This is a genomic window from Actinomadura opuntiae (assembly GCF_030283205.1).
Classification (GTDB): Bacteria; Actinomycetota; Actinomycetes; order Streptosporangiales; family Streptosporangiaceae; genus Spirillospora.
In genome coordinates this window covers 343,582-400,668 of sequence record NZ_JASNWF010000004.1, presented here as the reverse complement: position 1 = coordinate 400,668, position 57,087 = coordinate 343,582, and the positions used below count along the sequence as shown (strand labels likewise).

Here is a 57,087-nt window from a genome sequence, read left to right as displayed (position 1 = left end):
CACCTCGGAGGCGTCCGGCACGTCGGCCAGCGAGGCGTAAGCCCGCTCGCCCAGCACGCTGCTCCCGGACGGATGCACCGGGACGATCCGCTTGCCGCGCCGCTGCAGCAGCCGCGCCTGGTTGTAGACCTCGCGGGACGGGTTGTCGCCGAGCCCCACGAACGCCCACGTCCTGGACTCGCTGAGCAGCCGGTCGATCACGTCCGCGTCGGCGTATGAATCACCCATGTCTCGCACAACATCCCCTTGCGGTCGATCGTTCCCGCGCGGTCAGGGGCGGCCGAGGGCCCGGTAGTTCCAGCCCGCGGCGCGCCAGCGCTCGGGGTCGAGGGCGTTGCGGCCGTCCACGATGTTGCGCTCGGCCACGACCTGCGCGACGGCCGTGGGCTCCATGTCGCGGAACTCCTGCCATTCGGTCAGGAGCAGCACCACGTGCGCGTCGCGCACCGCGTCCAACGCGGACCCGCCGAAGTCCAGGGACGGCTGGGCGCGGCGGGCGTTCGGCATCGCGCGCGGGTCGTAGACGGTGACCTTCCCGCCCTGCGCCCGGATGGAAGCCGCCACGTCCAGGGCGGGCGAGTCGCGCACGTCGTCGGAGTTCGGCTTGAACGCCGCGCCGAGCACCCCGACCGTCCGGTCGGCGAACGAGCCGCCGAGCAGCTGCCGGGCGAGGTCCACCATCCGGATGCGGCGCCGGATGTTGATCTCGTCGACCTCGCGCAGGAACGTCAGCGCCTGGTCGGCGCCGAGCTCCCCGGCCCGGGCCATGAACGCGCGGATGTCCTTGGGCAGGCAGCCGCCGCCGAACCCGAGGCCGGGACCGAGGAACCGGCCGCCGATCCGGTCGTCGTACGACAGCGCCTCCGACAGCTTGGTCACGTCCGCGTGGGCCGCCTCGCAGACCTCGGCCATCGCGTTGATGAAGGAGATCTTGGTGGCCAGGAACGCGTTCGCCGACACCTTGACCAGCTCGGCGGTGGCGTAGTCGGCGGTGAGGAACGGCGTGCCGGCGGCGATCATCGTCCGGTAAAGCTCGCGCAGCACCTTCTCGGCGTGTTCGGCGGCGCCCTGCTCGGCGGGCAGGCCCGCGACGATCCGGTCCGGGCGCAGGGTGTCCTCGACGGCGAAGCCCTCGCGCAGGAACTCGGGGTTCCACGCCAGCACGGCGTCGCCGCCCACCGGCGCGGTCCTGGCGACCGTCTCGGCCAGCCGCGCCGCCGTCCCGACCGGGACCGTCGACTTGCCGACGATCAGGCAGGGCCGGTGCAGCAGCGGCGCGAGCGCGCCGATCGCGGCGTCCACGTAGGTCAGGTCGGCGGCGTACTCGCCGGGCTTCTGCGGGGTCCCCACGCACAGGAAGTGGACGTCGCCGAACTCGGCGGCCTCCTCGTAGGACGTGGTGAACCGCAGCCGCCCGCTGTCCAGCCCGCGGCGCAGCACCGGTTCCAGGCCGGGCTCGTAGAAGGGCAGGTCCCCGGCGGCGAGCCGGGCGATCTTCCCCTCGTCGGCGTCCAGGCCGAGCACGTCGAAGCCCAGGTCGGCCATGCAGGCCGCGTGGGTGGCGCCGAGGTAGCCGGTTCCGATGACCGTCAGCCGCTGGGTCAAGGCGGGCTCCTTCCGGTGTCGCTGCCGCCGTCGCGCCCTAGTGAACCTTCCCCGAAGCACGCTCGGGTACCGGCGGCGGCCGAGCGCAGTCTACTGGCCGGTAGCATCTGCGGTATGAGCCATGACTTTCCCGCGTACGCGCCGTCGGAGGAGCACGAGTTGCTGCGGGCGACGGTGCGTGAGTTGGCGGATGCCAAGATCGCGCCGTTCGCGGCGGAGGTGGACGAGGACTCGCGTTTCCCGCAGGAGGCCCTGGACGCGCTGGTGGCCAATGACCTGCATGCGGTGCATGTGCCGGAGTCCTATGGGGGTGCGGGCGCGGACGCGCTGGCGACGGTGATCGTGATCGAGGAGGTCGCGCGGGCGTGCGCGTCCTCGTCGTTGATCCCGGCGGTGAACAAGCTGGGCACGGTCCCGGTGCTGCTGGCGGGCTCGGAGGAGCTGAAGAAGCGGTATCTGGCGCCGGTGGCGCGCGGTGAGGCGATGTTCTCCTACGCCCTGTCGGAGGCCGATGCGGGGTCGGATGCGGCCGGGATGAAGACCCGCGCGGTGCGTGACGGCGAGCACTGGGTGCTCAACGGCGCCAAGATGTGGATCACCAACGCGGGGGTGTCGCAGTACTACACGGTGATGGCGGTCACCGATCCGGCGGCGGGGGCGCGGGGGATCTCGGCGTTCGTGGTGGACAAGGCCGATGCGGGGGTGTCGTTCGGGGCCAAGGAGCGCAAGCTGGGGATCAAGGGGTCGCCGACCCGGCAGGTGATCTTGGAGGATGTGCGGATCCCGGCCGATCGGATGATCGGTGCCGAGGGCACCGGTTTCAAGACCGCGCTGGCCACGCTGGATCACACCCGGATCACCATCGCCGCCCAGGCGCTGGGCATCGCCCAGGGCGCACTGGACTTCGCCCTCGGCTATGTCAAGGAACGCCGGCAGTTCGGTAAGCCGATCGCTGATTTCCAGGGTGTGCAGTTCATGCTGGCCGATATGGCGATGCGGTTGGAGGGCGCCCGGCAGTTGACCTATCACGCGGCGATCAAGTCCGAGCGGGCGATGCACGGCGAGAAGATCGCGGACCTGACGTTCGTGTCCTCCGCTTGCAAGGCGCTGGCTTCGGATGTGGCGATGGACGTCACCACCGACGCGGTGCAGTTGTTGGGCGGGTATGGGTACACGCGGGAGTTCCCGGTGGAGCGGATGATGCGCGACGCCAAGATCACCCAGATCTACGAGGGCACCAACCAGATCCAGCGCATGGTCATCGCCCGCCAACTCCTCAAGTAGGCACCAGACCGCCCCCGCGCCCCCGCGTCCAATACCCGGACCGGGGGCGCGCCCGTTATCCCCGATTCGCGTGGGCGCCCGGGGTCTCCGGCTAGCTTCGCCCGGTGACCTCACCCCTCGAAGTCCAGCAGGCGGAACTCGCCGGCCGGCTCGGCCCTCCCATGATCGGCGCGTTCGTCCTCGGCTCCGTCTACCTGCTGACGGCCCTGCCCCTCGCCTTCGCCGCGGTGGCGCTCGACATCACCGGCGCGCTCGCCCCGGCTCCGTTCGCGGCCGAGGCGGCTCCGGTGTTCCTGCTGGGCGGCCCGGAACTGCTGCCCCGCCTGGTGGCCTGGCAGCGCGGGCAGAAGCCGCTCCGGCTGTGGCTGCGGGACCCGGACCGGCGGCGGGCGCTGCTGCCCGCCGCCGAACTCCTGGCCCTCGCGCAGGCGGTCTCCCACGGCCGCGAGGACGATCCGCGCATCGTGCCGATCGCCGAAGGGCTGCGCGGCCTCGCCGCCGGGGCGTTTGGTGGGTGAGGGGGTCACAGGCGGGCGGGGAGGCCGAAGCGGGTGGTGACGAGGACGGGGTCGTGGAAGGCGGTCACGGCGGCGATGGCGGGGCCGCGCAGGGTGACGACCTGGATGGCGAAGGCCTCGCCGTTCAGGTACATCGCGAAGCCCGGCTGCCCGTTCGCCCGGACCGGGACGAGCCGGATCCGCTCCTTGCGGAGCCTGGCCTCCAGCAGCCGGACGACGCTGTCGCGGCCGGCGAACCACGACGGGTTGGGCGGCATCTGCCAGACCGCGTCCTCGGTCAGCATCCGGGCCAGCGCGGGGATGTCGGCCCGCTCGAAGGCGTCGGCGTACCGGTCGAGCAGGTCGCGGCGCTCCGGCTCGTCCGGCTCGGTGATCTCGTCGATGGCCGGTTCCAGCCGGTCCAGCCGGGCCCGGGCGCGCTGCAGCGTGCTGTGCACCGCGGTCGGGGTGAGGCCGAGCGCGTCGGCGGTCTCCTCCGCCGACCAGGCCAGCACGTCCCGCAGGATGAGCACCGTCCGCTGCTGCGGGGGCAGGTGCTGCAGGGCGGCGATGAGGGCCAGCCGCAGCCCGGCCCGTCCGGCCACGATCGCCGCCGGGTCGGCCTGCTCGTCGGCGATCGGCTCCAGCCAGGGGACCTCCGGTTCGCGCGGGCCCAGCGCGTTCGGGTCGGTGGCCGGGCCGCCGAGCCCGGCCGGCAGCACCCGGCGGTTCCCGTTCCGCAGGGCGTTGAGGCAGGCGTTGGTGGCGATGCGGTAGAGCCAGGTGCGCATCGACGCGCGGCCCTCGAAATCCTGGTACGACCGCCAGGCGCGCAGGTAGGTCTCCTGCACGAGGTCCTCGGCGTCCTGCACCGACCCCAGCATCCGGTAGCAGTGGGTCAGCAGTTCCCGCCGGAACGGCCCGGTCAGTCGGACGAACTCGTCATGCGGCTGCTCGATCACGGTCAACCGATACACCTCCTTGCCTGTACAGACCCGCCGGAGCGCCGGATTCATCGGGTTCCGCCCGGCCGATTTCGCGGGCCCGCGGGTCGGTACAGGTATGAACAGGAAATGGGTTCTCGGCCTTACCTCAGCGGCCTCGGTGATGGTGGCGCTGGACGCCACCGTGGTGACGACGGCGCTGAGCCGGATCCGGTTGGATCTCGGCACCTCTATGGAGCAACTCGAGTGGACGGTGAACGCCTACAGCCTGAGCTTCGCGGTCCTGCTGATGACCGGTGCCATGCTGGGCGACCGGTTCGGGCGGCGGGCGGTCTTCACGGCCGGGCTGGGGCTGTTCACGGCCGCGTCGGTGGCCTGCGCGCTCGCCCCGGACGTCGGTTGGCTGATCGCGGCGCGGGCGGTGCAGGGCGCCGGCGCGGCGCTGGTGATGCCGCTGGCGATGGCGCTGCTCAGCGCCGCCTATCCGCCGCCGGAGCGGCCGAAGGCGCTGGGGCTGTTCGCCGGGCTGACCGGGCTCGCCGTGGTCGGCGGGCCGGTGATCGGCGGCGCCGTCACCCAGGGGCTCGCCTGGGAGTGGATCTTCTGGCTCAACCTGCCGATCGGCCTGGTGGTCATCCCGCTGGTGCTGCGCCGCGTCCCGGAGAGCCGCGGCGGCGGTGAGGGCCTGGACGTCGGCGGGCTGCTGCTGGTGACCGGTGCCGCGCTCGGGCTGGTGTGGGGGCTGATCCGCTCGGACGCGTCCGGATGGGGCAGCGCCGAGGTCACGGGCACGCTGGCCGCGGGCGCGGTCTGCGCGATCGCCTTCGTGGCCTGGCAGCGGGCCGCCAGGCGGCCGATGGTGCCGCTGGAGCTGTTCCGGCTGCGGGGGTTCGCGGCGGGGAACGCCGCCGGGGTGTTCCTGTACGCGTCGCTCTACGGGTCGCTGTTCTTCGCGGCGCAGTACTTCCAGACCGCGCGGGGCGACACGCCGCTGGCCGCGGGCCTGCACCTGCTGGCCTGGACGGCGTCCGTCACGATCGTCGCGCCGGTGGCGGGGCGCCTGGTGAACCGGACCGGGGCCCGGCCGCCGGCCGTGCTCGGACTGGCGCTGCAGGCGGCCGGCATGGGCTGGCTGGCGCTCGCCGCCACGCCGTCGGTGCCGTACTGGCAGCTGATCGCGCCGATGCTCATCGCCGGTGCCGGGGTGAGCATGGCGATGCCCGCCGCGCAGGCCGCCGTGCTGAACGCGGTTGCGCCGCAGCAGATCGGCAAGGCGTCCGGCGTGTTCAACACCGGACGGCAGCTGGGCGGGGTGTTCGGCGTCGCGGTGCTGGCCCTGGCGTTCGGCAAGGCCGGGAGCTACGCGGGTCCGGCGCCCTTCTCCGACGGGTTCGCCGCCGCGATCGGCGTCAGCGCCGCGCTCTCGCTCGCCGGCGCCGCCGCGGCCCTCGCCGTCCCGGGCCGCAAGCCCGCGGCCGCCCCGGCTCCCGCCGAACCGGTGCTCGCACCGAACGCCTGATCGCCCGAAAAGGCGAGGCGGCGGTCGCCGGCGATGGCCGGCGACCGCCGCCGCGGCCGGTCAGGTGTGCGTGATCTTGACGATGACCTTGCCGTCCTTCGTCATGTGCGGGCGGAAGGTGAGGCCGTTGATGGTCGAGGACGAGCTGGACCCGGTCCACGAGGCGTCCATCGAGGTGACCATCTTGCTGTCGTGCCCCTGCGCGGTGAAGATCACCCGCGGGCCCTCGGTGCGGACGTCGATGCCGTCCAGGCCGTACTTGGGGTCGAGCGGGATCGTCTGCCCGTCGGCGACCTCGACCTCGCAGTCGGCGTCGCGGCAGGCCTCGAGGTCCGTGCCGTCCTTCGGGGCGCCCTTCTTGTCCTTGGGCGCCTTGCCGGACGGGCTCGCCGGCGCGGGCGACGCGGCGTCCGGCGACGCGGCGGCCGAACTGCTCGGGGACGGCGCGGGCGCCTCCGCGGCGCTGAGCCGGGCGCGCGTCTGCGCGGCGCAGCCGCTCACCGCGAGCGCGGCGACGGCGGTGGTGGCGATCAGGCCGAGAAACCTTGTCGACATCCTGTGGACTCCTGACGGTGACTTCTCTGTGCATGCCTATCGCTACCCAGAGTAGTCGATCAAGAATCCGGCCGACATGCGGGGGGAGTCCCTGTAGCGCCAGGTCAGGAACCCGGCAGTTCGTCCACGATCATGGTCTGCAGGACGCGGCCGAACTCTCCGTGACCGTCGGAGAGCGTCGCCTCGCACAGCGCGCCGCCCTGCGGGCTGACGCTCACCGACGCGCCCATGCACAGCCACTCGCCGTCCGGGTCGCGGTGCAGCGCGACGGTGAGGTCGGTGTTGACGATCAGCCACTTGGACACGTCGAGCTGGCTGCCGACGCCGGACGCGCTGTCGGCCAGCACCAGCGCCCGCACCAGCGGCGTGTCCGGCTCGCCCGCGACCAGCGGGACGCGCGAGCGCGCCCAGGTCGTCCCCGGGCCCGGCTCGAAGAACGTGCCCTCGACCAGGCGCCACTCCATCGCCGACAGGTAGCCGTGCGTGTGCAGGTCGGTCGGTTCGAACGCCGGGCCCTCGCCGGGGAGCGGCGGCGGGGCGGGCGCGTGGACCATGCCGGGGACCTCGGCCGGCGCCCTGCGGATCCGCCAGGCGGTGGCCCGCACGACCGGCCGCCCCTCGTGGGTCAGCTCGCCCTCGAGCAGCGCGATCCGGCGGCCCGGGCGGACGACCCGCGTGGTGATCTCCAGTTCGGCGACCGGGACGGGGGAGAGGATCTCCAGGGTCACCCGCGCGATCCGGGCGCCCGGCGCCGGGTCGGTGCGCTCGAACGCCCGCCCCATCATGCCGGCGACCGGGCCGGCGTGCTGCTGCGCCGGCGACCACGGGCCCGCGGTCGCGCGGGTGCTCGCGAACCGCTCGCCGCCCGCCCGGCCGGCGCCGAGCGGTTCGTAGAAGGCCTGGGGGAAGTCGCCGTCCACCGCCGTGCTCCTCTCTGCGGAACCTCGTCCTAGAACGGCATTCTAGATCGTCAGCGGCAGAGCTTCTCCGTGGCGGTCCCGGTGTCCAGCGCCGCCTCCGACGTCGGCGACGCGCTCGGCGACGGCGAGGCGACCTTCACCTTCTTCACCCCGTCCCAGTCGGCGCCCACCATCACCTGGATCCGCGACCCCAGCGACGAGACCTCCTTCAGCTTGGCGTTCGGGATCGCCGCCGCCAGGGTCTTCGCCGAGTCCTCACGGCCCGGGCCGTACTGGATCTGCGTCCGCTGCAGCCCGCGCCGCGCCACGCCCGGGGCCACCGTGACGTGGAAACCGTCCTTGGACAGCTGCGCGCCCGCGTGCGTCGCCAGCCCGCGCGTGCCGATCGCGTTCAGGACGCGGACGCTGATGTCCTCCGGCGGCACCGTCGGCCCGTCCGACGGCTTCTTCGTCGGCGACGCGCTCGGCTTCGGCGCCGGCTTCTTCTCGCTCAGCGGCTGGTCGTGCCGGATCCGGCCGAACAGGTCGTTGGCCTCCGCCTGGTCCCACTGGACGGTCGACTGCGGCGACGGCGAGTTCCACAGCAGCGCGTTGTAACCCGGATTCGCCAGCGGGACGTTCGCGAACGTCAGGCTGTCGGTCGACAGGTCCTTCATCTGGTCGGCGAGCTTCGGCAGGCTCTTGGCGAGCTCCGGGTCGACCCGCAGCGACTTCAGCGCCGCGTTCAGGAACTTCGTCGACTTGACCGGGTCGCTCAGCGTCTTCGACGACAGCGCCTGCTTCATCATCGACGCCATGAACCGCTGCTGCCGGTCGATCCGGCCGAGGTCGGTGCCGCCGGTCAGCGTGTAGCGGGCACGCGCGAACCCCAGCGCCTTCAGCCCGTCCACGTGCGAGGTGCCCTTCGGCAGCTTCAGCCCGCTCTTCGGATCGTCGATCGGCTGCTCGGTGCACACGTCCACGCCGCCGAGCGCGTCCACCATGTTGACGAACCCGTAGAAGTTCACCTCGATGTAGTGGTCGATCGACACGCCGGTGGCGCGCTTGATCGTGGCCACCGTGAGGTCGGGGCCGCCGAACTGGTACGCCCAGGTCAGCTTGCCCGGACGGGCCGGGACCTGCTGCCCCTTCGCCCCCTCCGACCCGTTCGACCTGTGCGCCGGGATCGTCACGTACGAGTCGCGCGGCAGGCTCACGATCGACACCCGGTCGTGGTCCCTGGACACGTGCACCAGCTCCATCGTGTCGGAGCGCTCGCCCGGGTCGTGGCCCAGCTTCGCCGCCTTCTGCTGCGCCTTCGTCAGCCCCTCGCGCCGGTCGACCCCCGCGACGAGGATCGTCATCGCGCCCTTCGGGCCGTCCTTGCCCTTGCCGAGCCCGCCGACGTCCACCTTGTCGATCGCGCCCGTCACGTAGTTCTGGAACGCCCACGCCCCGCCCGAGGTCAGCAGCACGAACGCCGACATCGTCCCGGTCAGGGTGAGGAACCGCTTCTGCCGGCGGGCGCTCATCGCCGCGCGCGGGCTGATCCTGCGGCCCGGACGGCGCGGCCCGCGCGGACCGTCCACCCGCACCCGCGGCGCCGGCATCCCGTCGATGGTGACGCCCTCGATGTCGCCGTCGTCGTCGGCGGGACCGTCCGCCGCCCCGCCCGCGGGACGGGGCCGGAAGTAGCGCTCCAGCGGATCGGCGTCGCCGCGACCCGAGTCGTGCCCGTCTGCCATGCCGACGCCCGCCTCCCGAAAAGACACTCGTTCTCGCGTGGGTCCCCACCACTCTAAAGTGGGGAACACCCGTCCGTTCGCTACCTGGACGTCGTGTCCTTGCAGTAACGTGGCGCCGTCTTGACCACACCCCGGCGGCCCGCACGCAAACCTGGGTGGCGTGGGCTGCGTCAGACAAGCAAGCGAGAGAGAGGAAGGGGGGCCTCCCTCCGGCCGCGGCACCCCGTCGCCACGGCCGAGGTGCGCCCGCGAGCCCACATGAATCCATCTCCCCACGCCCAGCACACGACCCGGCGCGGAACGCGGCGGAGCACCGGCGGCGAGCGCACCTGGCCCGCGGTGTCGGTGGTCATGCCGGTCCTCAACGAGCAGCGGCACCTGAGCGACTCCGTCCGGCGGATCATGTCCCAGGACTACCCCGGCGAGATGGAGCTCGTCCTCGCCGTCGGGCCGTCCCGCGACCGCACCGAGGAGATCGCCCGCGGGCTCGCCCGCGAGGACCCGCGCATCGTCGTGGTCGCCAACCCGACCGGGCGCACCCCGCAGGGCCTCAACATCGCGATCAAGGCGTCCCAGTACTCGATCATCGTCCGGGTGGACGGGCACTCGCTGCTGCCGCCCGACTACGTCCGCGCCGCGGTCGAGACGATGGAGGAGACCGGCGCCGACAACGTCGGCGGGATCATGGCCGCCGAGGGCGTCACCCCGTTCGAGAAGGCCGTCGCCCGCGCCATGACGTCCCGGATCGGCGTCGGCAACGCCCGCTTCCACACCGGCGGCGAGGCCGGCGAGGTCGAGACCGTCTACCTCGGCACCTTCCGGCGCAGCGCGCTGGAGCGGGTCGGCGGCTACGACGAGACCTTCACCCGCGCGCAGGACTGGGAGATGAACCACCGCATCCGGCAGACCGGCGGGCGGATCTTCTTCACACCGCGGATGCGCGTGACCTACCGCCCCCGGCCGAACCTGCGGGCCCTCGCCAAGCAGTACTTCCACACCGGGCGCTGGCGCCGCGTCGTCGGCCGCGAGCACCAGGGCACGCTCAACCTGCGCTACCTGGCGCCGCCGATCGCGGTGGTCGCGATGGCGGCCGGCGCGGTCGCCGGGGCGTTCGGGTTCTGGCCCGGCTGGATCCTGCCCGGCGGGTACGCGATCGCGATGATCGGCGGCGCCGCCGTGGAGGGCCGCGGGCTGCCGCCGTCGGCCTGGATCCGGCTCCCGCTGGTCTTCGCGACCATGCACGTGACCTGGGGCGTCGGCTTCCTGACCAGCCCGCCCCGGCTCGGCCAGCCGACCCCCGCCAAACCCGGCGAACCGGTCCTGTAGCGGTCAATTCGGCCGATCTCCTCTGAACCCTCGTGCGTTTCCGCACGTCTCAGGGTTAGGCCCGGCGGGATCACGCCCGCCGGAGGCGAGGAGGTTGCCATGTCCAACGGCGCACGGCACGGCATGGGCGCGGTGGTGGGACTCGTCGCGACCCCCGTGGTCGGATGGTGCCTGCTGTTCGGCACGAACAAGATGCTCCGCGCCACGCGGACCGGGCTCGTCCAGTACCGCAGCTACCACGGCAGCGAGCTGTGGATCGGCGCGCTCGTCCTCCTCGTGGCGGCGGTCGTGATCGGCCTGCTGGTCGGGTCCCGGCTGTCACCGCTCGCGTCCCTCGTCCCCGGCGTCGTCTACGGCGCGCTGGGCGCGCTCTGGATCGCCGATCCCATCTGGGCGACGCAGCACACGTCGAAGAAGCCCCTTCCCGACAACCTCCTCGAGGGCTATCTGCTGTTCGCGCCGATGGGCATGTTCCTCCTGCTCGGTGTCCTGCTCACCGTGGCGTCGGTGCCGCCGTCGCGGTGGCGGGCGCGCACGCCCGGCGCGCCGCGCTACGCCGGGCCGCCGCCCGCGCCCGCGATGCCGATGGGCGCGCCCCAGGCGCCCGCGCAGGACACTCCGTGGGGGAGCCCGCCGCAGTACGGGCAGCAGCCGCAGTACGGGCCGGGCGCCCAGCAGGGCTACGGGCAGGGCGGCTCGCAGCCGGCCCTCCCTTCGGCGCCGCTCCCGAACCGGCCGCGCTCGTCGTCCGCGCCGCCGCCGGCGCGGCCCGCGTCCGGCGCCGTCCCGTTCGACGACGGCCGCGACGACGCCCGTCCGTCAGCGCAGGGCGGCGGCTCCGGCGAGGGCGTCGGCGAGTGGACGCAGATGTACGGCGGCGACGACCTGCGCGGCGACCGCTAGGCCAGGGCCTCGAGGACGCCGGGGACGTCGTTGACGACCATGGCGTCGACGCCGGCGGCCGCGTAGTCGGGGGCGCGGTCGGCGGCCGGGCACCACGCGATCACGTCGAGGCCCGCCTGGTGCGCGACGTCCACGCAGTGGTCCAGCGGGCGCAGCCGGCTGTCGGGGTGCTCGAACCCGCACGAGCCGGTGTGCACGGCGATGGCCTGCAAGTCCAGGCCCGCCGCCGCCGGGACCGCGTGCCACATCGGGAACCGCAGCCAGGTCAGCAGGCCCAGCGGGACGTCCGGCAGCTCGTCGCGCAGGAACACCAGCAGCGCCGGGTCGAACGAGGTGACCAGCAGCCGGCGCCGGCGCGCCTCGCGCTTGAGCACCGGCAGCAGCAGGGCGCCGGTCCGGCGGGACGGGGCGTCCACCGCGTCCTCCAGCACGGTCTTGACGTCGACGTCGACCGCGACGCCCGCGGGCAGCGCGTCGAAGATCTCGGTGAGCAGCGGCAGGCCGCTGGCGTCGGCGGGCATGTCCACGATGTGGTCGCCGCCCTCGACGGTCGGGTCGTGCCGCAGCACGAGGTGGTCGTCGGCGGTGCGGGTCACGTCGATCTCGACCCAGTCCAGGCCGGCGTCGACGGCGGCGAGCAGGGACGGAAGGGAGTTCTCCGCGACCGGCGGCGCCCCGCCGGGCGGCGTGCGCTCGCCCGAGCCGAGACCGCGGTGGCCGATGACTGTGGGGGACTTCTCGAAGATCAAGACGGGTCCTCGGTGGCGAGATGCTCGGCGACGACGGCGTCGAGCGGCTGGGTGACCTTCAGGTTGCGCTCGCTGCCCTCGACCACGCGGATCGGCACGTCGGGCAGGTAGCGGTGGACGATCCCGCAGTCGTCGGTGGCGCGCAGCGCCGGATCGGCGAGCGCCAGCTCGTACGCCTTGCGGATGGTGCCGAGCCGGAACCCCTGCGGGGTCTGGAAGCGGCTCATGGTCTCGCGCGGCGGCATCGACGCGACGACGCCGTCCTCGACCACGACGATCGTGTCGGGCGACGGCACGCCGACCGCGACGGCCTCGTGGCCGTCCAGCGCCGCGAGCACCCGGTCGATGACCGGGGCGTCCACGAACGGGCGGGCGGCGTCGTGGAACAGCACGCGCGCGTCGTCGGGGTGGCCGTCCAGGACGCGCAGCGCGGCGACCGTCGAGGCGGTGCGGGTCGCGCCGCCCTCCACCACGCCCGTCACGCTGCGGAACGGGGCGGCGATCACGCCGGCCTCGCGCAGGTGCCCGGCGGCCATCACCACCAGCACCTCGGCGATGCCGGGATGGGCGTCGAACGCGGCGATCGCGTGCGCCAGCATCGGGCGCCCGCCGACCTCCAGGAGCTGCTTGGGACGCCCCGCGCCCATGCGCTCGCCGACCCCGCCGGCGAGCACCACCGCAACCGTCCGCGCCGCCATCTCTCCCTCTCGCCGATCGGTCCGGCCGTTCCTGCGACAGGCGGTCACCGAATCGCTACGCTGGGCTGTCGTCCGTACGCTTCGATCCCGCCGGAGGCGCCGATGACCGGGGTCCGCCCGCGGCACCGGTCCGCCAGGCACAACGTACCGGAGGCGGCCGACGCCGTGGAGGAGAACCAGGCCACCCCGCCCGAGGGCGCCCCGCAGCGGGCCGCCGACGGCGCCGACGGCGCGGCCGCGCGCGGTGACGGGCTCGTCGCGGCGTACGCGGTCGCCGGGTACGCGCCGGTCCTGGTGCGCTGGGCGGCCTCCCGCGGGCTGTCGCCCGCGACGGTGTCGGCGATCTCGTTCGGTCTCGGCGCGCTCGCGGCCGTGTGGTTCTCCGCCGGCTCCCACGCCGGGATGGTCGCGGGCGCGGGGCTGCTGTACGTCTCGTTCGTCCTCGACTGCGTGGCCGGTACGGCCGGCGCGTCGTGGCCCGCCACCGTCCTCTGCCTGGCCAAGGAGGCCGCGGTCTACGCGGGCCTGGCGGTCGGCGCCGGGGTGCAGGTGCCCGGAGGGCCCGGATTCCAGGGGAACGCGTGGGCGGCGGCGGTGGGCGCGCTGGCGCTGCTGTCGGTCCGGCACGCGATGGACGCGGCGTACACGACGTACACGACGTACACGGCATACACGGCGGACGCGGCGTCCCGGCACGGCCGGCGCCCGCATCCCGGCCACCCGCATCCCGGCCACCCGCATCCCGGCGGCCCGCGCCAGGAGTTCGCGCGCCGCGCGCTGCGGGCGCTCGCGCTCCCGGTCGGCGAGCGGTTCGCGCTGATCGCGGTGACCGCCGGGATCGCGGGCGCGCGGGTCACCTTCGGCGTCCTGCTGCTGTGGGGCTCGGCCGCGGCCGTGTTCGTCCTGGCCGGGCACGTGTGCGAAGCGCTCGCCCGGACGCTGCGCGCACCCGGATCGGAGGCCCCGTGAACGGCCCTGTGAACGGCGCCGTGCCGGCCGCGGTCGGCGACCACCGCGACGACGGCCCGGTGTGCCTGGCGCTGGGCCGGACGGCGCGCGGGCGGCTCCCGCCGCTGCCCGCCGCGATAGCCGCCGCCGGAGTCACCGCGCTGCTGCTCGCGGCCGGTATGCACGGGCCGCCGACTCCCGCGCTGCTCGCCCCGTTCGTGGTGGTCCTGCTGGCCGGTCCGTCCTCCGGGCACCCGCACGCCGGACGCCTGGACTGGCTCGTACCGCCCGTAATCCGCGCGATCGAGTATGGTTACCTCGCCGTACTGGGATTTGCGCAGGGAGTGCCGGCACCGCTCGGCTACGTGCTGACGGCCGTCCTCGCGCTCCACCACTGCGACGCCGCGTACCGCTCCCGCCAGGGAGTCCGGCCGCGGGGGCTCGTCCTCCGCGCCGGCCTCGGCTGGGACGGCCGGATGCTCTGTGTGGCCTTCGCGGGCCTCTGCGGGCTGCTTCCGATCGCGTACGCTGCGCTGGCCGCCTACCTTGGTGTGCTGTTCGGCGGCGAGGGCGTCGCCATGTGGGCGCGGTCCGGTGGCGGCGGCGTGATGGTCGACTGGGAGGAAGAACGAGCATGATCGGCATGGTGCTGGCGGCGGGCGCGGGCCGGAGGCTGCGGCCGTACACCGATACCCTCCCCAAGGCCCTGGTCCCGGTGGACGGCGAGACCACCATCCTGGACATCGCGCTCGGCAACCTCGCCGAGGTCGGGCTGACCGACGTGGTCATCGTCGTCGGCTACTGCGCGGGCGCGGTCGAGGAGCGCAAGGCCGCCCTCGAGGAGAGGTACGGCGTGTCCATCACGCTGGTCCACAACGACAAGGCCGAGGAGTGGAACAACGCCTACTCCATGTGGCTGGCTCGGGAGCACTTCTCCAAGGGCGTCCTCATGGTCAACGGCGACACGGTCCACCCGGTGGGCGTCGAGAAGACGCTACTGGCGAACCGCGGACCGGACATCCTCCTGGCCGTGGACAACGTGAAAACTCTCGCCGAAGAGGAGATGAAGGTCGTCCTCGACGAGAGCGAGCACCTCAAGACGATCACCAAGCTGATGGACCCGTCCACCGCCTACGGCGAGTACATCGGCGCGACCCTCATCGAGCCCGCCGCCGCGGTGCCCCTCGCCGACGCCCTCAAGGCGACCTGGGAGGCCGACCCCGACCAGTACTACGAGGACGGCTACCAGGAGCTGGTGAACCGGGGCGGCCGCATCGCGGTCGCGCCGATCGGCGAGGTCGAGTGGGTGGAAGTGGACAACCACGACGACCTGGAGAAGGCCCGCCGGATCGCCAAGACCTACTGAGGCCGCCGGCGCCACACGCGGGACGACCCGAGCGAGGAGGCCCATGCCCCTGCTGACGCGGATGCTGAACGCGCCGCTCTCCATCGACGTGCGGCGCGGTGCCGTCGCCGCCCTCGGCGAGCTGCTCGCCGACCGGCGGATCGCCACCGAGGGCCGGGTGGCCATCGCCGTCGGCCAAGGCCAGGGCGACCACATCGCCGAGCACGTCCGCCCGTCCCTGTCGGCCTGCGAGGTGTTCCGGGTCGAGGGCGGCACCGTCGACGCGGCCGTCGGGCTCGCCGGGAAGCTGCGCGGCGGGACGTTCGAGGCCGTCGTCGGCATCGGCGGCGGCCGGACGATCGACGCGACCAAGTACGCGGCGACGCTGTCGGGCATCCCGATGGTGTCGGTCGCCACGAACCTGTCCCACGACGGGATCTGCTCCCCGGTCGCGTCCCTGGAGCACGAGAAGGGCAAGGGCTCGTTCGGCGTGGTGATGCCGCTGGCGATGGTCGTCGACCTCGACTACGTGCACGCCGCCCCCGAACGGCTCGTCCGCGCCGGGATCGGCGACGTGGTGAGCAACTTCTCCGCGGTGGACGACTGGCTGCTGGCCGCCGACGAGTGCGGCGAGCGCGTCGACCGGATGGCGCTGACCGTCGCCCGCACCGCCGCCGAGGCGCTGCTGCACCAGCCGGGCTCCATCGAGTCCGACCGGTTCCTCACCGTCCTCGCCGAGGGCCTGGTGCTGTCGGGGATGGCGATGTCGTTCGCCGGTGACTCCCGCCCGGCGAGCGGCGGCGACCACGAGATCCTGCACGCCATCGACCGGCTCTACCCGGGGACCGCCAACCACGGCGAGCTGGCGGGCATCGGCGCGGCGTTCTGCTACCACCTGCGCGCCACCCGGCTCGACGGCGGCGCGGGCGCCGGCGACACGGCCGCGGAGCGGCTCGGGGAGATCCTCACCTGCCTCGGCCGGCACGGGCTGCCGCGCTTCCCGGCCGACGTCGGCCTGACCGAGGACCAGTTCGCGGAGGCCGTGCTGTACGCCCCGCGGACCCGTCCCGGCCGCTATACGATCTTGGAACACCTCGGCCTCGACAAGGGCGAGACGCTCAAGGCGGTGGAAGAGTATGTCCAGGCCCATGGAGGCTGAGCTCCCCGGTCCCTCCCCGGCCGGCCCCGGTGCACCGGACGCGGGCGACCACCGCCCGCCGCGCAAGGCCGCGAAGGTCGCCGACATCCGCCGGTACGGGCAGCCGCCCGGCCTGAAGGACCGGCGCAACGAGGAGCACTGGGCGGGCCGGCTCTACATGCGCGACCTGTCCCCGTACTTCGGGTGGATCGCGCTGCGCCTCGGGTTCAGCCCGAACCAGCTCACCTACCTGATGATGCTGAGCGGCATCGTCGCCGGCGTCGTGGTGTCGCTGCCCGCGTCCGGCACGGGCGCGCTGTGGACGGCCCTCGGCGGCGCGGTCCTCATCCAGGTCTACCTGCTGCTCGACTGCGTGGACGGCGAGGTCGCCCGCTACCTGCGGCAGACCTCCATCACCGGGGTCTTCCTTGACCGCATCGGCCACTACCTGTCGGAGATCTCGCTGCTCATCGGGCTCGGCTTCGCCGCGCAGGGCGGCTGGCGGAACGGCGGCTGGGCCGAGCTCGGCCTCGTCGCCGCGCTCGGCGCCGCGCTGATCAAGGCGGAGACCGACAACGTCGTGGTGGCGCGCGCCAAGTCCGGGCTGCCCGCCGACCCGGTCGGCGGCGACCGGGCGCTGCGGCCGCGGTCCACCGGCATCGCGCTGGCCCGGCAGGCCGCGTCGATGCTGCGCTTCCACCGCATCATCGGCGCCGTCGAGCTGTCGCTGCTGATCCTGGCCGCCGCGCTGATCGACACCCTGGCCGGCGCGGACACCCCCGTCGCGATCCGGGTGCTGACGGTCGCCGTCGCGCTGGTCGCGGCCGTCCAGACCCTGCTGCACCTGGTCAGCATCCTGGCCTCCCGGAGACTGAAGTGAAGCTGAGCGTCGTCGTCCTCACCATGGGCAACCGCCCGGACGAACTGGCCCGCGCCGTCCGCAGCGCGCTGGAGCAGGAGCACGTGGACGTCGAGGTCGTGCTCGTCGGCAACGGCGTCGACCCCGTCGGCGGCCGCGCCGCCGCCGCGCCGTTCGACGACGAGCGCGTCAAGACGATCAGCCTGCCGAGCAACGTCGGCATCCCGGCGGGGCGCAACCGCGGCGTCGAGGCGTCCTGCGGCGACGTGGTGCTGTTCCTCGACGACGACGGCTGGTACCGGTCCCCGCGGCTCGGCGCCTACCTGCGCGACCGGTTCGCCGCCGACCCGGAGCTCGGCGTCGTGTCGTTCCGCGTCCGCGACCCGGAGGGCGGGCGCGGGGAGCGCCGGCACGTCCCGCGGCTGCGCGCCGGCGACCCGGAGCGGTCGTCGGAGGTCACGACGTTCCTGGGCGGCGCCTGCGCGATCCGCCGCGCCGCCTTCGACGCCGGCGGCGGCCTGCCCGAGGACTTCTTCTACGCCCACGAGGAGACCGACCTCGCCTGGCAGATCCTCAACGCGGGCTACCACATGGTGTACGACGCGTCCGCGGTGATGTTCCACCCGGCCGTGCTGCCGACGCGGCACGACATGTTCTACCGGTACAACGCCCGCAACCGCGTCTGGCTGGCCCGCCGCAACCTGCCGTGGCCCCTCGCCTTCACCTACCTCGCGGTGTGGATCGGGATGACGCTGCTGCGCGAGCGCAAGCCGAGCGCGCTCAAGCCGTGGTTCAAGGGCTTCGCGGAGGGCTGGCGCAAGCCCGCCGGCCCGCGCCGCCCCATCTCCTACCGCACCGCCTGGCGGATGACGCGGACGGGCCGCCCCCCGATCATCTGAGCGCCGACAGGATCAGGTGGGTCAGCTCCCTGGTGATGTCGTCCAGCGGGATGCTCTGGTCGCGGGCGGACCAGTGGTGGACGAGGTTGTTGACGGCGCCGATGATCGCGATGACGGTGAGGCGGTAGTCGCGGTCGGCGGCCTCGCCGCGCGCGACGGCCTCGCGGGTCATCGCGAGCATCGCGTCCTCCCAGTCGGCGCGCCACTGCAGCCGGTGCCGTTCGAGGTCGGCGCTGACGCCGATGACCTCGACGAACGCGATGCGGGCCCAGCGCGGGTCGCTGGCGGTCACGTCGACGAACGCGCGCACCGCGCGCTCGACGCGGACGGGCAGGGGCTGCGCGGCGGCCTCGGCGTAGGCGGCGTCGAGGGCCTCGCGGGCGCGCCGGTTGATGCCGCGGTGCAGCGCCGTGAGCAGTTCCTCGCGTCCGGAGAACTCCTCGTAGAAGTTGCGGGTGGACACGCTGGCGGTGGCGCAGAGCCGTTCGATGGAGGTCGCCGCGTAGCCGCGGGTCCCGAACAGTTCGAGGCCGGCGGCGAGCAGCCGCTCCCTGCGGTCGGCGCGGCGCTCCTCGGCGGAGCGGCCGCCGTAACTGCGTCGGGGGGCGGGGTTCCGGCCGCTCATCGATCTCCGTTCTGGCGGTGTCGGAAGGAGGCGACGCCAGCCTAACCGGGGGCGCGGCGCGGCGCCTCCCGCTCGTCCGCAGGCGGCGGCGCGCAGCGCCTCACCGGCGCCCGCGGTGACGCGCCGCGCCCGGAGCGCGCGACGCGACTCGGCCCGGGTCAGCCGGGCAGGAGGGTGCCCTTCCACTCGGGGTCGGAGGTCAGCACGACCAGGTGCTGGGTGGCCCGGGACACGGCGACGTACAGGACGCGGAGGCCGTTGGGGGACTGGGCCGCGACCGTCTCCGGGGCCGCGATGACGGCGGCGTCGAACTCCAGGCCCTTGGCCTCCAGGACGTCGAGGACCTGGACGCGGTCGGGGAGGCCGGCGGCGATGCGGTCGCGGGCGGCGGCGTTCCACTGCGCGGACGCGATCTCGTGCGGCAGGGGGATCGTGCCCTCGTCGCGGCTCTCGGCCGGATGGAACGGGACGATGACGCCGATCGTGCCCTCGACCTGGGTGAGGAGGTCCTCGGCGGCGTCGCGGGCGGCGGACGCGAGATCGGCCTCGGGCAGCACGCGGACGATGGGGTCGATGCCCGACGAGCGGACGGCGCGCGCCGGGCGGGCCTCGGGCAGCGCGCGGGCCAGCACCCGCGCGGACACGGCGGCGATCTCGGTGGAGTTGCGGTAGTTCGTCGTCAGCTCGTACTCGTACCGGGTGCGGCGCGGCGCGGGCTTGCGGCGGCGGCCCCGGGAGGACGGGTGCTCCCCGCCGAGCGCGGCGTCCATCGCGCGGCGGGCGGCGGCGAGGTCCTCCCAGGCGCTCTGCGCCGGGTCCTCCACGACGGTCCAGCTGGCCTGGCGGCCGCGGCGGCCGAGCATCCGCCACTGCATCGGGGACAGGTCCTGCGCCTCGTCCACGACGATGTGCGCGTACTCGGGTCGCTCCTCGGCCACGCCGTCGTCGACGCGGCGGGACCGCTCGAGCCGCTCCATGGACGTGGTCAGCTCCTGCATCTCCGGCTCCCAGCCGTCGTCCGCGACCTCCTCGCCGGTGAGGATGTTGACGCCGTCGACCACGAACGGGTCGTCGTCGGGGCGGACGCGGCGGCGCGACGACGGGCGGGGCGGGGAGCCGAGGAGCGCGTCGATCTCGTCCAGCAGCGCGATGTCCTGGTAGCTGAGCGGCGCGTCGCCGGCCCACGAGGACGCGAGCCGGGCGATGTCGTCGCGGTGCAGGTCGCGGCCCGCGGCGCGGCGCAGCCGGGCCGGGTCGCCCAGCGAGCGCAGCACGTCGAGGGGGCGGCGGATCGGCCAGAACGCCATGAGGAAGTCGGAGAACGCGCGCTGCTCGCGGACCCGCGCGTCGAACTGCTCGCGCGGCGTCCCGTTGCCGGCCGGGCGGCCGGGCTCGTCGTCGATCGAGCCGAGGCCGTCGGCGGCGAGGATCGCGTTCCACAGCCCGGCCTCGGCGCCCTCGGCCTCCCGCGCCGCCTCCGGACCGCCGACGTCGTTGAACCGCGCCCACAGGGCGTCCAGGAGCATCTCGGCGACCTGGCGGCGGGCCGCGTTCACGTTGCCGCGGCTGCGCCGGTGCACGTCGGCGCGGATCCGGTCGAGGCCGGCCCGGTCGAGCGACACCACGACGCCCTTGAACACCACGCGCAGCTCGTCGGGCGCGTCGGGCGCGTGGTCGGCGACGGCGCGGCGCAGCACGGGCGCCATGGTCTCCGAGCCCTTGAGCGCGGCGAGCGCCGGCGTGTCGTGGACGGTCGCGGTCACGCCGTCGACCAGGTCGCCGAGGGAGCGCAGCGTCGCCGAGCCCTCGCCGAGGGACGGCAGCACCCGCTCGATGTAGGCGGTGAACCGCCGGTTCGGGCCGATCACCAGCACGCCCCGGGAGCCGAACCGGCGCCGGTGCCGGAACAGCAGGTAGGCGACGCGGTGCAGCGCGACGGCGGTCTTGCCGGTGCCGGGGGCGCCGCGGACCAGGACGGTCCCGTCGGCGGGCGCGCGGATCACCTCGTCCTGCTCGCGCTGGATCGTCGCGACGATGTCGCGCATCGCGCCCTCGCGGGTGCGGGCGAGCGAGGCCAGGAACGCGCCGTCGCCGACGATCGTCATCCCGCTGGCGGCGTCCGGGTCGAGCAGGTCGTCCTCGAGGTCGACGACGGTGTGCCCGCGCGAGTGCAGGACGCGGCGGCGGACGACGCCGCGCGGGTCCTCGGGGGTGGCGCGGTAGAAGTCCTCGGCGGCGGGGGCGCGCCAGTCGATCACCAGGGAGTCGTGCTCGCTGGTGCGCACGCCGATCCGGCCGATGTAGCGGACCTCGCCGGCCGGGCGCTCGCCGGGGGCGAGGTCGAGCCGGCCGAACACCAGCCCGTCGTCGGCGACGTCGAGCGCCCGGGCGCGCAGCGCCGCCTGGTGGACCATCGCGTCCCGGTCCACCAGGGAGCCCTTCGTGCCGGCGAGCGACTGCCGGTAGCCCTCGCGGATCATCGCCTGGGCGTCCGCGCGCATCTCCTCCAGCCGCGCGTAGGCGACGTCGACGTACCGCTGCTCGGCGGCGATCTCACGGTCCTTGACCGTGCCGCCGGGTCCGGTCGGCCGCCCGGTGACCTGGGACGACATGCAGGCTGCTCCTCGCGGTCCGCTCGCCGGGGACGGCCCCCGGCGCCCTAACGGGCGAAAGAGACAAGCCTATGCTCTCCCTCCGACGTTCAGCGCGGCGCGGCGGCCCGGGCGAGGGCGCGGCGCAGCGGTCCCGGCCGCCTGCCGGGCGCGACGCGGACCTGGCCGGAGCGGGCCAGGGAGCGGTCGATCTCGTCCAGGACGAGCCGCGCGGGGACGCCCGCGGACGGGCTCGCGCAGCGGAACGCGACGCCGCGCCCGCGCTGCTCGTCCGCGAGGGCCTCGACGTAGGCGCAGGCCGCCGCGGCGGTGGCGGACGAGGCCGGCGACGAGGCGGGTGGGGCGATGACGATCACCTCGCCGGCGCCGCGCTCCAGCATCCCGGGCAGCACCGCCCGGACGATGTCGACCGTGCCGAGGAACCCGTTCCGTACCGCTGCGTCGGCGGGCGTGTCGGGCGCGCCGGGGGCGGAGGCGACGACGAGCCGGTGCACGGCGCCCGTCATGGCCAGGATGTCGGCGACGTCCTTGGGGTCGGTGATGTCGCACGTCCGGACGTGGGTGTTGGGGGAGCGGAAGGCGGTGGCGGCGAGCCCCTCCTCGTCGCGGTCCACGGCGACGACGTCCCATGCCGCCGCGGCGAGCCGCCGCGCCGCGAGCGCCCCGATGCCGCGCGCCGCGCCGGTGACCAGTGCCGTCCGCCTCACGCGAACACCTCCTCGGCCGGGTCGAAGGTCATCGACAGGTGCCCGACCGTGGTGCTGCTCAGCGCGCGCGCCCGGTCCAGGCCCAGGCTCCGCAGCTCCTCGGCCACCGGATGGTCGCCCAGGATCACCTTGGCGCCGCCCGGACGCATCCGCACGTCGGACGGCGTGAGCGTCCACGGCGTCCGGCGGGTGACGCCGTCCAGGCACGAGTACGCGTCCACCTTGGGCGCTCCGGCGCCGCCCGGCATCGGCGCGCCCGGGCTGACGGCCATCTCGATCGCGGTGCGGCCGCCGAACCGGACCGCGCAGCGCTTCACCCGCCCGGCGAGGTCCATCGGCATGTCGGCGAGCTCCTTGGGGAAGCCCCAGATGCTCCGCCCGCACTCCAGGGTGAACTCCTGGTTGACGGGCAGCCAGTGGATGAAGGCCCCCACGTCCCGCAGTCCGCGCAGCCGGCCGAGCGCGCCGGAAGGGGCCGGCGTCCCGGGCGGGCGCACGAGGAAGGCGACGGCGAACTCGTGGTACGGCCCGAGGTCCCCGTCGGCGTACCGGACGAACGCCAGCGAGCAGATCGCCTTGCCCGGCAGCGGCTCGGCGATCTCGAGCCCGGTGTAGGCGATGACGGCCTGCGCCGCGGCGGCCGGGACGGCGAACATGGCCGAGGCGACGGCGGCGTCCCGGATCCGCACCGGAAGCGCGACCTGGTGCCCCTGGATCGGGTGGACTTGCGCGGCAGTTGTCACATCGATAAGTAGAACAGGTTCTCGTTTTGCTGCCAAGGCTCGTCCCGGCACCGATCGGTCACACCGCCGCGCCGCCGCCTCGGCCGCGTTCGAGGGCCGCCTTGATCCGGCCGAGCGTGGCGCGCATCCCCTCCCGGTTGACCCCCGCCCGCCCGCCGGCCGGGACACCGGTGAACACCTTCCCGAGCAGCGAGACGAGCCCGGCGCCGCGGGTGTCGCGCCGCAGGTCCTCCCAGTACTCGGTGAGCCGCGTCCGCGTCTCGCCCGCGCCGCCGACGTCCTCGATCCGGTAGCCCCACAGCGCCACCGGGATGCCGAAGCTGGACACCCGGAACGCGAACGCCTCCCCGGGCACCGCGACCGTCACCCGGCAGTTGGTGAACCACACCCGCCAGCCGAGCCGGTTGAACCCGACGAACCTCGTCCCCGGCCTGATCGCGCGTCCCCGGACCCACGCCGCGAAGACCTCCGGGCTCCACTCGCCCATCCGCCGCGGGTCGGCGACGGCGGCGTACACCGCGCGCGTCCCGGCCTCGATCGCGACGCTCTCCTCCACCACCCATTCGCGTTCCATGGGCCGATCATGCCACCCGATGACCGCCCGGTCATCATGCGGGCTAGCGCAGGTGCGAGAACGCCTCGCGCCACTGCGCGTACCAGGCCGCGAACCAGGGGTGCGGGTCGGCCAGCGGGACGATGTAGGTGACCGTCTCGGCGTAGTAGCGGCGCTGGAAGTCCGGCGGCATCCGGTCGAGCCGCTGCACGTTGCTGACCCGGTCGGCGAGCTTCACCAGGACCGCCTCCGGCGGGGCGTCGCGCAGGCGGCGCAGGTACGCCGACTTCGCGGCCCGCTTGGCCTGCCGCCCGCCGCCGGCCGCGGGCGGCTTGGTGACCCAGTCGACCAGCTCGGTCACCTCGGGCCCGAACGCGGCCTCCACGTCGGCGAGCGTGACCGGCGTGTCCTCGACGACGTCGGTGCAGGAGCACGGCCGACAGCACCGCCGGGTCGGTCACCCCGGCGCCGCGCACCAGGACCTCGAGAGCCTCCAGCAGGTGCTCGACGTACGGGGCGCCGGTCGGCCGCCGCTGGTCGTCGTGCCACCACTCGGCCGCGTCCGCCGCCCTCTCCAACACGTCGAGATCGACGCGATCGCCAACACCGGACGCCTCCAGATCCGCGCGGGCCGCACCCCAGTTCTCCCAACGACCGAAGACCTCCACCGATCCCTCCGCTCCCATCCGGCCAGGCCATGTCGCGCGGGCGGGCGGGACACGGCAAGGTGGAGGTTCACACTATGCGGCAGCCAGGACAGCAGGGAGGCGGCGCGGGGGTGGGCGGGACCCGGCAGCGGCGCGACGGCCGGCCGGGGACGGGGCCGGCGGGCGGCGTCCGCGTGGCGCTCGGCCTCGTCGCGGGCGCCCTCGCCATCGCGCTGTGCGCGGTCCTCGTCGAACGGTTCGTGCTGCACGCCGAGTGGTGGCAGGTGCGGCACACCGTCACCGCCGAGCCGGTCGCGCCGCAGAGCGACGTCGGGCCGCCGCCCGGCCCCCTCGGGGTGAGCTGGGAGGAGACCACGCGGATCCACCGGGGGTCGTCCGCCGGGTACGACGGCGTGGCCTACGACGTGGCGCGCGGGCAGCTCGTGACGGCGTCCGGCGGCGGCCTGGTGGTGCGGGACGCGCGCAACGGCGCCGAGCGGTGGAGCTACCGGCGCACCGGCTGGACGCTGCTCGGCTGGACGTCCACCCGGTCCCGGCTGGTGGCCTACTTCGAGCGGGACGGCCGGCGCGGCGACCGGCTGCTCGTCGGGTTCGACGAGCTGTCGGGCGCGCAGCTGTGGCGGCGGGACGGCGAGCGTCCGGCGGCCGTGTCGCGCGCGACGCTGCGCTGGCCCGCCGGGGCCGGCGTGGCGCTGGCCACCGACGACGGCCGCCGCACCCTGTACGGGGTGTCCGCGCTGACCGGGAAGCGGCTGTGGCGGACGCCGCTGCCGAAGGGGTGCCGGCTGTACGAGGGCGCGGCGCAGCCGTCGGACGCCCTCGACGCGGCGGGCGTCCGGGACGCCGGCGCGCGGGGCACCGGTGCCTTGGCGGCGCTGGCCGCGGGCTGCCGCAAGCAGGGCGGACGGCTGCTGGCCGTCGACCCGGGGACCGGGCGGGTCCGGTGGAGCCGGAACCTGGCGGTGGGGGAGTCGCTCGCGGTGCGGGTGCTGGACGGGGTGGTCCTCGCCGCCGACGCGTCGGCGCTGCGCGCGTTCACCCTGGAAGGCGGCCGGATCGCCGGCTGGGACGGCGACGGGGTGTGCGGCGACCGGATGTGCCCCGCGGTCCTCGCGGGCGGGCGGCTGCTGGTCGTCCGCCACCGCGACGGGAAGGGCCCGGGCACCGACCGGATGGAGGCGGTGGACGTCCGGTCCGGCCGGGTGGCGTGGTCGCGGGACGTCCCCGGATACGTGGCGCTGGCGCAGGCGGGCGGCGAGGTCTACGCGCTGCGTCCGCGCCTGTCGGAGCAGCTGCTCCCGGCGGGCGTCGACATCGTGGATCCCGGGAGCGGCGGGACGACCACGGCTCCGGCGCCGTTCGCGATGGACCCCGACCTGCCGGGCGCGCATCCGTGGCTGGCGGCGGCGGGCGGGCTGCTGTACGCGGCGGTCGCGGAGGCGGCGCCGCGTCCGGCGGGCGCGGCCCGGCTGGTCGCGCTGCGCGGCGGCCCGCTGGGGACGGGCCCCGCCGAGCTGGGCGGCGTGCCGGTGGACGACTGGCCGGACGCGTGCACGCTGCTCAAGAAACCCGACCTGGCCGCCGTGCACGCCGGCGGCCGCGGCACCGGTGCCGCCCGGACGAGCGTGGGGCCGGTGGCGCTGCCGCGTCCGGTGTCCTGCACGTACGAGACGAAATGGGATGAACCCGAGGACGGGGAGACGCCCGGCGATCGGAAGCCGTCGCCGGGACCGTCCACCAAGGCCGGTGCCGCGGGCAAGAGGGCCGAGAACGAACCGCGCGCGGGCGGAAGCCCGCCCTCTCCGGACACCGGACGGAGCGCCGGGCCGGACGACGCCGTCCCCGGCTCCTCCGTCCGCGGGCTGACCGTGAGCGTCCGCTGGGTCGGGGAGACGGCCGGCGCCGCGGCGGCGATGCTCGACGCCCTGCAGGCGATCCAGCTGCAGGCGCGGGAGCGGCCCGACATCCACGCCGACCAGGCGTACGAGCTGGGCCCGACCGCCGGGATGATCGCGCTGCGGGTCGACCGCGTCGTGCTGGTCGTGGACGTGGACCGCCCGCCCGGCGCCGCGGCCCGCCTCGCCCGCGCCGTCGCCGACCGCCTCCGCGCCTGACCGCGCCTGACCGCGCCTGACCGCGGCGGCCCGTCAGTAGTTGCAGTCGGGCACGACCCCGGGGAGCGGCTCGGCCAGGTGGACGGGCTCGGGGACGATCGCGGGGCTGCGGCCCGCCCAGGTCTCCAGCTGCGCGACGAAGCGCTCGGCGTGCACGGGCCAGTGGAAGCGGGCCCGGGCGGCCTCGTAGCCGCGCTTGCCCATGCCGGTGCGCAGTTCCGCGTCGTCGCGCAGCCGGCGGACGGCGTCGGCGGCGGCCGCCGGGTCGCCGAACGGGACGACCAGCCCGCACCCGGCCGGCTCGACGATGTCCACCGCGGGCGGGTTCGGCGTGGTGATCACCGGGACGCCGCGGGCCATGTACTCCACGACCTTGGTGGGCATCGAGTGCCGGTAGTTGGGCTCGTCGTGCAGCAGCGCGAGCCCGGCCATCGCGCCCTCGGCGATCCGCAGCGCCCGGTCGTTCGGGACGAACCCGTACCAGCGCAGGATCCCGGTGCGCTGGGCGTCGCGCAGCGCGGGCCGCACGTCGGGGTCGGCGCCGCCGATCAGCTCGACGGTGACGCCCTCGGGGGCCAGCATCCGGGCCATCTCGATCATGTCCAGGGCGCCGCGCGCCGCCGACAGGTTGCCGACGTAGACGGCGCGGCGATCGTCCGGCGGCCCGGGCGGCAGGTCGGAGACGTAGGTGGTGTTGGGCACGACCGGGTGGTCGCCGCGGAACCGGGCCCGGTAGCCCTCCTCGGCGAGCAGCAGCTTCAGCCGCCGCTCGCCGCGCCGCTCCAGCCCCCGCACGGCCGGCCGCAGCACGGGCCGGACCGGGCCGGGCACCCAGCCCTTGGCGGTGAGCGCGGCGGCGGTGTCCTCGTGGACGTCCCACACCACGGTCCGGCCGAGCGCCTCCCGGGGCAGCGAGACGACCAGTTCGGGGTCGTGCAGAAGGATCACGTCGGCGTAGCCGGCGTGCTCGGCGAGCGCCCGGCGGGCGGCGCGCAGCGCCCGCAGGCGGCGCCGCCCGGTGGCGCGCGGCACGTCCACCGGGCTGATCTCGCGCCACGGGGTCGCGTTGCAGGCCCGGAACGGCGCGATGTAGGTGACCTCGTGGCCGGCGTCGAGCAGCGCGCGTATCTGCCGGTGCAGAATGCGCGCATCCTCCGGATGGTGCACCACTGTGCAAACGCAGATCCGCATTCCACTCACTCCGCAATGTGCCGGTGAACTCGACTGCTCTCCGAGTCTCGGTCGCCCATGGAAATCTCCTGTGAATTCCCCTTGTCCGTACTGTGGACGGTGCCGGGCGACTCCTCCCGCTAGAGCAGTTCGACGGTCTCGAGCTGGACGTCCCGGGTCCGGCCGCGCGTGTCGAACAGCAGCGGGGCGTGCCGGGTGAGGACCTCGGCGTCGTAGGCGGCGTGGTCGGCCAGCACGATGGCCAGGTCGGCGGCGCGCAGCGCGGCGGGCAGGTCGTCGCCGGCGGACGGCACCTCGGCGCCGTCGACCCGCCAGTCCGCCACGAACGGGTCGTGGAAGGAAAGGTCGGCGCCGAGCCGGGCCAGCCGCCGCGCGACCGGCCGGGCCGGCGATTCGCGCTGGTCGGCGATGTCGGCCTTGTAGGTGACGCCGAGCAGCAGGACTCTGGCGCCCTTGAGCGCGCGGCCCTCCCGGTTGAGCAGCTGCTGGGCGCGCTCGGCCACGTACCGGGGCATCCGGTCGTTGATCTCCTGCGCCAGCTCCACGAACCGGAACGGGTAGCCCAGCGAGCGGACCTTGTACGACAGGTAGTTCGGGTCGATCGGGATGCAGTGCCCGCCGACGCCGGGGCCGGGGCGGAACGCCTGGAACCCGAACGGCTTGGTGGCGGCGCAGTCGATCGCGTCCCACAGGTCGATGCCGAGCTCGTTGCAGAACACGGCCATCTCGTTGACCAGCGCGATGTTGACGTGCCGGTAGGTGTTCTCGAGCAGCTTGGCCATCTCGGCCTCGCGGGTGCCCTTGGCCTCCACGACCCGCTCCACGAACTTGCCGTAGAAGGCCGAGGCGGCGGACGCGCAGGCCGGCGTCAGCCCGCCGACGATCTTCGGGGTGTTGCGCACCCCGTAGACGGGGTTGCCCGGGTCGATCCGCTCCGGCGAGAACGCCAGGTGGAACTCCTGCCCGGCGACCAGCCCGGACTCCTCCAGGATCGGCCGGACGACCTCCTCGGTGGTGCCCGGGTAGGTGGTCGACTCCAGCACGACCAGCGCGCCGGGCTCCAGGCGCCGCGCGACCGTCCCGGCGGCCCCGCGGACCGCGGTGAGGTCGGGGCCGCCGTCCTGCGACAGCGGCGTGGGGACGCAGATGACGACGGTGCGGGCGCCGTCCAGCACGTCCTCGTCCAGGCTGGGCGTGAACCCGGCCGCGAGCATCTCCTCGACCTCGGCGGGCGAGACGTCGTCGATGTGCGACAGCCCGGCCTTGAGCCCGGCGACGACGCGCGCGTCGCGGTCGAGTCCGCCGACGCGCAGTCCGGCCCGGCAGGCCTCCCGCACCAGCGGAAGCCCCACGTAGCCGAGTCCGATGACCACCAGATCCATGCCCGGCTCCCTTCGCAGTGGAGCGCGCGGTCGGCGCGCTTGTCGTAATCGCGGTGTCGCGGGCCTCAGCGGAGGCCGTAGGCGGCCCGGTATCCCTTCGCGACGGCCCGCCAGGTGCGTTCCGCCCGAACCCATTCCCGGGCTCGCTGTCCTGTTTTTTGCCTGCTTTCGGGACTGTAAGCCAGGTCTTCCAGACAATTCGCCCAAGCTTCCGCGTTTTCCGGAAGTGTTAACGCGCCGGTCACACCGGGTTCCACGATTTCGCGAAGAGCCCTGACATCACTGGCTATAACGGGGATTCCCCCGGCCATCGCCTCCAGCGGCTTGAGGGGCGTCACCAATTGGCACACCCGGTCCGCCCGGCGCGGGACCGCGAACACATCGAGGAGCGCGTGGTAGCGGCGAACGGAACCCATCGGCACCCGCCCGGTGAACACGGCGTGAACGCCGTGCCCGGCGGCGCGCCGCTCCAGGGCGCCGCGCTCGGGGCCGTCGCCGACCAGCAGCAGCGTGACGGGCGCGCCCCGGTCGCGCAGCAGCGCCGCCGCGTCGATCAGCGTGTCGATGCCCTCGTAGCCGTAGAACGACGAGGTCAGGCCGACGACGGTCGCGTCCGCCGCGATCCCGAGCTCGGCGCGCAGGCCCGAGGCGTCCGGCAGCGGCTCGAGGAACGCCTCGTCCACGCCGTTCGGCACGATGAAGATCTTCTCCTCGGGGACGCCGCGCGCGGCGATCTCCGCGCGCATCGCCTCGCCGAGCGTGACGACCGCGTCGGCCTCGGCCATCCGGCGGGTCTCCAGCTCCCGGGTCAGCCGGTAGAACTCGTCGGACTCGCTGTGCGCGGGGTCGCGCGACAGCCAGGAGTCCTCCAGGAAGCCGCGCACCTCGTACACGACGGGCAGCCCGTGCCGGCGGCCCAGCTCCAGCGCGACCGCCGCGTTCAGGTGGTTGCTGACCGCGTGCAGGACGTCCGGACGCAGCTCCCCGACCAGCCGCCCGGCGAGGTCGGCGCCCCGCTCCACGCCCCGGACCGGCCCGGCGGGCGGCAGCCACGGCAGCAGCCGGTGGTAGGGCACCCCATCGACGTCCACGCGGGCCCGCGCGTCGCCGATGCCCTGGCTGAGCGGGTAGCCGAGCCGCGTCGCGACGTGGGTGTCGAAGCCCATCTCGCGCTGCGCGAGCGCGATCCGATGCGTCCGGACGGTGTAGCCCGCGTTGGTGCGGGGCAGCGCGTTCGTCACGAACTGCAGGACGGTCGTCCCCGAACCGCTCCGGTCGACCGGGCGGGCCGGTCGGGACGGCGGGGTGTGCGCCAGCAGCGCGCGCAGCTCCGCGCTCTCCCGCCGGACGCCGCGCGGCCGCGGGACCGCGAGCCGGGACCGCGCCAGCCGGCGCCCGCCGAGCGGGCCGGGCAGGCCCCGCGCCAGCAGCCGCACCGCCAGCCGGGGTGCCCGGCCGGGATCGTCGCGCACCTGCCGCCAGGTGAGTCCTACCAGGTAAACGGGCCTTTTCAGGGCATAGATCCGCACGCCGAGCGAGCGTAGGCAAGCCGGATGAACAGAAAGGAAATTCTGGTGTCACCCATAGTGCACGTCCTCGGGGCGCGGCCGAACTTCGTCAAGGCGGCCCCGGTGATCGGCGCCCTGCGCGCCGCCGGAGCCGAGCAGGCGGTGATCCACACCGGGCAGCACTACGACGCCCGGATGTCGGAGATCTTCTTTGACGAGCTCGGACTGCCCGAGCCGGACGTGAACCTCGGCGTCGGCTCCGGCGGGCACGCCGAGCAGACCGCCGCCCTCATGGTCGGCCTTGAACGGGAGTTCACGAGCCGTTCACCGGTGCTCGTCATCGTGTACGGCGACGTGAACTCGACGATCGCCGCCGCGCTGGTCGCGGCCAAGCTGCACATCCCGGTCGCCCATGTGGAGGCCGGGCTGCGCTCCTTCGACATGACCATGCCGGAGGAGGTGAACCGGCGCCTCACCGACCAGCTCTCCGACATCTGCCTGGTGACGAGCCCGGAGGGGATCGGGCACCTGGCGAACGAGGGGGTCGCGGTGGAGCGGGCGCACCTGGTCGGCAACCCGATGATCGACACGCTGCTGGCCAACCTCGACTCCTTCGACACCGGGCGGGTCCGCGAGGCGCACGGGCTGCCGGACCGCTACGTCCTGGCGACCATGCACCGGCCCGCCAACGTCGACGCGCCGGAGACGGCCGCCGCGCTCGTCCGGCACCTGCACGGCGTCGCCGACCTGGCCGACCTGGTCATCCCGGTGCACCCGCGCGGCCGCGCGAACCTGCTGGCCGCCGGGCTCGACGACCACGACCGCGTCCACGTGCTGGAGCCGCTCGGGTACATCGACTTCATCGCGGCCGTGCGCGGCGCGGCGGCGGTCGTCACCGACTCCGGCGGCCTCCAGGAGGAGACGACGATCCTCGGGGTGCCGTGCCTGACCGTCCGGCCGAACACCGAACGGCCCATCACCATCACCCACGGGACGAACCGGCTGGTCACCTTCGAGGAGCTGGTGCCGGGCGTCCGCAAGGTCCTGGAGTCCGGCGCGCAGGCGGGGGAGCGCAGGCCGCCGCTGTGGGACGGGCACGCCGGCCCCCGCATCGCGGAAGTGGTCATGGCGTTCCTCGGCGGGAACGGAGCCCTCGGATGAGCGGGGCCGAAGGCGCGAAGGCGAACCGGCAGGCGGCCCGGCTGCGGGCCGCGCTGCGCGAGCGCGAGTCGCGCGTCCAGGAGCTGGAGCGGCGGCTGGAGTCGCTGGAGACCTCGATGGCCCTGCAGTTCGGCCGGATCGTCGCCGGCGCCGCCCGCAACCCGCGGCGGCGCGGCGTCCGGCTGCCGAAGGAGCTGTACCGGCTCTGGCGCAAGCGCAACGCGCCGGAGCAGGGCCCCTCGTCGTCCGGCGGCGAGCGCATCCTGCTCGACCGCATCGACCGGCCCGAGGACCGGCTGCTCGCCGCCGGGCCCTGCGACCGGATCGTCATCGCCGGGATCTTCGCCCCCGCGACGGCGGAGGCGCTGCGCGAGCACGCCAAGGTGATCCCGCTCTACCCGCACGACGCGACGGTCGTCCTGGACACCGCCGACGTCGACCTGGTCGTGGTGGACGCGGCGGCCGGCGAGCCCGGCGGGCCGTGGGCCTACCTCGGCGTCCCCGGCATGTACGACCGGGACCGCGCGCTGAACGACGTCCGCCAGATCGCGGCGGGCCGCTCGCTCCCGCTCGTCCTGTGGGGCGAGGCGCCGCCCGCGACGCTCGCGCTCCTGGACTGGGACGCCACCGTGACCACGCCAAGCCGGCTCGCCGAGATGGTGGAACCGGTTCGTTGAAAGGAACTCCTGTGCGACCACATGCCCTCGTCTACGGCGACGTCGACCTGAACCTGATCGACGGCTCGGCGATCTGGGCCCAGGGCATGGTCCAGGCGCTGGCCCGCGCCGGCTGCGCGGTGACCCTGGTGCTCAAGGCCCCGGTCCGGACGGGCCGGCTGGTCGACCCGCTGCGCGCCCTGCCCGGCGTCACCGTCCGCAGCCCGCACGCCGAGGGCCTGGTCGAGGGCGAGGCGGGCATGCCCGCCAAGCAGGCCGCCGCGATCCTCGCCCGCATCGACGAGCAGGAATCGTTCGACCTCGCCGTCGTCCGGGGCCGCCGCCTCGCGGGCAAGCTGTCGCACGGCCCGCTCGCCGGACGCCTGTGGACGTACCTCACCGACGTCCCGCAGTCCGCCGCCGAGTTCGCCGGCTCCGCCAAGGGCGAGCTGCGCCGCATCGCCGACGCGTCCCGCGTGCTGCTCTGCCAGACCGAGGAGCTGCGCGGCTTCCTGGAGAGCGCCGTGCCCGCCACGGCCGGCAAGAGCGTGCTGTTCCCGCCCGTCGTCGTGCTGCCGGACGGTCTGGAGCCGCGCCCCGAGGGCGCCCCGGACGGCCGCGCGCTCAGGCTCGTCTACACCGGCAAGTTCGCGCCGCGCTGGAACACCTACGAGATGACCTCGCTGCCGCGCCTGCTGGCGATGCGCGGCGTGGACGCCGAGCTGCACATGGTCGGCGACAAGATCCACGACGATCCGGACGACCCCGGGTTCGCGACCCGGATGCGCACCGCCCTGGAGTCCGGGCAGGGCGTCGTCTGGCACGGCGGGCACCCGCGCGGGGAGGCGATGCGGCTGACGGCGGCGTCCGACGTCGGGCTGTCGTGGCGGCACCCGGAGATGGACGCGAGCCTGGAGCTGTCCACCAAGGTGCTGGAGTGCGGGACGCTCGGCGTCCCCGTCGTGCTGAACCGCACGCCGATGCACGAGCGGCTGTTCGGCGTCGACTACCCGCTGTTCTCCGCCACCGAGGACGACGTCCTCGACGCGCTGACGATCATCGGCAAGAACCCCGAGGTGTACACGCTGGCCGCCGAGCGCTGCCGGGCGGCCGCCGCCGGGTTCACCCTCGACGCCGCCGCCGAGCGGCTGCGCGACTGCCTGGGGCAGACGTTCCCCGAGCCGTCCGCCGCCGTCCTCGCCGCCGCGGCCGAGCACGCGCGCACGTCCGCCGCGCCGGCCGCCCCCGCGCCGCAGGCCGGCCCCTCCGGGGAGCGGCGGCTGCGCGTCGGCGTCGCCGGCCACGACCTGAAGTTCTTCAGCCGCCTGCTCGACTACCTGCGGTCAAGGCCCGACATGGAGGTCCGCGTCGACCCGTGGGCGGCGCTGCGCGTCCACGACGAGGAGCGCAGCCAGGAGCTCGCCGACTGGGCCGACGTGATCATCTGCGAGTGGTGCGGGCCGAACGCGATCTGGTTCGCCCAGCGCAAGCGGCCGGGCCAGCGGCTGGTCGTCCGGCTGCACCGCTTCGAGCTGTACGCGCGCTGGCCCCGCCACCTCGACATCGACGCCGTCGACCAGGTCATCTGCGTCAGCCCGCACTACGCCCGGCTGACCCACGAGATCCTCGGCTGGCCGATGTCGAAGATCACCACGGTGCCGAACTGGGTGGACGACCGCCAGCTCGACCGGCCGAAGCTCGCCGGCGCCGAGCACCACCTCGGCATGATCGGCATCGCGCCGTCCCGCAAGCGCCTCGACCTGGCCCTGGACGCGCTGGAGGAGCTGCGCCGCGACGACCCGCGCTTCACCCTCTTCGTCAAGTCCAAGCTCCCGTGGGAGTACTGGTGGATCTGGCAGAAGGACGAGGAGCGCGCCTACTTCGAGAAGGTGTTCCGCCGCATCCGCCGCTCCCCGCTGCTGTCGGGCGGCGTGGTGTTCGACTCCTACGGCCGCGACGTCGCGTCCTGGCTGCGCCGGATCGGGTTCGTGCTGTCCACCAGCGACGACGAGAGCTTCCACCTCGCGCCCGCGGAGGGCATGGCGTCCGGCGCCGTCCCGGCGCTGCTCGGCTGGCCCGGCGCCGACACGATCTACGACGACCGCTGGATCCACGCCGGTCCGTCCGAGCTGGCCGCCTCGGTCTCCGGTACGGTCGCCCTGGACCGCTGGGAGGCCGACCGGCTGCTGGCCCGCGACCAGGTCCGCGCCGCCTACGGCCTCGACGAGGTCTGCCGCCAATGGACCGACCTCCTCGCCACGACCCCGTGACGGCGGAGTCCCCGGGGAGGCGTGCTCCCCGGGGACTCCGTGCGGCGGCGGACGGGCTCAGCCCGAGCTGCCGACCGCGGCGGCTCCGGTGTGCCGCTCCAGCTCCTCGGCGGGGAGCTGGGCGCGGTAGCCGTCGATCTTGGCGTTCAGCTTGGCGAGGCTGCGGCTGTAGTCGCGGCTGGACAGCCAGAACTTGTAGATGATGAACAGCTCGAAGGCCAGCATGCCGGCGGCGCTGACGCACACCACCGGGATGATCGCGCCCGGCACGATCGCGGCGATCACCGGGGCGACGATGAACACGCCCATCTGGAACTCGATGCCGCTGATCAGGTGCGGGCGGATCCGGCCGCGCAGCAGCACGTTGCGGATCCGGATGTACCAGGGGAACCGCTTGTAGAAGCCGGACTGGAGGGCGGCGTTGGCGTGGTCGTCGTCGCCGACGACGCGCTCCTCGTCCGCCTCGGGGTCGGCGCCGAGCGCGCCCTCCGCCGAGCGCAGGTCCGCGCCGACGTCGCGCGCGTCGGGCATGGTGCCGTCGGCGCGGAGCACCGCCTCCTCCAGCGTCTCGGCCTCCTGGCGCGTCTGGATCAGCGTGCTGCGCATCTGCTGGCGCACCTTGTAGATCTCCAGGGCGTCCATGTAGCGGAGCATGTCGAGGAAGACGACGCCGAGGGCCGTCCACACGTAGGCGACGTTCCCGGTCGCCGCGTACTGCCCGGCCATCAGCGCGACGGCGCAGGCCAGCACCCGGACGCGGTCGAAGATGTAGTCCAGCCACGCGCCGAACACCGAGCCAGTGCCCTTGAGCCGCGCGATCTTGCCGTCCATGCAGTCGAGCGTGAACGACAGGTGGTACAGCACCGCGCCGGCCAGCAGCCACGGCCAGGACGCCGCCGCGAAGCAGGCGCCGGCGCCGAGCCCGAGGATCAGCGCGCCCACCGTGAGCTGGTTGGGCGTGATCCGGGTCCGGTTCGCGGTGACCTTCACCAGCCGGGCGGCGAGCGGGTCGACCAGCAGGACCGTCCACCACGCGTCACGCGCCTTGTACGTCCGTTGCCGAACGTCGTCGAGCGTGAAGTTCGCCATGGAGGGTTTCCTTTCGTCCCGGGACCGCTCGATGGTATCGGCTGTCCGGATGCGGTCTCGGGCATTGTCGCCGAGTCGTGACTCGGTTAAAGGGGCATGCGGGGCCTTCGGGGAGCGTGCGGTGTTCGTCCCGATCGTTTTGGTGAGGGGAGCTGGGTAGGCTTTGGCAGTGCGCGTCAGACCTACGGCAGTTCTCGCCCAATTGCCCTTCGCCTGCGTGCTGGCGGCGGCCGCCTGGATCCGGGTCGTCGCGGTCCGCGGGTACCCGGCGCCGCACTGGACCGGCGACTCGCCCAGCTACCTCGAGGCCGCCCTCCATCTCAGGCCCGGCGAGACGCGCCCGAGCGGTTACCCGATCCTGCTGTGGCTGCTGAAGCCGTTCCACAGCTTCACCGTGATGGTGTCGGTGCAGCACGCCATCGGCGTGCTCGGCGGCGTGCTGGTGTACCTGCTGGTCTGGCGGGCCGCGCGGGCGGCGTGGCCGGTCGGCCCCGACGGCGACGCGGGACGGTGGGCGTGGCGCGACTTCGCGCCCGGTCTGCTGGCGGCGCCGCTGACGCTGCCGGTGCTGCTGGACGACTACCAGATCGCCCTCGAGCACATGCTCATGTCGGACTCGCTGTTCACCTTCCTGATGCTGGCGGCGGTGACGGCGGCGCTGTGGCGGCGCCGGACGACGTGGTGGCTCGGCGCGCTGGCCGGCATGTTCGCCGCGTTCGCGGCGGTGACCCGGTCGGCGGGGCTGCCGCTGGTCGCGGTGATCCTGGTCGGCATGCTGCTGCGCCGCGCGGGCTGGCGCCCCCTGGTCGCGGTGGTGATCGCGTTCGTGCTGCCGCTCGGCGGCTACATGTACTGGTTCAAGCAGACCTACGGCCAGTTCACGGTGAGCAAGGCGAGCTCGATCTGGCTGTACGGCCGGACGGCCGCGTTCGCCGACTGCAACAAGATCAAGCCGAGCCCCGAGCTGCGGATCATGTGCCCGCAGCCGAGCAACCCGGACATCGCCCCGGCGTTCGCCGTGCTGTGGACCGACGACTCCCCGTTCCACCGGATCCCCGGATGGATCACCGGGGAGGAGGCGAACCGCCTGTCGAGCGAGTTCACCAAGCAGGCGATCGAGAAACAGCCGGGCGACTACGCGCGCGTGGTCGTCCGCGACACCTGGCGGTCCTTCGACTGGCACCGCGAGCCGTACCCGACCCCGTGGACGTGGCTGGAGTACGTGTTCCCCGAGGGCGAGTCGTGGGACGACGAACAGGCGCTGGTGGCGGTGAAGTACGACCCGTCCGGCGGCGAGACGAAGGTCGTCCAGCCGTGGGCCGGACGGATGCAGTCGTACCAGCGGCACATGGCCATGCCGGGCACGTTCCTCGGGATCATCCTGCTCGGCGGGCTCGTGGGCGCCCTGCCGCACCTCGGGCGGGGCGGCATCCGGCGGCGGCTGCTCGGGCCCGTCCGGCACTGGGGGACCGGCGCGCTGATGCCGTGGGGGACGAGCCTCGCACTGCTGGTGATCCCGGCGGCGACCGCCGACTTCGACTACCGCTACGTGCTGCCCGCCGTGCCGTTCGCCTGCGTGGCGCTCGGCCTCGCCCTGATCCCGGCGCCGCGCCGCGTCCGCGACGACCCCGCGGACGCGGACGGGCCCGAGGAGGACGACGACGAGCCCGTGGCCGAGGAGCGGCTCAGCGCCTAGCGCGGACGGCCCGTCCGGCGGCGGGGGCGGGCGCGCAGCTCGTCCAGCAGCCGCTCCCAGCGCGCGGCGACGGCCGCGATGGAGAACCGCTCCGCCGAGGCGACGGCGTTGGCCGCCATCGTGCGGCGGAGCTCCTCGTCGTCGATCAGCCGGATCAGCGCCTCGGCAAGCGCCGCGGAGTCCTCGGCGGGGACGAGCAGCCCGTCGCGGCCGTCGGTGACGATCTCGCGCGGCCCGCACGGGCAGTCGAAGCCGGCGACCGGCAGCCCGCACGCGAACCCCTCGATGATCGTCATGCCGAACGACTCGGCGCGCGAGGACATCGCGAGCACGGACGCCTTGGCGAACTCGCCCTCCATGTCGCCGGTCGGGCCCATCATCAGGACGTTGTTGTAGAGGCCCAGCCGGGTCGCCTTGCGGCGCAGCTCATCGCGCCGGGGCCCGTCCCCGTAGATCCGCAGGCTCCACTCCGGGTGCTTCTCCACGACCTTCGCGAACGCGTCGATCAGCAGGTCGTAGCCCTTGATCCACACGATCCGGCCGGCCGCGACGACGACCTTGTTCTCCTGCCGGGACCGCGGATGCATCCGCCGGGGCAGGCCGTTCGGGATGGTGCGCACGGGGCACGACCCGTCCGGCAGCATCGCCTCGTAGGCCGCGCGGTCGGTGTCGGTGAGGCAGGTGAGCGCGTTCAGCCGCGGGTACCACCGTTCGATCTCCGCGCGGATCCCCGGCTCGTTCATGCCGAGTTGCAGGTGCTCCTGCCCGACGACCACGACCCGCCGGGGCGCCAGCCGCGCCGCCGCCAGGTTCAGCCCGGCGCGGGTCGTCACCAGCGCGTCCGTGCGGAGGCGGCGCAGGTAGCGGGTGAGCCGGTCGTCGGTCCAGGCGCTGTACTTGTTGAAGCTGCGCTCCTCCGGATGGATCATGGCGGACGGCTCCGCCATCAGCCCCTCGGCGCGCTCGGCGTCCTGCCGGGGCGTCTCGGCGCCCGGCCGCAGGTCGACCAGGGAGCTCAGCCGGACCCGGTCCGACAGCGGCAGGACCGGCCGGTCCCGGTCCCGCAGCACGCTGACGATCTCGACGTCGTGCCGGCGGGACAGCTCGTCGGCCAGCGTGAAGGTGCAGCGGACGGTGCCGTCGATGGAGAAGGCCTCCAGCAGGAGGAACGTGATCTTCACGTGCCGTCGTCCCCGAGCAGGCGGCACGAGACCGCCAGCTGGTCGCGCTCGGTGTAGTACGGCCGCACGGCCATCTCCCGGCCCTCCGGCGCGGCGACCTGCCGGGGGAAGGAGAGCTTGCCGCGCTTGCCGGGCGCGTCGTCCAGCCAGGTGCCGAGGCGGGCGTGGACGTCGCCGACGTCGAGCCAGAGGTCCCACAGCGCGGGCTCGGCCGCGGCGAACGCCTCGACGTCCAGCCGGCCGTGGAACCGGGTGCCGTCGAGCCGGGCCTCCCCGGTCATCGCGGTCTCGGCCTGCCGCGCCGCCGCGACCAGCCGGGCGCTCTCCTCGGGCCGCGGGCCCGTGTAGGCGAGCCGCCCCACGATCTCGATCTCGCCGTCGTGCGGGTGCACCGCCGCGACCTCGGCGTGCGGGGCGACGTCGCGGACGCGGACCCGGACGTGCCCGCCGCGGGTCCGCGCCACGCGCACGGCCCGGTCGCGGGGCGCGTCGGCGTAGGCGAGCAGCTCGTCCAGCGAGAAGCCGGGGTCGTCGGTCAGCAGCGGGACGCCCGTGCCGGCCGCCTCGATCACCGGCTCCCAGGTGCCGGGCGCCAGGCCGCCGACGTCGGCGGCCGCCGAGCACCGGTCGCCGGCGAGCGGCACCGGGCGCGTCTCACCGGACGCCCGGTGCCGCAGGACCACCCGCCGCCCGCCGGGCAGCGGGACGGGCCATCGGATGCGCAGGCGGTCGTCGGAGCCCACGCGGCAATGGTTCGCCACCGCGTTCAATGTCCGCAAACCTTCCCCGATGTCTGCAGTGCCAGGCGGGTAGCCTATCAACGCACCGGTGCCGGGCGGTCACGGATGGCGACAACCGTTGCTTTTTCCGGATCAGCCGTCCAGCCGGAACACCCGGTCCACGGTGCGCGCGGCGGCGCGCCCGTCGTCCAGCGGGCAGAACCGGTCCACGAACACCTTGTACAGGTCCTGGTGGCCCGCCGTGGCGGCGTCGACGTCGCGGATCGCCTCGATCAGCTCGTCGGAGGTCTCCAGCAGCGGCCCCGGCGCCTCCGCCTCGAAGTCGAAGTAGAAGCCGCGCAGCCGGTCCCGGTAGTCGGCGAGGTCGTAGGTGAAGAACAGCATCGGCCGGCCGGTGTTGGCGTAGTCGAACATCACCGACGAGTAGTCGCTGATCATCATGTCGGAGATCAGGTACAGCTCGGTGATGTCGGGGTAGAGCGACACGTCCCGGACGAAACCGTGCTCGTCCTCGGCGACGCCGTCCACCACGTTGGAGTGCAGTCGCACCAGCAGGACGTGGTCGTCGCCCAGCGCGGCCCGCGCGCGGTCGAGGTCGAGGCGCATGTCGTGCTTGTAGCGGCCCCGGCTGTAGTACTGGTCGTCCCGCCACGTCGGCGCGTACAGCACGACCCGCTTGCCCTCGGGGATGCCGAGCCGCGACCGGACCGACTTGGCCACGGCGTCCGCGTCGGGGCTGTGCAGCAGGTCGTTGCGCGGGTACCCGACCTCCAGCATCTCGCCCTTGAACGCGAACGCGCGGCGGAAGATCTCGGTGCTGAACGGGTTCGGCGACAGCAGGTGGCTCCACTCGGGGACGGCGGGGCCCTCCGGCTTCTTCTCCTTGCTCTGCAGGGCCGACTTCATCCCCGGCGCGTACGCGAAGTGGACCTCCTTCACGTCCCGGCCGATCTTCTTCAGCGGTGTGCCGTGCCAGGTCTGCAGGACGATCTGGTCGGGATGCCGCTGGAACCAGTCGCCGAGCCGGTGGTTGGTGACGATGTAGCGCGACGTCGTCACCGCCTCCTGCCACTCCTTGCCGTTCAGCCGGACGCCCTTCAGCGTGTCCGGCAGCTCGACCTGCGCGTCGTTGACGACCCACAGCTGCTCCAGGTCCGCGCCGCGGCGCAGCAGCTCCTCGTGGATCGCCTTCGGGCTGTCGGAGTACTGCCGGCCGTTGAAGCAGGAGAACAGCACGGCGTCGCGGAGCCCGTCGCGGGCGACGCGCCGGCGCGCCTCCTCCCGGTACTTCGCGCCCGCGCTCTTCTCCTCGCTGGACACGTCCCCGGTGACGGCGACGACGAGCCGGCCGTCCTTGGTCTCCAGGTCGTAGCCGCGCCGCGCCACCTCCAGCGGCCCGGGCAGGCCGCGCTGCGCCGCCTCCGTCAGCCGGACGGTCAGCGCCCGCTCGCCGGGCGGCCGGAACAGCACGTCCCAGCGGCCGGGCCGCAGCGGCAGGACGCCCGCGACGCCCGGCACGGCCGCCACCGGCACCTCCGCCCGCAGCGTGCCCGAGCCGTCGGGGACGAGGTCGAACGCGTGCTCCTTGCGGCGACCCCGGCTGCGCACCACGATCTGCCCGGCGGAGTGCGCCGGATGGGTCGCCGCCAGCGACAGGGTCCCGTCCGGGCGCCACACGCAGTCGCTCACCGACAGCCGCGTCGTCGCCCGCCGCACCCGCACGTACCCGCCGGGGCCGTGGCCCGCGCTCATCTCCAGCGCGCCGGAGGTGCGCCGCGCCTCCTCCACGCCCTCGGCGAGGACGAGCGGCCGGCCGTCCGCCGACAGCGTCCAGTCGCGGGTGTCGTCGATCGAGTCGGGCTCGATGTCGACGTCCAGCGCGGCCGGGTCGACGCGCGCCGTCCAGCCGCCGGACCGTGGGGTCACCGGCACCGGCACGCGCGCGTCGCCGAGCGTCAGCACCAGCTCGGCGGGCGGCCCGCCGGCCGACTCGACCTCGATGAGCAGCGCGGAGTCGTCCCAGTGCAGCCGTGTCGCCCGGTCCCGGACGCGCTCCACCTGCACGACCAGGTTCCCGTCCACGACCTTCGGGACGACGCGCACGTCGTCGGCCACGTACCGGTAGGGCGGGTGCGCGCCCGTCCCCGAGCCGCCGCCGCGCACCGGGCCCTGCCGGAACACGCCCGCGTTCAGCACCGAGGCGTGCACCTCCCAGGTGCCCTCGGTCCACGCGCCGTGCTCCTTCAGCTTCCCGGCGTCCAGCGAGAACTCGAAGCCGGTCCAGCCGCCGGACGACTTGCCGGGCTTGGGCGTCTGCCGCGCCTTCATGAAGATCCTGCGGCGGCCGTTGCGCAGCGTCACCGCCTTGATCGACGTCCAGCGGCGGCGGGAGCTGACGGAGTTGATGTAGGCCTCGCCGGTGACGACCAGCCGGTCGCCCTCCCAGCGCACCGCGTGCACCCGGCCCCGCATCCTGACCTCGTCGCGCGCCCGGTACACGTCGCGGGGGACGTCGAGCTTGGCGTCCTTCCAGTACGGGTAGACGACGTAGCGGCGCAGCGGGTCACGGACGATCGACGGCGAGGACTTCCCGCGCTCGTACCGGACGACCTTCACCAGCTCCATCGTGTGGCCCTGCGAGGCGAGGTGCCACTTCAGCCGGGTCAGCGCCCGCGCCTCGGCGAACACCTTCGGCGACACGCCCTTGGCGTACGCCGCCGCCTGCGCGACGACCTGCTCGCGCTCCTCGCCGGACAGGTCCGGCAGGACGTCCAGGAACATCTTCAGCTCGGTCGTCACGAGGGCGAGTTGGAGCCGGCGCAGCGCCTTGACGTCGCCGCGCTCGGCGACCCAGGCCGTGGCGAGGTTCGCCGCGCCGAAGCCGTCGGCGATCTCCTGCGGCTCGGTGGTCGGCTCGTGGAGCTGCCCGCCGCGGCGGTGCAGCACGATGTCCGGCACCACGTCGACGGCCTTCGCCAGGTGCAGCGCCCGCACCATGACCGGCAGGTCGTCGTAGCGGCCGAGGTCGGGGAACTCCAGCTCGGCGGCGTCCCAGAACGAGCGGCGCAGCAGCGTCCCGGTGATCCGGCGGCGGTTCAGCAGGTCGGGGCTGCGATCCAGGTCGGTGGCCTGCGCCGGGGCCGGCGCGGTGGTGCTCGCCTTCCACTGCGAGACCTGGCCGGTCCAGCGGCGGACCGCGTCGGGGCCGGTCGCCAGCTCCGACCCGGACGCCTCCAGCGCGGTCAGCAGCGCGGCGATCGCGCCGGAGGGCACCGGGTCGCCGCCGTCGGCGAACAGCAGGAACTCCCCGCCGCTCGCGGCGACCCCGAGGTTGCGGGCCGCGCCCCGGCTCGGCGCGCCGTCCCGGACGATCCGGAACCGGCCGTCGGGCAGCGCCGCCCGCGCGGCGGTGCCGGTGCCGTCGTCCACGACCAGGACCTCGATGTCGCGGAACGTCTGGGCCGCGAGCGAGTCCAGGGCGTCGCCGAGGTCCTCCCCCGCGCCGTGCGAGAGCACGATGACACTGATCCTGGGGGCGGTCATGCCCACTCCTTAGCACTGGCGAGCCGGAGACGGCGGTCCGGTCGCGGACGGTCAGAGGACGGTGGCCGGCGGGCCGGTGGCCGCCGCTACGCCGGGCCGGACGGCGCGGAGGAGCCGCCGGACGCGGCGCTCGGCGCGGAGATCGCGGGCGGGACCGGCGGGAGCCGCTCGCCGAGGAACACCCGGCGCACCGCCCGCTCGGAGGCGTTCCCGTCGTCCCACGGGCAGAACCGCGCCCGGAAGGCCTCCAGGTTCTTCGCCGCCGCGTCGCCCCACGCGGCCCGCGACGCGAACGCGTCGACGAGCTCGGCCTCGGCGTAGGCGACGACGCCCGGCGGGAACTCGGTGAGGTCGAAGTTCACGCCCCGGGTGAGCTTGTAGGTCTCCCAGTCGTTGGCGTAGACCACGATCGGCCTGCCGAGGTTGGCGTAGTCGAACATGACCGACGAGTAGTCGGTGAGCAGCGCGTCCGAGGCGATCATCAGATCCTCGACGGACGGGTACTTGGAGACGTCGATGACCCGGCCCTCGGGCCAGCCCAGGTCCGCCGCCATGTTCTTGACCTTGTAGTAGTAGTGCGCGCGCAGCAGCAGCACGTGGTCGTCGCCGAGCTGCTCCATCACCCGGCCGATGTCGAACATCGGGGTGTAGCGGCGCTGGTAGTCGCGGTGCGTCGGCGCGTACAGGATCGCCGTCTTGCCCTCGGGGATCCCCAGCTCGTCGCGCAGCCGCGCCTGCTCCTGCGGCGTCGCGCGCACCAGCCGGTCGTTGCGCGGGTACCCGATCTCCAGCAGCTCGTACTTGCACGGGAAGCCCCGCTCCCACGCCTCGCTCATCAGCGGGTTGGCGGAGACGAGGAAGTCCCAGCGGTCCGACCGCTCGATCAGCGCCTTGAAGTCCATGTCGCCGGCGCCGACCGGGTACTCCATCTGGTCGAGGCCCATCTTCTTCAGCGGCGTGCCGTGCTGGGTCTCCAGATGCACCTGCCCCGGCCTCTTGACGAGGTTGTCGGGGAAGTTGACGTTGTTGACGAAGTACTTCGCGGCGGCGATCGTCCGGTAGTACTCCGCCGAGCCGGCCACCACGTACTCCACGCCGTCGGGCATGGTCTTGCGCGCACCCGGCTTGACGATCCACACGCAGCGGATGTGCGGCGCCAGCTCCCGGACCTTCTCGTAGATCGCGGCCGGGTTGCAGGAGTACCCGCGGTACCAGTAGGCGGCGAAGACGGCGAGGTCCTCCTCGATGGGCAGGTGCCGCCGCATCGCGTAGTACCGCTCCTTGGCGAGCTCCTTGGAGCGGACGACGCCGCGCTTCTGCAGCTTGCGGACCTTGCGGCCGCCCTTCTTCGCCTTCGCGGCGAGCTTGGGGGAGTTGAGCCGCTCCCAGGCCCGGAAGTCGCCCCGCTCGATCGCCCGGTGCTTGTCGGCCAGCCCCGGCTCGTCGTCCGGCGGGACGTGCCCCGGCGGCTTGTAGCGGTTGTAGGTCTTGGTCATCTCGGCGAAGAACCGCGGCTTCTCCGAGGGGTACACGCGGTCGGCGCGCTCGAGGATGACCAGCAGGTGCCAGATCGTCCGGTTGAACATCAGCGGACGGAACCGGTCCATCTGCGGGCCGAGGTGGTCCATGAACGCGAAGATGCGGTCGTACTGGTCGAAGGCGTCGAAGTGCTTGTCGCTGGCGGTCTTGGTGATCGCGCCGCTGCGGCGCTGCCGGTAGATGTAGCAGACCCGGTCGAGGAAGCTGACCCGCTCGGCCGCCATCAGCACCGGGTAGGTGATGCTGACGTCCTCGTAGTAGCCGCTGTTGAAGCGCAGCCCGTGCTCGATCATGAACTCGCGGCGGATCGCCCGGTTCCAGATCGAGGTGAACATCTCCAGCAGGCTCGGCCGGTCGGCGAGGGTGAACACCTCCGGCGCGGGCGGCTCGCGGAACAGGTGGTTGATGATGCTCCGCTTGACCCGCCCGTTCCAGTACGACCGGGCGTAGTCGAACATCAGCACGTCGGGGCGCGTCTCGCCCAGCCGGTCGCAGATCGCCTTGACGGCGCCCTCGGTGGCGTAGTCGTCGCTGTCGAAGAACCACACGTAGTCGCCGGTCGCCATGTCCAGCCCGACGTTGCGGGCCTCGCCGAGCCCGACGTTCTCGGTGAGGTGGCGCACCTTCATCCGCGAGTCGCGCTCGGCGTACTCGTCCAGGATCTCCCCGCAGGCGTCCGGCGAGGCGTCGTCGATCGCGATGATCTCGAGGTTCGGCACGTCCGGAACCAGCAGCGAATCAAGGCACTGCCGCAGGTACCCCTGCACTTTGTGCACGGGCACGATGATGCTCAGGGAGATGTCGTATTCACTGCTCACGCGAACGCCAATCAACTACTCGATGAATCTGGATCATACCCGCATCCGGCAGGTAAATCTTATGTCCTGCCATGAGAGGGCTTGAGTAGCCATCGGCCCCTGGGCTCGACCGCCCAATGGGTGAGCCGCCGCACCGGGTCGGTGCCGAGCAGGACGCCGAGCGCGAGGGCTCCCAGGGTCGCGGCCACCGCGCCGGCAGGGGTGTCGAAGAAGTGCGCGTCGAAGACGCCGCCGTAGTCCAGCGTCTTCACGACGAGGCCGTGCAGCAGGTAGACGTACATCGTCCGCGTCCCGAGCGCGGTGTACCAGGCCCGTCCGCGCGGGACGGCCGCGAGGAACGCGGTGCCCAGCGCGACGGCCAGCGCCATCGCCAGCAGCCGGTACGCCATGCCCTCGATCGCGGAGAAGTGCATGTGCTCGTAGCCGCGGTTCCACAGCAGGACCCCGTGCGCGATCCGCGGCACCACGGTCCCGCGCTCCCAGACGTAGGCGACCGGCAGCGCGGCGAGCAGCACGGCGATCCCGGCCCAGCGCGTCCAGCCGCGGTTGCGCGGGGCCAGCGCGAGCTCGGGCCGGATGGTCAGGCCGAGGACGAAGAACGGCAGCAGCCCGGCCGCCCGGCACAGCGTCGCGTCGGTGCTGAAGCTCCAGCTGCCGGCGACCAGCGACAGGGCCACCGACACCGCGACGGGGTGCCGCAGGTGCGCCCACAGCGGGGCGCTCAGCCGCCACAGCACCAGCGCGACGAGGAACCACATCAGGAACTGCGGACGGAAAAGCTCGTGCAGCCGGAATTCATTTCCCCGGATGAAGACCAGCTGCAATCGGTAAAGCACGACGAAGATCACGTACGGAACGACCAAGGTGGGGAAAACAACCCGGAATTTGTCGGTCGAGCGCATGAATCCGCGGGCGAAGTAACCGGAGACGAACACGAACACCGGCATGTGGAAGCCGTACACCACGGTGTAGGCCGCGTCGACCGCGTGGCTGTCCTTGCGCAGGACCTCCCAGACGTGCCCGAGCACGACCAGCAGGATGAGGAAGAACTTGACGTTGTCGAAGTAGGCGTCGCGGCGCCGGGGCGCGTCCGGCCGGGTGTCCGCCGGACCGGCCGCGGGCGGGCTCTGCCCGTGCGGGCCCGGCGCGCCCGGGACCTGCCCCGGGACTTGCCCCGGGTACTGCGCGGTCTGCGGGGCCTGCGCGGTCGCCGGACCCGGCGCGGGGGGCGCGCCGGGCGGCCGCACGTCGGCCGGGCGCCGGGCGGGGTCCGAGGGGCGCGGTTGGGGGAGGGTTTCCGTCATGTCTCCGAAGGATCCATTTAGTACGCGACAACCGTTCACATGGAGGCAGGCCGACTCTAGTGTGCGATCGGCGGCCCTGGGGCCGGATGTGGGATTGTTCCGGTTCGGTGCGGCCGGCCGTCGCGCGGCCGCCCGCCGGGTGCCCGCCCGCCGCCCGGCTAGCCGCGGCTCGGCCGGCGCAGCGGGGTGAACACCCAGGTCATCTTGGGCTCCAGCGCCCAGCTCATGGCCCTGCGGACCGGAGTCGAGCACAGGAACGTCCCGACGACGACCGCGCCGCTGAGCACCGCGACGACGCCGCCGGGCGTGTGCATCCAGTCCGCCCCCCACCAGCCGGTGAAGTTCAGCAGCCGGGTGACGAAGCCGTGCAGCAGGTAGCAGTAGAGCGTGGTCGCGCCGAGCGCGGTGAACCAGTGCTTCCCGCGCGGGACCAGCGCCAGGAACGCGGCGACCAGCACGGTGGCGCACCCGAACATCGCCAGCCGCATGAGCGTGCCCTCGAAGTCGCCGACGCCGAGCTTGAAGTGCGGGTCCTTCCAGAAGATCCAGCGCACCGACATGTGCTTCATCACCACGTACGAGCACGCCAGCCCGACCGCCAGCACCGCCGCGCCGATGGGCCGCGCGATCGGCCGCTTCAGCAGTTCGAAGTGCTCCGGCCTCAGTTTCAGGCCGAGGACGTAGAACGGCAGCAGCCCGAAGACCCGGTGGATGTCGAACGTGGTGCCGAGGTCGCTCATGTAGGCCAGCAGCGCGAACCCGAGCGCCACGGCCAGCGGCCAGCGGATCTGCTGCCACACCGGCGTGGACAGCCGCCACAGGAACAGGGCGCACAGGAACCACGTCAGGTAGTACGGGCTGAGCAGGCTGATCTCCAGGTCGTGCCGGCCGACCAGCCAGTCGTAGACCGAGTACGCGACCTCGAACACCACGTACGGCACGCCGACGTTGGTGATGAGCTTGCGCGCCTTGCCGGGGGAGAACGTCCAGTTCCGCGAGAAGTAGCCGGTGATCACGATGAACAGCGGCATGTGGAACATGTAGATGAAGATGTACAGGCCCTTGGCCATCGGGACGTTCTGCAGGTTGGCGATCGAGTGCCCCGACACCACCAGCAGGATCGCGAAGTACTTCGCGTTGTCGAAGAACGGGTCGCGCTCCCCGCGCGGCTTCGGCGGCGAGGCGAGCCTCGGCCCGGCCGCCGGGCGCCCGCCGTCCGGTGCCGCCGCGCCCGGGGCCGTGGCGACCGGCGCCGCCGCCGGGTCGGGGCGGGGGTCCGGGACGGCCGGTGTGTGCTGGTCCGCCGCGACCGGGCGGCCGGCCGCGGCCGGCGGGCTGGGCTGGGGTCCCGTCTCGGCGCCCGGGGGCCTGGTGCTGTACGTCATGGCCTGCCGGTTCAAGCCCCCTTGCAGATGTCGTCGTTGGCGCGGATCTCGCCCTGCTGCTTGGGGATGCCCCCCTTGGCGCTCTTCAGGGCCGTCCAGTTCGAGCCGACGACCAGGTCGACCACGCCGGGCGTGCCGCCGCTGGTGCGGGCCGCAGCGGCCGGCTTGCTCGGGATCAGCGCGGTCAGCGTCTGCGCCTGCTGGTCGGCTCCGGAACCGTACAGCACCTTGGTGGCGCTCGTCCGGGAGGCGTTGCCGCCGACCGTCACCTGGAAGCCCTGGGCCTCCAGGTCGGAGGCGACCCGGCTCGCCTGGCCGGCGATGCCGCTGCCGTTGTAGACGCGCACCCGCACCTGCTCGGGCTGGATCTTGGGCGCGGCCGTCTTGGACTCGGTCGGCACGGTCTTGTCGTTGCGGACCGCGGAGAAGAACGGCTGCGCGGCGGAGGTGAGCACGACCCGGTTGGGGTCGGCCGGGTCGGGGCCGGACGGCGCGGTGACGAAGCGCAGCTTGCCCGAGGTCATGCCCTGCATGCCCTGGGCGATCTTCAGCATGACCTGCGGGGTCAGCTCCTTGTCGGTGGTGAGCGACTTGGTCGCCGCGTTCATCAGCGGGATCAGCTTGGTCGGGTTGCTCAGCACGCCCTTGCTCATCGCCTTGTCGGCGAGCGCACCCATGAACTTCTGCTGCCGCTTGATGCGGTCGAGGTCGGAGCCGTCGCCGAGGCCGTGCCGGACGCGCACGTAGGCGAGGGCCGTGTCGCCCTTGATGACGTGCTTGCCCCGCGTCAGGCGCAGCTTGGACTTGGGGTCGTTCACGTCCTTCGGCAGGCACACCGGGACGCCGCCGACCGCGTTGGTGATGGCCTTGAAGCCGGTGAAGTCGACCTGCATGAAGTGGTCGATGCGGATGTTGGAGACGCCCTCGATCGTCTTGATCACGCAGGCGGCGCCGCCGGTGGTGAACGAGGAGTTGATCTGCGCGCGCGGCTGGTCGGGCGAGGTGCCGCCGGCGTGGGTCTTGCACGGCGGGATGTGCACCATCAGGTCGCGCGGGAAGCTGATGCCCATCGCCTGGCTGCCGCCGGGCGACAGGTGCAGCAGGATCATGGTGTCCGAGCGCGGCGGCTCGTTCTTCAGCGAGCGGCCGTAGCTGGCGTTGGCGCCCGCGCGGGTGTCGGAGCCCAGCAGCAGGATGTTCATCGCGCTGTTCAGCTTCTTCGGCCGGTTCGGGCCGAGCTGGGCGTTGACGTCCTCGTGGTTGATGTTGCCCATCGCCTTGCGGTACACGCCGTAGGCGGTGAGCGATCCGGCCACCAGGACGGCCGACATCCCGATGCTCACCCAGCCGAGGATGCGCCAGCCGCGTCGACGCGACGCCGGCTGCGGATCGGCGTCGTCGACGTACTCCATGTACATCGGGTTGCTGTTCATCGGCTCCGTGGTCCGGGGGCGCGGCCCGCTCTCGGGGGGTCGGTCGGCTTGTCCTGTCGTGCGGGGACTGTCTGCTCTGCTGGAACTGTCCTGTAGTGCTGTGACGGCGCTGGCGGCGGCTCGGTTGACAAAGCGCGGGCAAACAGAGCGTAGGTCAGGCGAGCCGGCGCACGGACCCGGATGCGTCACTCCATCCGGGCAGCCCGGCCACCGCCGTCACATGCTCCAGGGCCACACGCCGATCTAGGGCGGCTTTGTCAAAGTTTCGTTGGATTATGACGGAAGCCCCTGAGGCTAGTGGTGCGACCAGGCCGGCCAGAAGCCCGTCCAGTGTGGCGAAGGACATGTCAACCAGGACGCGCGACGACGCGTCCAGCTCCCATTTCTCGGCCGCCGCGGCGCCCGCCGCGACCAGCTCCGCACCCGTCAATGTGGTCTTTGTCACATCGATCGCGGGCAGCGTCGGGGTCACGTCCGGGGTCGCGGCGAACCGGTCGCCATAGGAGCGCACCTCCGCCGCGTAGTCGGTGACGCCCGGCGGGCAGTCGGCCAGCGGGCCGCCGAGCGGATGCAGCGACAGGCCGACGACCTCCTCCGCGTCCGCGTTCACTCCGGGATCCGCGAGCACCACCTCGAGCACCTCCTCGGCCGCCGCCAGGATGTACGGCCCGGACGCCCCGTCCGGTTCGGACGGGACCGCGCCGCTCTCCAGGACCGCCGCCGGGTCGACCGGCACCGCCGCAAGGCCCGCCGACCAGCACGCCATCAGCCACACCGCGGTCTGCCAGTGCGGCGGCAGGACGAGCACGACACGCCCGCCCGGCTCGGCCGCCAGCCCGTCCACCAGGAAGTTCGCCGTCTTGGCCACCCAGTTGTCGAACGTGCGCGCCGACAGCTCGACGCGCTCGCCCTTCTCATCGTCGTAGTAGGTGACGAGCGGGCGGGACGGATCGGCGGCCAGCCGCCGCCGCAGCAGCTCGGCGGGTCCGGACGCGGCGGGTTCGCTGTCGCTCATGGGGCGAGCGTAGAGCCCCGTGACCGGCCCGGACTCGCCGACCGGCCGTTCCCGCTACGCTCCGCACCGATGAATGACCACGGATCGGACGAGCGCGGGGCGGGTGCATGAACGCGGGTCGGCTGCTCGCCCGGACGACCGTGGCGCCGGCGCTGCTGGTCGCGGCGTGGCTCGTGGTGGCGATGCCGCTGCTGATGGGCGGGGCGTTCCGGCCGGGGCCGGCGGTCCTGCTGTGGGTGCCGGTGGCCGCGGCGGCGCTGTGGCTCGGCCTGCGCCGCAGTCCCCGCGACGTCGATGAGGAGGCCGCCGGCGGGCCGCTCGGCCCCGTCCCGTGGTGGTCGGCGGGCGGCGTGATCGCGGTCGCCGTCGTTTTCGGGGTGTTCGAGGCGCTGATGTGCTCCGAGCAGGTCATCGTGCGCCGCGACCCCGCATCGTACTTCCAGTTCGCGACCTGGCTGAAGGACCACGGGTCGCTGCCGATCCCGCAGCTGCGCCAGGCGTTCGGCGGCGGCGACCCGGCGCTGAAGTTCGACAGCCCGGCCTTCTACCAGGACGGCGGCGCGATCGTCCCGCAGTTCATGGCGGGCCTGCCGCTGATCCTCGCGCTCGGCGGCTGGGTGGGCGGCGCGCACGGGATGCTGCTGATGGCGCCGCTGCTCGGCGCCTGCTGCGTGCTGGCGTTCGGCGGCCTCACCGCCCGGCTGGCCGGGCCCCGCTGGGCGCCCGCCGGGGCGCTGCTGCTCGCGCTCACCCTGCCGATGCTGTGGGTGTCGCGGTCCACCTTCAGCGAGCCGCCCGCGCTGATCCTGCTGCTCGGCGGGCTGTCGCTGCTGCACGACGCCCGGACGGAGCGCCCCCGCGCGGCCGCGGCGAAGGCGTTCCTCGGCGGCCTCGCGCTCGGGCTGATCGTGCTCGTCCGGATCGACGGGATCCGCGACATCCTGCCGGTCGTGGTGTACGCCGGGCTGCTGGTCGCCCGGCGGCGCCGCAGCGGCTACGCGCTCGCGGCCGGCCTCGCGCTCGGCGCGGCGGCCGGGCTCGTCGAGGGCTACCTGAAGTCCCGCCCGTACCTGGACTACCTGCACGCCTCGCTCAACCCGCTGCTGGTCATCTCAGCCGCGATCGTCGTGGCCACGGCACTGCTGGTGGTCGTGCTGCGCTGGGACGCGACGGGCCGCCGGCTGCGCGCGGCCGGGGCGGCGATCGGGCGCGGCCGGCTGCCCGGCGCCGCCGCGATCGCCACCGCGCTGCTGATGGTGGGCTTCGCCGTCCGGCCGCTGGTGCAGACGGTCCGGCGCGTCCCGACCAACACCGACGACCGGCTGAACGCGCAGTTCATCGAGGCCGTCCAGAAGATCAACGAGATGCCGCTGGACGGCACCCGGCAGTACTCGGAACTGTCGCTGTACTGGGTCGTCTGGTACATCGGCATCCCCGCGCTGCTGCTCGCCACGTTCGGGGCGGCGCTGCTGGTGCGGCGGCTGCTGCGCCGCCAGTCCCCGGAATGGCTGCTGCCGTACGCGGTCGTCGTGTGGACGACCGTCCAGGTGCTGGTCAGGCCGGGCATCACCCCCGACCATCCGTGGGCGTCCCGGCGGCTGATCGGCCTGGTCATTCCGGGGCTGCTGCTGTTCACGGTGTTCGCGGCGGCATGGACCACCAAGCGGCTGCGGCGGATCGGGTACTCGCGGAAGGTGGTGCAGGCCACGGCCGTGGTCGGCATCGCCCTGACGTTGGTGCCGATCGTCATCACGTCCGCCGGCTACATGGTGAACAGGACCGACCAGAAGGAGGTCGGCGCCGTCGAGGCGATGTGCGACCGGATCGGTCCGGGCCGCTCCGTCGTGGTGATCGAGGCCGGCACCGCCGACCGCTTCCTCCAGGTCCTGCGCGGGATGTGCGGGCTTCCCGCCGCGCGCACCATCTCGTTCGCGACGGCCGCCGACGTCCGCCGGATCGCCGGGAAGATCGAGGGGGCGGGCCGGCGTCCGGTGGTCATGGGGTCGAAGCCCGAGCAGGTGGCGTCGTACGGGCGGCCCCGGCAGATCATGCGGCTGCGCACCCGCCAGGACGGCCGCACCCTCGACCACCCGCCCGGCGGGTCGTGGGGACTGGCCATCGACGTGTGGATCGCCGAGCCGCAGGCGCCCTGACGCGGGCGTGTCGGGTGCGTGTCGGGCGCGCGTCCGGCGGCCGTCCGGACGGTGTCCGCGCGCCGTGTCGGCCGGTGAGTCGGCCGGTGAGTCGGCCTGGGCGCGCCGTTGCGAGTATTCTCGCGGTGCGTGAGTACCCAGCCCGCAGAGCCCGCGCAGCGGCCCGCGCCCGCAGGCGCCGAGCCGAGCGACCCCGTGAGCGACGCCGCCCCCGTGCACGTGACCATCGTCCTCCCCTGCTACAACGAGCAGGACCACGTGATCGACGAGGTCGAGCGGATCACGAAGGCGATGGACAACAGCGGCAAGAGCTACGAGCTGCTGGCCGTCGACGACTGCTCCACCGACGCCACCCTCGCCCGGTTGGAGGAGGCCGCCCCCCGCTTCCCGCACATGCGGGTGATCGCGTTCCAGCACAACAGCGGCTCGGGGACGGTCCGGCGCATCGGCTCCCAGCAGGCCCGCGGCGAGATCGTGGTGTGGACCGACGCCGACATGTCCTACCCGAACGAGCGGATCCCCGACCTCGTCGACATCCTGGACAGCGACCCGTCCGTCGACCAGGTCGTCGGCGCCCGCACCAGCGAGGAGGGCACGCACAAGCTGCTGCGGGTGCCCGCCAAGTGGTTCATCCGCAAGGTCGCCGAGCGGCTCACCAACTCCAAGATCCCCGACCTGAACTCCGGGCTGCGCGCGTTCCGCCGCGAGGTGTCGCTGCCCTACCTGCGGCTGCTGCCGCCCGGGTTCTCCTGCGTGACCACGATCACGATCGCGTTCCTGTCGAACCAGCACCCGGTGCACTACCTGCCGATCGACTACGCCAAGCGGGCCGGCAAGTCGAAGTTCCACTTCACCAAGGACGCCTACCGCTACATCCTCCAGGTGCTGCGGATGGTGATGTACTTCAACCCGCTCAAGGTGCTGATGCCGCTCGCGCTGTGGCTGATCGGGATCGGGCTGCTCAAGGGCGTGTTCGACATGGTGGTGCACATCGGCTACTTCGCCAACAACACCATCATGATCTTCGTGACGGGGCTGATCATCGCCTCGCTCGCGCTGCTGGCCGACCTGATCGTGCGATCGCGCGGCGACGTCTGATGCGGACGGTCTAGTGCGCATCGCGATCGTCGGCCCCGCCTTCCCCTACAAGGGGGGCGGCGCCCACCACACCACCGAGCTCGCGCGCCGGCTCGCCGCCGCAGGGCACGACGTCGCCATCGAGTCGTGGCGCGCGCAGTACCCCGGCTTCCTGTACCCGGGTCAGCAGAAGATCTCCGAGCCGGAGGGCGAGCCGTTCCCCGGCACCCGGCACCGCCTCGACTGGCGCCGCCCGGACGGCTGGTTGCGCACCGGCCGCGCCCTGCGCGACCGCGACCTGGTCGTCCTCGCGGTGCTGAGCCCGGTGCAGGTGCCGTCCTACCTGGGCATACTCGCCGGTCTTCGAGGTCGAGCGCCCGTCGTGGCGCTCTGCCACAACGTTCTGCCGCACGAACGCAAGCCGTACGACGAGCCGCTGATGAGGCGGCTGCTGCGCAAGGCCGACGGCGTCCTCGTCCACTCGGAGGCGCAGGCGGAACTGGCGCGCGGGCTGACCTCGCGTCCGGTCCGGGTCGCGGAGATGCCCGCGCACCTGCCCGCGTCGGGCGGCGCGCCCGCCGACGACGGCAAGGTGCGGCGGCGGCTGCTGTTCTGGGGGATCGTCCGCCCGTACAAGGGCCTGGACGTCCTGCTCCGCGCGCTCGCGCAGGGCCCGGACGACGTCTCGCTGACGGTCGCGGGCGAGTTCTGGGGCGGCCTGGACGAGACCCGCGAGCTGATCCGCTCGCTCGACCTGGCGTCCCGGGTGGACCTGCGCCCCGGCTACGTGCCCGCCGCGGACGTCCCCGGCCTGTTCGCCTCCGCCGACGCGCTCGTCCTGCCGTACCGGACGGCCACCGCGTCGCAGAACGTGTGGATGGCCTACGAGCACGGCCTCCCGGTGATCGCCACGGACGTCGGCGCGTTCGCCGAGCAGGTCCGCGACGGGGTCGACGGGCTGGTCTGCCGCCCCGGCGACGTGCCGGGCCTGGCGGAGGCCATCACCCGGTTCTACGCGCCGGGGGAGCCGGAGCGGCTGCGCTCCGGCGTCCGCCCGGTCGACCACGGCCCGGTCTGGGCCGCCTACCTGGAGGCGCTCACCGCGCTCACAGGTGCGGCTCGATGACCTTCAGCAGGGCCCGCTTCGGCTTGGCGCCGGTGATCTGCTCGACGACCTCGCCGCCCTTGAGCAGCAGCAGCGTCGGCAGGCCCAGCACTCCATACTTCTGCGGGGTCTGCGGATTGGCGTCGTAGTCCATCTTCGCGATCTTGATCCGGCCGTCCTGCTCGGCCGCGATCTGGTCCAGGACCGGGGCGATCATGCGGCAGGGGCCGCACCAGTCGGCCCAGAAGTCGACGAGCACGGGAACGTCGCTGTCCAGGACTTCCTCGGCGAACGTGGCGTCGGTCACGCTGATGGGGGCCGTCACGGTCACTCCTTCGTAGGCTGCGTACCCCTGACAAGCGCGGGGCGCCCGCCTTCATTCCCGCCGCCGTCCCCGGCGCCGCCGGACGGCGGGCCGGGGCGGCCGGCGCCGCGGCCGAGGAGCATCCCGGCGCCCGCGTTGACCAGGTCGGCGATCGTCAGCAGCACGCGGGACGCGATCGCGACCACGACGGGCGCGCCCGCCGGCAGCACCGGCGTCAGCACCACGGTCAGCGCGGCCTCCCGCGCGCCGATCCCGCCCGGCGCGATGAAGACCAGGAACCCGGCGACGAACGCCAGCGCGTAGGCGCCGGTCGCCAGGAACGGCAGCCCGGGGCCGTCACCGCCGACGGCCATGCACAGCAGCCAGGTGTGGACGCCGAACAGCGCCCAGCCGAGCACCGTCCAGCCGACCGCCCGCAGCGTCACGCCGAGGCTGACCGGGTGCTCCAGCGGGGGCCGCCGGACGAGCCGCAGCAGCATCCCCAGCGCCCACGTCACGATCCTCGGGTGCAGCGCCGCGATCATGAAGGGGGCGAGCAGGAACAGCCACCAGTACTCCCGGCGCGCCGCCGCCGAGGTCAGCGGCAGCGTCACCGCCGCGACGGCGAGGCCGCAGGCGGTGGAGGTCGCCACGGCCAGCAGCGTGGAGCCGAAGCTGCGCTCGGCGGGCACCTTGTGCTCGCGCGTCATCTCGATCTGGGTGACCAGCGCCCACACCTTGCCCGGCACGTACTTGCCGAGTTGGGAGACCGCGGAGATCCGGTAGGCGACGCGCAGCGGCAGCGGCGAGCCCAGGCCGGCGAGGAACGTCCGCCACCCCAGCGTCCAGGAGAACAGCCCGGCCAGGCCCACCAGCAGCGCCCCGGCGAGCGTGGGCCAGGACATCTCCTGGAACGCCCGCGTCGTCGCGTCCCACTGGGAGGCCACGCTGTAGCCGCAGAACCCGAGCGCGAGCAGGATCAGCAGCACGCGCAGGGCCCGCATGGCGACGACCTTCGTATTCACGCGCCCAGCGTAGGCGAACCGGGATCACGGCGCGTGCCGCCGCTTCGGCCGCGCCGCCGCCCGCCGCGCCCTACAGTTGGGGACGATGAAACTCTCCGATGTGGTCGCCTTCATGGGGCACCAGGTGCACGTGTGCCGGTACCGCGAGGCGGGGACGCTGCTGTCGTGGATGGGACGGGACCTGAGCGGCAAGCGGGTCCTCGACGTCGCCGGCGGCGACGGCTACTGGGCGGGACGGGCCCGCAGGCGCGGCGCCGACGCGGTCTCGATCGACCTCGCCCGCAAGAAGATGGTGTACGGCCGGACGCTCGCCGACGCGCCCGCGCTGATCGAGTGCGACGCGCTGCGGCTGCCGTTCGGCGACGCCACGTTCGACGCGGTCCTGTCGGTCTGCGCGATCGAGCACTTCGACGACGGCGGCAGGTCCCTGGACGAGATGGCGCGGGTGCTCAAGCCGGGCGGTGAGGTCTTCATGTCCGCCGACGTGCTCAGCCGGGCCGACGCGTGGCCGAAGCTGCGGGACGCGCACAAGGCCAGGTACCACGTCCAGCACACCTACACCCACGAGAGCCTGCGCAAGCTGATGGACGAGCGGGGCCTCGACCTGGTGCGGCACTCCTACCAGTTCAGGACGGCCGCGACCGAGCGGCTCTACCTGTCGCTGTCGACCTACGGCGGCCGGGTCGGCTTCAATGCGGCGGCGCCGCTGACGCCGCTGGTCGCGCTCGCCGACCGGGGCGCGCCGAACCGGCAGGGCAGCATCGTCCTGATTCACGCGCGCAAAAGATAGGCGTGTGGGTAGGGGGCCACAAGGACTTGCGGAAGCGACCGGCGCGGAGGGCCCACGGCCGGCCGGTCGCGGGCGTAGGCTCGGACGGTAAAGAGTGATCTACGCCACTACGGCTTCAGCGCCGGAATGGGGGAGTGGACCGTGGCGCCTCGGATACTGCTCGACGCCACCGCGGTGCCCGCCGACAGGGGCGGGCTCGGGCGGTACGTGGACGGCCTGCTGTCGGCCCTGCACGCGCTCGGCGCCGACCTCGCGGTCGTCTGCCAGCGCTCGGACGAGAAGCGGTACGGGCAGCTCGCGCCGGGCGCCCGGATCGTCGCGGGACCGCCGGCGCTGGCGCACCGCGCGACCCGGCTGGCGTGGGAGCAGTCCGGCCTGCCGCACGTCGCCGACGGCGTCGCCGCCGACGTGATCCATCTGCCGACGTACACGATGCCGGTCAGCGCGGTCCGGCCGACCGTGGTGACCATCCACGACGTGACGCTGTTCGCGGAGCCGGAGCTGCACGACCCCGTCCGCACCACCTACGTCAAGTCGGCGACCCGCACCGCGGCGCGCCGCGCGACCCGGCTGATCGTCCCGTCGCGGGCGACGCGCGACGAGCTGGTCCGGGTGCTGGGCGCCGACCCCGAGCACATCGACGTGGCCTACCACGGCGTCGACCACGCGGTGTTCCACCGCCCGTCGGAGGCGGAGGTCAAGCAGGTCTCCGACCGGCTCGGCCTGCACGGCCGTCCCTACGTCGCCTATCTGGGCGGGCTGGAGCCGCGCAAGAACGTCCCGAACC

Annotated in this window: 49 protein-coding genes (2 of these 49 cut by a window edge); 21 read left to right on the top strand and 28 right to left on the bottom strand. The window is 73.4% G+C overall.

The window, feature by feature from the left end:
* Both QP089_RS10650 and QP089_RS10645 read right to left on the bottom strand, forming a co-directional pair.
* A protein-coding gene (locus QP089_RS10650; protein ID WP_285911331.1) for a CoA-binding protein crosses the window boundary here: on the bottom strand, window positions 1-228 show its 5' portion. The gene continues 192 nt to the left of window position 1, outside the view; only the first 228 of its 420 coding nucleotides appear in the window; its start codon is at window positions 226-228; its stop codon lies beyond the left edge, outside the window.
* Between the two features lie 42 nt (window positions 229-270).
* Complete coding sequence (locus QP089_RS10645; RefSeq protein WP_285911330.1) at window positions 271-1,605, bottom strand: UDP-glucose dehydrogenase family protein; 1,335 nt, start codon at window positions 1,603-1,605, stop codon at window positions 271-273.
* Window positions 1,606-1,719: 114 nt separating this feature from the next.
* Here QP089_RS10645 and QP089_RS10640 point away from each other — a divergent pair, with 114 nt between their 5' ends.
* Window positions 1,720-2,889, top strand: a complete 1,170-nt coding sequence (locus tag QP089_RS10640; RefSeq protein WP_285911466.1) for an acyl-CoA dehydrogenase family protein — start codon at window positions 1,720-1,722, stop codon at window positions 2,887-2,889.
* Between the two features lie 104 nt (window positions 2,890-2,993).
* The gene (locus tag QP089_RS10635; RefSeq protein WP_285911329.1) at window positions 2,994-3,407 is read left to right on the top strand and encodes a hypothetical protein; all 414 of its coding nucleotides are present in this window, start codon (window positions 2,994-2,996) and stop codon (window positions 3,405-3,407) included.
* A 5-nt stretch (window positions 3,408-3,412) separates the two neighbouring features.
* Here the strand turns inward: QP089_RS10635 and QP089_RS10630 are convergent, their stop codons facing one another.
* The gene (locus QP089_RS10630; protein WP_285911465.1) at window positions 3,413-4,348 is read right to left on the bottom strand and encodes a sigma-70 family RNA polymerase sigma factor; all 936 of its coding nucleotides are present in this window, start codon (window positions 4,346-4,348) and stop codon (window positions 3,413-3,415) included.
* Between the two features lie 100 nt (window positions 4,349-4,448).
* On the opposite strand from QP089_RS10630, the gene QP089_RS10625 reads away from it, so the two are divergent.
* Window positions 4,449-5,849: a DHA2 family efflux MFS transporter permease subunit gene (locus QP089_RS10625; RefSeq protein ID WP_285911328.1), complete on the top strand. Its 1,401-nt coding sequence runs from the start codon at window positions 4,449-4,451 to the stop codon at window positions 5,847-5,849.
* Window positions 5,850-5,909: 60 nt separating this feature from the next.
* On the opposite strand, the gene QP089_RS10620 is transcribed toward QP089_RS10625, so the two are convergent.
* The 3 genes from QP089_RS10620 to QP089_RS10610 form a co-directional block, all read right to left on the bottom strand.
* On the bottom strand, window positions 5,910-6,404 hold the full coding sequence (locus QP089_RS10620; RefSeq protein WP_285911327.1) for a hypothetical protein: 495 nt from the start codon (window positions 6,402-6,404) through the stop codon (window positions 5,910-5,912).
* A 104-nt stretch (window positions 6,405-6,508) separates the two neighbouring features.
* Window positions 6,509-7,324, bottom strand: coding sequence for a thioesterase family protein (locus QP089_RS10615; protein WP_285911326.1), 816 nt, complete (start codon window positions 7,322-7,324; stop codon window positions 6,509-6,511).
* Window positions 7,325-7,374: 50 nt separating this feature from the next.
* Window positions 7,375-9,048, bottom strand: coding sequence for an LCP family protein (locus QP089_RS10610; RefSeq protein WP_285911325.1), 1,674 nt, complete (start codon window positions 9,046-9,048; stop codon window positions 7,375-7,377).
* A 258-nt stretch (window positions 9,049-9,306) separates the two neighbouring features.
* Here QP089_RS10610 and QP089_RS10605 point away from each other — a divergent pair, with 258 nt between their 5' ends.
* On the top strand, window positions 9,307-10,374 hold the full coding sequence (locus tag QP089_RS10605) for a glycosyltransferase family 2 protein (RefSeq protein ID WP_285911324.1): 1,068 nt from the start codon (window positions 9,307-9,309) through the stop codon (window positions 10,372-10,374).
* A 99-nt stretch (window positions 10,375-10,473) separates the two neighbouring features.
* Complete coding sequence (locus QP089_RS10600; protein WP_285911323.1) at window positions 10,474-11,277, top strand: hypothetical protein; 804 nt, start codon at window positions 10,474-10,476, stop codon at window positions 11,275-11,277.
* Here QP089_RS10600 and QP089_RS10595 read toward each other — a convergent pair.
* Window positions 11,274-12,026, bottom strand: coding sequence for a glycerophosphodiester phosphodiesterase (locus tag QP089_RS10595; RefSeq protein WP_285911322.1), 753 nt, complete (start codon window positions 12,024-12,026; stop codon window positions 11,274-11,276). The genes QP089_RS10600 and QP089_RS10595 overlap by 4 nt on opposite strands.
* Window positions 12,023-12,724 carry a 2-C-methyl-D-erythritol 4-phosphate cytidylyltransferase gene (gene ispD, locus QP089_RS10590; RefSeq protein WP_285911321.1) on the bottom strand — a complete coding sequence of 234 codons (702 nt, stop codon included), beginning with the start codon at window positions 12,722-12,724 and terminating at the stop codon, window positions 12,023-12,025. The genes QP089_RS10595 and ispD overlap by 4 nt, the downstream gene beginning before the upstream one ends.
* Window positions 12,725-12,826: 102 nt before the next feature.
* Here ispD and QP089_RS10585 point away from each other — a divergent pair, with 102 nt between their 5' ends.
* The 6 genes from QP089_RS10585 (at window position 12,827) to QP089_RS10560 (ending at window position 17,913) form a co-directional block, all read left to right on the top strand.
* On the top strand, window positions 12,827-13,693 hold the full coding sequence (locus QP089_RS10585) for a DUF5941 domain-containing protein (protein WP_285911320.1): 867 nt from the start codon (window positions 12,827-12,829) through the stop codon (window positions 13,691-13,693).
* A complete protein-coding gene (locus QP089_RS10580; RefSeq protein WP_285911319.1) occupies window positions 13,690-14,310 on the top strand; it encodes a DUF5941 domain-containing protein in 621 nt (206 codons plus the stop codon). The genes QP089_RS10585 and QP089_RS10580 overlap by 4 nt, the downstream gene beginning before the upstream one ends.
* Window positions 14,307-15,038, top strand: coding sequence for a phosphocholine cytidylyltransferase family protein (locus QP089_RS10575; protein WP_285911318.1), 732 nt, complete (start codon window positions 14,307-14,309; stop codon window positions 15,036-15,038). The genes QP089_RS10580 and QP089_RS10575 overlap by 4 nt, the downstream gene beginning before the upstream one ends.
* 61 nt (window positions 15,039-15,099) lie before the next feature.
* Window positions 15,100-16,176 carry an iron-containing alcohol dehydrogenase family protein gene (locus QP089_RS10570; protein ID WP_285911464.1) on the top strand — a complete coding sequence of 359 codons (1,077 nt, stop codon included), beginning with the start codon at window positions 15,100-15,102 and terminating at the stop codon, window positions 16,174-16,176.
* Entirely contained in the window at window positions 16,166-17,035 is an 870-nt protein-coding gene (locus tag QP089_RS10565; RefSeq protein ID WP_285911317.1) for a CDP-alcohol phosphatidyltransferase family protein, read from the top strand. Before QP089_RS10570 ends, QP089_RS10565 begins: the two co-directional genes overlap by 11 nt.
* Before the next feature lie 23 nt (window positions 17,036-17,058).
* Window positions 17,059-17,913 (top strand): glycosyltransferase family 2 protein, encoded by an 855-nt coding sequence (locus QP089_RS10560; protein ID WP_446474023.1) that lies wholly within the window; start codon window positions 17,059-17,061, stop codon window positions 17,911-17,913.
* On the opposite strand, the gene QP089_RS10555 is transcribed toward QP089_RS10560, so the two are convergent.
* The 6 genes from QP089_RS10555 to QP089_RS10530 form a co-directional block, all read right to left on the bottom strand.
* Complete coding sequence (locus tag QP089_RS10555; RefSeq protein ID WP_285911315.1) at window positions 17,906-18,538, bottom strand: TetR/AcrR family transcriptional regulator; 633 nt, start codon at window positions 18,536-18,538, stop codon at window positions 17,906-17,908. The genes QP089_RS10560 and QP089_RS10555 overlap by 8 nt on opposite strands.
* A 158-nt stretch (window positions 18,539-18,696) precedes the next feature.
* Window positions 18,697-21,150 carry a HelD family protein gene (locus QP089_RS10550; RefSeq protein ID WP_285911313.1) on the bottom strand — a complete coding sequence of 818 codons (2,454 nt, stop codon included), beginning with the start codon at window positions 21,148-21,150 and terminating at the stop codon, window positions 18,697-18,699.
* Window positions 21,151-21,239: 89 nt separating this feature from the next.
* Window positions 21,240-21,857: an SDR family NAD(P)-dependent oxidoreductase gene (locus QP089_RS10545; RefSeq protein ID WP_285911312.1), complete on the bottom strand. Its 618-nt coding sequence runs from the start codon at window positions 21,855-21,857 to the stop codon at window positions 21,240-21,242.
* Window positions 21,854-22,600, bottom strand: coding sequence for an acetoacetate decarboxylase family protein (locus QP089_RS10540; RefSeq protein WP_285911311.1), 747 nt, complete (start codon window positions 22,598-22,600; stop codon window positions 21,854-21,856). The genes QP089_RS10545 and QP089_RS10540 overlap by 4 nt, the downstream gene beginning before the upstream one ends.
* Before the next feature lie 58 nt (window positions 22,601-22,658).
* Window positions 22,659-23,174 (bottom strand): SRPBCC family protein, encoded by a 516-nt coding sequence (locus QP089_RS10535; RefSeq protein WP_285911310.1) that lies wholly within the window; start codon window positions 23,172-23,174, stop codon window positions 22,659-22,661.
* A gap of 43 nt (window positions 23,175-23,217) precedes the next feature.
* On the bottom strand, window positions 23,218-23,538 hold the full coding sequence (locus tag QP089_RS10530) for an HD domain-containing protein (protein WP_285911309.1): 321 nt from the start codon (window positions 23,536-23,538) through the stop codon (window positions 23,218-23,220).
* 357 nt (window positions 23,539-23,895) lie between these two features.
* On the opposite strand from QP089_RS10530, the gene QP089_RS10525 reads away from it, so the two are divergent.
* Entirely contained in the window at window positions 23,896-25,935 is a 2,040-nt protein-coding gene (locus QP089_RS10525; RefSeq protein ID WP_285911308.1) for an outer membrane protein assembly factor BamB family protein, read from the top strand.
* A gap of 33 nt (window positions 25,936-25,968) precedes the next feature.
* Here the strand turns inward: QP089_RS10525 and QP089_RS10520 are convergent, their stop codons facing one another.
* The 3 genes from QP089_RS10520 to QP089_RS10510 all read right to left on the bottom strand — a co-directional run bounded on the left by QP089_RS10520 (window position 25,969) and on the right by QP089_RS10510 (window position 30,037).
* Window positions 25,969-27,126, bottom strand: coding sequence for a glycosyltransferase family 4 protein (locus tag QP089_RS10520; protein WP_285911306.1), 1,158 nt, complete (start codon window positions 27,124-27,126; stop codon window positions 25,969-25,971).
* Between the two features lie 119 nt (window positions 27,127-27,245).
* The gene (locus QP089_RS10515) at window positions 27,246-28,508 is read right to left on the bottom strand and encodes a nucleotide sugar dehydrogenase (protein ID WP_285911305.1); all 1,263 of its coding nucleotides are present in this window, start codon (window positions 28,506-28,508) and stop codon (window positions 27,246-27,248) included.
* Between the two features lie 65 nt (window positions 28,509-28,573).
* On the bottom strand, window positions 28,574-30,037 hold the full coding sequence (locus QP089_RS10510; protein ID WP_285911304.1) for a glycosyltransferase family 4 protein: 1,464 nt from the start codon (window positions 30,035-30,037) through the stop codon (window positions 28,574-28,576).
* A gap of 54 nt (window positions 30,038-30,091) precedes the next feature.
* On the opposite strand from QP089_RS10510, the gene wecB reads away from it, so the two are divergent.
* From wecB to QP089_RS10495, 3 genes are all read left to right on the top strand, one after another.
* Window positions 30,092-31,177 (top strand): non-hydrolyzing UDP-N-acetylglucosamine 2-epimerase, encoded by a 1,086-nt coding sequence (wecB, locus tag QP089_RS10505; protein ID WP_446474022.1) that lies wholly within the window; start codon window positions 30,092-30,094, stop codon window positions 31,175-31,177.
* The gene (locus QP089_RS10500) at window positions 31,174-31,854 is read left to right on the top strand and encodes a hypothetical protein (RefSeq protein ID WP_285911302.1); all 681 of its coding nucleotides are present in this window, start codon (window positions 31,174-31,176) and stop codon (window positions 31,852-31,854) included. The genes wecB and QP089_RS10500 overlap by 4 nt, the downstream gene beginning before the upstream one ends.
* Window positions 31,855-31,940: 86 nt before the next feature.
* Window positions 31,941-34,103, top strand: a complete 2,163-nt coding sequence (locus QP089_RS10495; protein WP_285911463.1) for a glycosyltransferase — start codon at window positions 31,941-31,943, stop codon at window positions 34,101-34,103.
* Window positions 34,104-34,160: 57 nt separating this feature from the next.
* Here QP089_RS10495 and QP089_RS10490 read toward each other — a convergent pair whose 3' ends face one another.
* Complete coding sequence (locus tag QP089_RS10490; protein WP_285911301.1) at window positions 34,161-35,192, bottom strand: CDP-alcohol phosphatidyltransferase family protein; 1,032 nt, start codon at window positions 35,190-35,192, stop codon at window positions 34,161-34,163.
* Window positions 35,193-35,361: 169 nt separating this feature from the next.
* Here QP089_RS10490 and QP089_RS10485 point away from each other — a divergent pair, with 169 nt between their 5' ends.
* Window positions 35,362-36,888, top strand: a complete 1,527-nt coding sequence (locus tag QP089_RS10485; RefSeq protein WP_285911300.1) for an O-antigen ligase family protein — start codon at window positions 35,362-35,364, stop codon at window positions 36,886-36,888.
* Here QP089_RS10485 and QP089_RS10480 read toward each other — a convergent pair.
* The 8 genes from QP089_RS10480 to QP089_RS10445 all read right to left on the bottom strand — a co-directional run bounded on the left by QP089_RS10480 (window position 36,885) and on the right by QP089_RS10445 (window position 49,846).
* Window positions 36,885-38,069, bottom strand: a complete 1,185-nt coding sequence (locus tag QP089_RS10480) for a glycosyltransferase family 4 protein (RefSeq protein ID WP_285911299.1) — start codon at window positions 38,067-38,069, stop codon at window positions 36,885-36,887. The genes QP089_RS10485 and QP089_RS10480 overlap by 4 nt on opposite strands.
* Entirely contained in the window at window positions 38,066-38,812 is a 747-nt protein-coding gene (locus QP089_RS10475) for a hypothetical protein (RefSeq protein WP_285911298.1), read from the bottom strand. Before QP089_RS10475 ends, QP089_RS10480 begins: the two co-directional genes overlap by 4 nt.
* A gap of 129 nt (window positions 38,813-38,941) precedes the next feature.
* The gene (locus tag QP089_RS10470; RefSeq protein ID WP_285911297.1) at window positions 38,942-42,352 is read right to left on the bottom strand and encodes a bifunctional glycosyltransferase/CDP-glycerol:glycerophosphate glycerophosphotransferase; all 3,411 of its coding nucleotides are present in this window, start codon (window positions 42,350-42,352) and stop codon (window positions 38,942-38,944) included.
* 86 nt (window positions 42,353-42,438) lie between these two features.
* The gene (locus QP089_RS10465; protein ID WP_285911296.1) at window positions 42,439-44,709 is read right to left on the bottom strand and encodes a bifunctional glycosyltransferase/CDP-glycerol:glycerophosphate glycerophosphotransferase; all 2,271 of its coding nucleotides are present in this window, start codon (window positions 44,707-44,709) and stop codon (window positions 42,439-42,441) included.
* Between the two features lie 59 nt (window positions 44,710-44,768).
* The gene (locus tag QP089_RS10460; protein ID WP_285911295.1) at window positions 44,769-46,013 is read right to left on the bottom strand and encodes an acyltransferase family protein; all 1,245 of its coding nucleotides are present in this window, start codon (window positions 46,011-46,013) and stop codon (window positions 44,769-44,771) included.
* A gap of 158 nt (window positions 46,014-46,171) precedes the next feature.
* Window positions 46,172-47,398, bottom strand: coding sequence for an acyltransferase family protein (locus QP089_RS10455; RefSeq protein WP_285911294.1), 1,227 nt, complete (start codon window positions 47,396-47,398; stop codon window positions 46,172-46,174).
* An 11-nt stretch (window positions 47,399-47,409) separates the two neighbouring features.
* Window positions 47,410-48,831: an LCP family protein gene (locus tag QP089_RS10450; RefSeq protein ID WP_285911293.1), complete on the bottom strand. Its 1,422-nt coding sequence runs from the start codon at window positions 48,829-48,831 to the stop codon at window positions 47,410-47,412.
* Window positions 48,832-48,985: 154 nt separating this feature from the next.
* Window positions 48,986-49,846, bottom strand: coding sequence for a TIGR03089 family protein (locus tag QP089_RS10445; protein WP_285911291.1), 861 nt, complete (start codon window positions 49,844-49,846; stop codon window positions 48,986-48,988).
* A 107-nt stretch (window positions 49,847-49,953) separates the two neighbouring features.
* Between QP089_RS10445 and QP089_RS10440 the strand changes: the two genes are divergently transcribed.
* The 3 genes from QP089_RS10440 to QP089_RS10430 all read left to right on the top strand — a co-directional run bounded on the left by QP089_RS10440 (window position 49,954) and on the right by QP089_RS10430 (window position 54,202).
* Entirely contained in the window at window positions 49,954-51,999 is a 2,046-nt protein-coding gene (locus tag QP089_RS10440) for a hypothetical protein (RefSeq protein WP_285911290.1), read from the top strand.
* A gap of 195 nt (window positions 52,000-52,194) precedes the next feature.
* Entirely contained in the window at window positions 52,195-53,097 is a 903-nt protein-coding gene (locus QP089_RS10435; RefSeq protein ID WP_285911462.1) for a glycosyltransferase family 2 protein, read from the top strand.
* 13 nt (window positions 53,098-53,110) lie between these two features.
* Complete coding sequence (locus QP089_RS10430; protein ID WP_285911288.1) at window positions 53,111-54,202, top strand: glycosyltransferase family 4 protein; 1,092 nt, start codon at window positions 53,111-53,113, stop codon at window positions 54,200-54,202.
* Here the strand turns inward: QP089_RS10430 and trxA are convergent.
* Window positions 54,183-54,506, bottom strand: coding sequence for a thioredoxin (gene trxA / locus QP089_RS10425; protein WP_285911286.1), 324 nt, complete (start codon window positions 54,504-54,506; stop codon window positions 54,183-54,185). The two genes, QP089_RS10430 and trxA, sit on opposite strands and share 20 nt — an antisense overlap.
* 2 nt (window positions 54,507-54,508) lie before the next feature.
* On the bottom strand, window positions 54,509-55,510 hold the full coding sequence (locus QP089_RS10420) for a lysylphosphatidylglycerol synthase transmembrane domain-containing protein (RefSeq protein WP_285911284.1): 1,002 nt from the start codon (window positions 55,508-55,510) through the stop codon (window positions 54,509-54,511).
* 85 nt (window positions 55,511-55,595) lie between these two features.
* Between QP089_RS10420 and QP089_RS10415 the strand changes: the two genes are divergently transcribed.
* A complete protein-coding gene (locus tag QP089_RS10415; RefSeq protein WP_285911283.1) occupies window positions 55,596-56,300 on the top strand; it encodes a class I SAM-dependent methyltransferase in 705 nt (234 codons plus the stop codon).
* 141 nt (window positions 56,301-56,441) lie between these two features.
* A protein-coding gene (locus QP089_RS10410; RefSeq protein ID WP_285911281.1) for a glycosyltransferase family 4 protein crosses the window boundary here: on the top strand, window positions 56,442-57,087 show its 5' portion. The gene runs 524 nt beyond the window's last position; the window shows 646 of its 1,170 coding nt (coding positions 1-646); its start codon is at window positions 56,442-56,444; the stop codon falls past the right edge of the window.

Excerpts from the sequence above, each read along its gene's own strand:
- QP089_RS10535 (WP_285911310.1), bottom strand. The coding sequence starts at position 23,174 with ATGGAACGCGAATGGGTGGTGGAGGAGAGCGTCGCGATCGAGGCCGGG.
- QP089_RS10500 (WP_285911302.1), top strand. The coding sequence starts at position 31,174 with ATGAGCGGGGCCGAAGGCGCGAAGGCGAACCGGCAGGCGGCCCGGCTG.
- QP089_RS10570 (WP_285911464.1), top strand. The coding sequence starts at position 15,100 with ATGCTGAACGCGCCGCTCTCCATCGACGTGCGGCGCGGTGCCGTCGCC.
- QP089_RS10455 (WP_285911294.1), bottom strand. The coding sequence starts at position 47,398 with ATGACGTACAGCACCAGGCCCCCGGGCGCCGAGACGGGACCCCAGCCC.
- QP089_RS10470 (WP_285911297.1), bottom strand. The coding sequence starts at position 42,352 with ATGACCGCCCCCAGGATCAGTGTCATCGTGCTCTCGCACGGCGCGGGG.
- QP089_RS10490 (WP_285911301.1), bottom strand. The coding sequence starts at position 35,192 with ATGGCGAACTTCACGCTCGACGACGTTCGGCAACGGACGTACAAGGCG.
- QP089_RS10560 (WP_446474023.1), top strand. The coding sequence starts at position 17,059 with ATGGGCAACCGCCCGGACGAACTGGCCCGCGCCGTCCGCAGCGCGCTG.
- QP089_RS10495 (WP_285911463.1), top strand. The coding sequence starts at position 31,941 with ATGGTCCAGGCGCTGGCCCGCGCCGGCTGCGCGGTGACCCTGGTGCTC.
- QP089_RS10555 (WP_285911315.1), bottom strand. The coding sequence starts at position 18,538 with ATGAGCGGCCGGAACCCCGCCCCCCGACGCAGTTACGGCGGCCGCTCC.
- QP089_RS10575 (WP_285911318.1), top strand. The coding sequence starts at position 14,307 with ATGATCGGCATGGTGCTGGCGGCGGGCGCGGGCCGGAGGCTGCGGCCG.
- QP089_RS10640 (WP_285911466.1), top strand. The coding sequence starts at position 1,720 with ATGAGCCATGACTTTCCCGCGTACGCGCCGTCGGAGGAGCACGAGTTG.
- QP089_RS10620 (WP_285911327.1), bottom strand. The coding sequence starts at position 6,404 with ATGTCGACAAGGTTTCTCGGCCTGATCGCCACCACCGCCGTCGCCGCG.
- QP089_RS10625 (WP_285911328.1), top strand. The coding sequence starts at position 4,449 with ATGAACAGGAAATGGGTTCTCGGCCTTACCTCAGCGGCCTCGGTGATG.
- QP089_RS10605 (WP_285911324.1), top strand. The coding sequence starts at position 9,307 with ATGAATCCATCTCCCCACGCCCAGCACACGACCCGGCGCGGAACGCGG.
- QP089_RS10445 (WP_285911291.1), bottom strand. The coding sequence starts at position 49,846 with ATGAGCGACAGCGAACCCGCCGCGTCCGGACCCGCCGAGCTGCTGCGG.
- QP089_RS10610 (WP_285911325.1), bottom strand. The coding sequence starts at position 9,048 with ATGGCAGACGGGCACGACTCGGGTCGCGGCGACGCCGATCCGCTGGAG.
- QP089_RS10515 (WP_285911305.1), bottom strand. The coding sequence starts at position 28,508 with ATGGATCTGGTGGTCATCGGACTCGGCTACGTGGGGCTTCCGCTGGTG.
- ispD (WP_285911321.1), bottom strand. The coding sequence starts at position 12,724 with ATGGCGGCGCGGACGGTTGCGGTGGTGCTCGCCGGCGGGGTCGGCGAG.
- QP089_RS10525 (WP_285911308.1), top strand. The coding sequence starts at position 23,896 with ATGCGGCAGCCAGGACAGCAGGGAGGCGGCGCGGGGGTGGGCGGGACC.
- QP089_RS10585 (WP_285911320.1), top strand. The coding sequence starts at position 12,827 with ATGACCGGGGTCCGCCCGCGGCACCGGTCCGCCAGGCACAACGTACCG.
- QP089_RS10600 (WP_285911323.1), top strand. The coding sequence starts at position 10,474 with ATGTCCAACGGCGCACGGCACGGCATGGGCGCGGTGGTGGGACTCGTC.
- QP089_RS10565 (WP_285911317.1), top strand. The coding sequence starts at position 16,166 with ATGGAGGCTGAGCTCCCCGGTCCCTCCCCGGCCGGCCCCGGTGCACCG.
- QP089_RS10550 (WP_285911313.1), bottom strand. The coding sequence starts at position 21,150 with ATGTCGTCCCAGGTCACCGGGCGGCCGACCGGACCCGGCGGCACGGTC.
- QP089_RS10520 (WP_285911306.1), bottom strand. The coding sequence starts at position 27,126 with ATGCGGATCTGCGTTTGCACAGTGGTGCACCATCCGGAGGATGCGCGC.
- QP089_RS10440 (WP_285911290.1), top strand. The coding sequence starts at position 49,954 with ATGAACGCGGGTCGGCTGCTCGCCCGGACGACCGTGGCGCCGGCGCTG.
- QP089_RS10450 (WP_285911293.1), bottom strand. The coding sequence starts at position 48,831 with ATGAACAGCAACCCGATGTACATGGAGTACGTCGACGACGCCGATCCG.
- QP089_RS10460 (WP_285911295.1), bottom strand. The coding sequence starts at position 46,013 with ATGACGGAAACCCTCCCCCAACCGCGCCCCTCGGACCCCGCCCGGCGC.
- QP089_RS10415 (WP_285911283.1), top strand. The coding sequence starts at position 55,596 with ATGAAACTCTCCGATGTGGTCGCCTTCATGGGGCACCAGGTGCACGTG.